General features: G+C 33.0%; 45 protein-coding genes. 40 read left to right on the forward strand and 5 right to left on the reverse strand.

What is annotated here, in order from left to right; translation table 11 throughout:
* Nucleotides 1-1,017 precede the first annotated feature (1,017 nt).
* A complete protein-coding gene (locus tag ACM55I_RS12620; RefSeq protein WP_416847163.1) occupies nt 1,018-1,296 on the reverse strand; it encodes a helix-turn-helix domain-containing protein in 279 nt (92 codons plus the stop codon).
* 335 nt (nt 1,297-1,631) lie between these two features.
* Entirely contained in the window at nt 1,632-1,757 is a 126-nt protein-coding gene (locus tag ACM55I_RS12625; protein ID WP_416847165.1) for a hypothetical protein, read from the reverse strand.
* A gap of 580 nt (nt 1,758-2,337) precedes the next feature.
* Between ACM55I_RS12625 and ACM55I_RS12630 the strand changes: the two genes are divergently transcribed.
* The 4 genes from ACM55I_RS12630 to ACM55I_RS12645 all read left to right on the forward strand — a co-directional run bounded on the left by ACM55I_RS12630 (nt 2,338) and on the right by ACM55I_RS12645 (nt 9,334).
* Nucleotides 2,338-5,277 carry a SusC/RagA family TonB-linked outer membrane protein gene (locus ACM55I_RS12630; RefSeq protein ID WP_416847166.1) on the forward strand — a complete coding sequence of 980 codons (2,940 nt, stop codon included), beginning with the start codon at nt 2,338-2,340 and terminating at the stop codon, nt 5,275-5,277.
* 209 nt (nt 5,278-5,486) lie between these two features.
* On the forward strand, nt 5,487-6,722 hold the full coding sequence (locus ACM55I_RS12635) for a RagB/SusD family nutrient uptake outer membrane protein (protein ID WP_416847168.1): 1,236 nt from the start codon (nt 5,487-5,489) through the stop codon (nt 6,720-6,722).
* On the forward strand, nt 6,722-7,693 hold the full coding sequence (locus ACM55I_RS12640; protein WP_416847169.1) for a TolB family protein: 972 nt from the start codon (nt 6,722-6,724) through the stop codon (nt 7,691-7,693). The genes ACM55I_RS12635 and ACM55I_RS12640 overlap by 1 nt, the downstream gene beginning before the upstream one ends.
* Before the next feature lie 3 nt (nt 7,694-7,696).
* The gene (locus ACM55I_RS12645; RefSeq protein ID WP_416847170.1) at nt 7,697-9,334 is read left to right on the forward strand and encodes a S9 family peptidase; all 1,638 of its coding nucleotides are present in this window, start codon (nt 7,697-7,699) and stop codon (nt 9,332-9,334) included.
* Between the two features lie 42 nt (nt 9,335-9,376).
* On the opposite strand, the gene ACM55I_RS12650 is transcribed toward ACM55I_RS12645, so the two are convergent.
* From ACM55I_RS12650 to ACM55I_RS12660, 3 genes are all read right to left on the reverse strand, one after another.
* On the reverse strand, nt 9,377-9,640 hold the full coding sequence (locus ACM55I_RS12650) for a DUF6520 family protein (protein ID WP_416836365.1): 264 nt from the start codon (nt 9,638-9,640) through the stop codon (nt 9,377-9,379).
* An 87-nt stretch (nt 9,641-9,727) separates the two neighbouring features.
* Nucleotides 9,728-11,257, reverse strand: a complete 1,530-nt coding sequence (locus tag ACM55I_RS12655) for a MauE/DoxX family redox-associated membrane protein (RefSeq protein WP_416847171.1) — start codon at nt 11,255-11,257, stop codon at nt 9,728-9,730.
* Nucleotides 11,258-11,363: 106 nt separating this feature from the next.
* A complete protein-coding gene (locus ACM55I_RS12660) occupies nt 11,364-12,269 on the reverse strand; it encodes a helix-turn-helix transcriptional regulator (RefSeq protein ID WP_416847172.1) in 906 nt (301 codons plus the stop codon).
* A gap of 1,579 nt (nt 12,270-13,848) precedes the next feature.
* Between ACM55I_RS12660 and ACM55I_RS12665 the strand changes: the two genes are divergently transcribed.
* The 36 genes from ACM55I_RS12665 (at nt 13,849) to ACM55I_RS12840 (ending at nt 52,381) form a co-directional block, all read left to right on the forward strand.
* On the forward strand, nt 13,849-14,718 hold the full coding sequence (locus tag ACM55I_RS12665) for an ABC transporter permease (protein ID WP_416847173.1): 870 nt from the start codon (nt 13,849-13,851) through the stop codon (nt 14,716-14,718).
* A 127-nt stretch (nt 14,719-14,845) separates the two neighbouring features.
* Nucleotides 14,846-16,063, forward strand: a complete 1,218-nt coding sequence (locus tag ACM55I_RS12670) for an ATP-binding protein (RefSeq protein ID WP_416847174.1) — start codon at nt 14,846-14,848, stop codon at nt 16,061-16,063.
* Between the two features lie 85 nt (nt 16,064-16,148).
* Nucleotides 16,149-16,505, forward strand: coding sequence for a four helix bundle protein (locus ACM55I_RS12675; protein ID WP_379856529.1), 357 nt, complete (start codon nt 16,149-16,151; stop codon nt 16,503-16,505).
* Nucleotides 16,506-16,565: 60 nt separating this feature from the next.
* Nucleotides 16,566-17,828 (forward strand): ABC transporter ATP-binding protein, encoded by a 1,263-nt coding sequence (locus ACM55I_RS12680; protein WP_416847175.1) that lies wholly within the window; start codon nt 16,566-16,568, stop codon nt 17,826-17,828.
* 5 nt (nt 17,829-17,833) lie between these two features.
* Complete coding sequence (locus ACM55I_RS12685) at nt 17,834-18,757, forward strand: FkbM family methyltransferase (protein WP_416847176.1); 924 nt, start codon at nt 17,834-17,836, stop codon at nt 18,755-18,757.
* The gene (locus ACM55I_RS12690; protein ID WP_416847177.1) at nt 18,754-19,884 is read left to right on the forward strand and encodes a glycosyltransferase family 4 protein; all 1,131 of its coding nucleotides are present in this window, start codon (nt 18,754-18,756) and stop codon (nt 19,882-19,884) included. Before ACM55I_RS12685 ends, ACM55I_RS12690 begins: the two co-directional genes overlap by 4 nt.
* Nucleotides 19,885-19,904: 20 nt before the next feature.
* A complete protein-coding gene (locus tag ACM55I_RS12695) occupies nt 19,905-20,681 on the forward strand; it encodes a glycosyltransferase family 2 protein (RefSeq protein ID WP_416847178.1) in 777 nt (258 codons plus the stop codon).
* A gap of 5 nt (nt 20,682-20,686) precedes the next feature.
* Nucleotides 20,687-21,529, forward strand: a complete 843-nt coding sequence (locus ACM55I_RS12700) for a glycosyltransferase family 2 protein (RefSeq protein ID WP_416847179.1) — start codon at nt 20,687-20,689, stop codon at nt 21,527-21,529.
* Nucleotides 21,530-21,575: 46 nt separating this feature from the next.
* Nucleotides 21,576-22,427, forward strand: coding sequence for a glycosyltransferase family 2 protein (locus tag ACM55I_RS12705; protein ID WP_416847180.1), 852 nt, complete (start codon nt 21,576-21,578; stop codon nt 22,425-22,427).
* A 15-nt stretch (nt 22,428-22,442) separates the two neighbouring features.
* Nucleotides 22,443-23,222 (forward strand): glycosyltransferase family 2 protein, encoded by a 780-nt coding sequence (locus ACM55I_RS12710; RefSeq protein ID WP_416847181.1) that lies wholly within the window; start codon nt 22,443-22,445, stop codon nt 23,220-23,222.
* Between the two features lie 184 nt (nt 23,223-23,406).
* Complete coding sequence (locus tag ACM55I_RS12715; protein WP_416847182.1) at nt 23,407-24,123, forward strand: class I SAM-dependent methyltransferase; 717 nt, start codon at nt 23,407-23,409, stop codon at nt 24,121-24,123.
* A gap of 43 nt (nt 24,124-24,166) precedes the next feature.
* Nucleotides 24,167-24,991 carry a glycosyltransferase gene (locus ACM55I_RS12720; protein ID WP_416847183.1) on the forward strand — a complete coding sequence of 275 codons (825 nt, stop codon included), beginning with the start codon at nt 24,167-24,169 and terminating at the stop codon, nt 24,989-24,991.
* A 9-nt stretch (nt 24,992-25,000) separates the two neighbouring features.
* Nucleotides 25,001-25,948 (forward strand): glycosyltransferase, encoded by a 948-nt coding sequence (locus tag ACM55I_RS12725; protein WP_416847184.1) that lies wholly within the window; start codon nt 25,001-25,003, stop codon nt 25,946-25,948.
* Between the two features lie 17 nt (nt 25,949-25,965).
* Nucleotides 25,966-26,856 (forward strand): FkbM family methyltransferase, encoded by an 891-nt coding sequence (locus ACM55I_RS12730; protein ID WP_416847185.1) that lies wholly within the window; start codon nt 25,966-25,968, stop codon nt 26,854-26,856.
* Entirely contained in the window at nt 26,853-27,809 is a 957-nt protein-coding gene (locus tag ACM55I_RS12735; RefSeq protein ID WP_416847186.1) for a glycosyltransferase family 2 protein, read from the forward strand. The genes ACM55I_RS12730 and ACM55I_RS12735 overlap by 4 nt, the downstream gene beginning before the upstream one ends.
* A gap of 11 nt (nt 27,810-27,820) precedes the next feature.
* Complete coding sequence (locus tag ACM55I_RS12740; RefSeq protein WP_416847188.1) at nt 27,821-28,975, forward strand: glycosyltransferase family 4 protein; 1,155 nt, start codon at nt 27,821-27,823, stop codon at nt 28,973-28,975.
* Between the two features lie 39 nt (nt 28,976-29,014).
* Nucleotides 29,015-29,857, forward strand: a complete 843-nt coding sequence (locus ACM55I_RS12745; protein WP_416847190.1) for an FkbM family methyltransferase — start codon at nt 29,015-29,017, stop codon at nt 29,855-29,857.
* Nucleotides 29,858-29,907: 50 nt separating this feature from the next.
* Nucleotides 29,908-30,792 carry a glycosyltransferase family 2 protein gene (locus ACM55I_RS12750; RefSeq protein WP_416847191.1) on the forward strand — a complete coding sequence of 295 codons (885 nt, stop codon included), beginning with the start codon at nt 29,908-29,910 and terminating at the stop codon, nt 30,790-30,792.
* Nucleotides 30,793-30,857: 65 nt separating this feature from the next.
* Nucleotides 30,858-32,018 carry a cytidylyltransferase domain-containing protein gene (locus tag ACM55I_RS12755; RefSeq protein WP_416847193.1) on the forward strand — a complete coding sequence of 387 codons (1,161 nt, stop codon included), beginning with the start codon at nt 30,858-30,860 and terminating at the stop codon, nt 32,016-32,018.
* Complete coding sequence (locus tag ACM55I_RS12760; RefSeq protein WP_416847194.1) at nt 32,011-32,886, forward strand: N-acetylneuraminate synthase family protein; 876 nt, start codon at nt 32,011-32,013, stop codon at nt 32,884-32,886. The genes ACM55I_RS12755 and ACM55I_RS12760 overlap by 8 nt, the downstream gene beginning before the upstream one ends.
* A gap of 367 nt (nt 32,887-33,253) precedes the next feature.
* On the forward strand, nt 33,254-33,601 hold the full coding sequence (locus ACM55I_RS12765) for a GIY-YIG nuclease family protein (RefSeq protein WP_416847196.1): 348 nt from the start codon (nt 33,254-33,256) through the stop codon (nt 33,599-33,601).
* A 500-nt stretch (nt 33,602-34,101) separates the two neighbouring features.
* Complete coding sequence (locus ACM55I_RS12770; protein ID WP_416847197.1) at nt 34,102-35,499, forward strand: glycosyltransferase family protein; 1,398 nt, start codon at nt 34,102-34,104, stop codon at nt 35,497-35,499.
* Between the two features lie 3 nt (nt 35,500-35,502).
* Nucleotides 35,503-36,180 carry an FkbM family methyltransferase gene (locus tag ACM55I_RS12775; protein WP_416847199.1) on the forward strand — a complete coding sequence of 226 codons (678 nt, stop codon included), beginning with the start codon at nt 35,503-35,505 and terminating at the stop codon, nt 36,178-36,180.
* Nucleotides 36,181-36,224: 44 nt separating this feature from the next.
* Entirely contained in the window at nt 36,225-37,130 is a 906-nt protein-coding gene (locus ACM55I_RS12780) for a hypothetical protein (protein WP_416847201.1), read from the forward strand.
* Between the two features lies 1 nt (nt 37,131).
* Nucleotides 37,132-38,565 (forward strand): MBOAT family O-acyltransferase, encoded by a 1,434-nt coding sequence (locus ACM55I_RS12785; protein ID WP_416847202.1) that lies wholly within the window; start codon nt 37,132-37,134, stop codon nt 38,563-38,565.
* Nucleotides 38,566-38,768: 203 nt separating this feature from the next.
* The gene (locus tag ACM55I_RS12790) at nt 38,769-39,101 is read left to right on the forward strand and encodes a GIY-YIG nuclease family protein (RefSeq protein WP_416847204.1); all 333 of its coding nucleotides are present in this window, start codon (nt 38,769-38,771) and stop codon (nt 39,099-39,101) included.
* A gap of 573 nt (nt 39,102-39,674) precedes the next feature.
* Nucleotides 39,675-40,553: a hypothetical protein gene (locus ACM55I_RS12795; RefSeq protein WP_416847205.1), complete on the forward strand. Its 879-nt coding sequence runs from the start codon at nt 39,675-39,677 to the stop codon at nt 40,551-40,553.
* Nucleotides 40,554-40,556: 3 nt separating this feature from the next.
* Nucleotides 40,557-41,714: a glycosyltransferase family 4 protein gene (locus tag ACM55I_RS12800; RefSeq protein ID WP_416847207.1), complete on the forward strand. Its 1,158-nt coding sequence runs from the start codon at nt 40,557-40,559 to the stop codon at nt 41,712-41,714.
* The gene (locus ACM55I_RS12805; protein WP_416847208.1) at nt 41,707-42,669 is read left to right on the forward strand and encodes a hypothetical protein; all 963 of its coding nucleotides are present in this window, start codon (nt 41,707-41,709) and stop codon (nt 42,667-42,669) included. The genes ACM55I_RS12800 and ACM55I_RS12805 overlap by 8 nt, the downstream gene beginning before the upstream one ends.
* A gap of 10 nt (nt 42,670-42,679) precedes the next feature.
* Complete coding sequence (locus ACM55I_RS12810; protein ID WP_416847209.1) at nt 42,680-44,221, forward strand: glycosyltransferase family 2 protein; 1,542 nt, start codon at nt 42,680-42,682, stop codon at nt 44,219-44,221.
* A complete protein-coding gene (locus tag ACM55I_RS12815) occupies nt 44,214-45,233 on the forward strand; it encodes a hypothetical protein (RefSeq protein ID WP_416847211.1) in 1,020 nt (339 codons plus the stop codon). The genes ACM55I_RS12810 and ACM55I_RS12815 overlap by 8 nt, the downstream gene beginning before the upstream one ends.
* The gene (locus ACM55I_RS12820) at nt 45,233-46,234 is read left to right on the forward strand and encodes a glycosyltransferase family 2 protein (RefSeq protein ID WP_416847212.1); all 1,002 of its coding nucleotides are present in this window, start codon (nt 45,233-45,235) and stop codon (nt 46,232-46,234) included. Before ACM55I_RS12815 ends, ACM55I_RS12820 begins: the two co-directional genes overlap by 1 nt.
* Complete coding sequence (locus tag ACM55I_RS12825; protein WP_416847214.1) at nt 46,234-47,367, forward strand: glycosyltransferase; 1,134 nt, start codon at nt 46,234-46,236, stop codon at nt 47,365-47,367. The genes ACM55I_RS12820 and ACM55I_RS12825 overlap by 1 nt, the downstream gene beginning before the upstream one ends.
* Before the next feature lie 715 nt (nt 47,368-48,082).
* Entirely contained in the window at nt 48,083-49,156 is a 1,074-nt protein-coding gene (locus tag ACM55I_RS12830) for a glycosyltransferase family 4 protein (RefSeq protein WP_416847215.1), read from the forward strand.
* 13 nt (nt 49,157-49,169) lie between these two features.
* Complete coding sequence (locus ACM55I_RS12835) at nt 49,170-50,525, forward strand: O-antigen ligase family protein (protein ID WP_416847216.1); 1,356 nt, start codon at nt 49,170-49,172, stop codon at nt 50,523-50,525.
* Between the two features lie 461 nt (nt 50,526-50,986).
* Nucleotides 50,987-52,381, forward strand: coding sequence for an exopolysaccharide biosynthesis polyprenyl glycosylphosphotransferase (locus ACM55I_RS12840; protein ID WP_416847217.1), 1,395 nt, complete (start codon nt 50,987-50,989; stop codon nt 52,379-52,381).
* The last annotated feature ends 238 nt before the right edge of the window (nt 52,382-52,619 follow it).

Consider the following 52,619-nt stretch of genomic DNA (forward strand, 5'->3'; position numbering starts at 1 on the left):
TAATTAAAATGAGAACCTATAAAACAAAAAACAGTAGTAAACCGGAGCTTACTACTGTTTAAAAATTGTACTTTTATTTTTTATTAATCCTGTATCGTTTTTTCAGGACTAGACAATTCTTGCTCATTTGAAATGTATTTAAACACATCATTATTTTTACCTACAATTCAAATATAGAAAAAAAACTACAAAATAACGGCTTTGCCACTTTGTAGTTTTAATAATTCTTGAAACACATATAATTCTTAAAAACTTCATAGAGTTACGAGATTTTTATTGACTTTAGGTCTTTTAAGAAATATTTAAAATAGCAAAGTCATAAAATACGGAGTGTAATCAACAAATTTATTTTTAGTTTCTTATTTAAAATCATAGAATGAAATTCTAAATTAGATTTGGGATAAAAGCAATAGTTTGGTCAAGGAGCCGCGTTGCAAACGCTTTATTTAATTTTCATAAGTAAGTAGGTACTCGTTGCAAACGAGCACCAGAGGCTTACTTAATGGTGAGGTTTTTAGACTTAGCGGATTTGAATATACACGAATCAAATCTTCGCATATACACCCATTTTGATGCAGATGGGTGAATAATTGTTTTGCTTTGGACATTTTCAAAAATAATCAAAAAAAGATTACAAATCATCGAAAGAATTTTTATTTGCTGTATCCTTTTGTCGTTCAAAAGCTCAATGGCAAAAAGGTAGGAGGCTTTTATAAAGCTTACGTTATAAAAAAATAAAAGACGCCTCTCAGCATCTTTCATCATTTCTTGTTTCTATCTTTCCAACTATCATCGTTATTATAACCCCTCCTAAACCCATAAAACTTCCCTGTCACATAAAGACCTATAATCCACACCACAATTAGCCCTATAATTTCATACCATTTCATATTTTGAATTTTTAATTAAGTTCAAAATATGTATTTAAATTTTTATAAGATATGCAATTTGGAAAATTCAGTATGCATTTTGGGAGAATTTCTATAAATAAAAAAGATACTTCTCGGCATCTACATATTATAGTGGTTTATTTGGCCAAAATTCTTTGGGAGAGCAACCAAATATTTTGGCAATGTCATTTAAATGTTTGACATTATATTTTGCTTTTTTAGAAGGGGCTTCAATGTCGCCAATAAAACCAACACCTTTGCCAAGTCTAAGAGATAGATCCATTTGGGTTAACCCTTGTGACTCCCTAATCTCTCTAACGCGCTGTATTATATATTTATCTATTTCACTTATCATATTTACAAAGAGGCACATAATTATAATTTTTATCAATGGACTATAGTCCATATTCAATATGTTTTTACTATATTTGCTTTTGAATACATATATTTGCGACTCTTCATATAAAACATTTGAAGCATTCGCTTTGAATCTCGGCTCGAAACTTGGCAGTTTAAAACCACGAGATGATAAGTAAGATGCTCACGTCCCATGGCGTGGGCTCACTTATTCGTGGTAGGTATGCCAAGTACCAGAGACGTTTAAGCTGAGTTCCATGCCATTTTTATTCTAATAGGCACATTACTTTCCTTAGATTCTTAGCACTTCTTCATCCTTTTTCATAGTCTCGCAGTAGTTTAACTCACTAAAAAAACGTATGCCTATGATATAAAAAAGAAATACTATCTATATAATGCCTGTGCTGTTTCTTTATTTTGAGTTAGTGTTTCAGTACAGGCTCTTTTTTTATAATTGTGAATGCTTAATCGTGAGTTGTGAGAAGCAAAAGACAATAATAAAGAAGTCATTTTTATTTTAAATTTTGAATTAGGATAAGACAAAGGCTCCGATCCTGAAAATCGATCTTAATTTTTTATACCAGCCTTACGCCACATTACCTTATGAATACAATGGGGTTTATAACATATAAATTATTATAATGAAATATTACAAACAAATACAAATAGGAATCATTTTACTTTTTATAGCAACGATGTTCATTTGGCTTTATGGTTGAGATAGTTTCACCGAAACAGATCTTCTAAAGTCATATTGTGAGGATCAAAGAGGTCATTTTTTATTTTAAATTTTGAATTAGGGTAAAAGAATAAAGAGCATAGAAACAAGATTACAAATCCAATTAAAATTATGCCTATGATAAAATAATAATAGTGTGGTTGCTTTGCTTCATGCCTCGCAACTCCTCGTAATGACAAAAAAAAGGCCCTCCAACCGTCTGGACAACTGCATAGAGGACCTATAGCTAAACAAAACCTAATATTTCAATTTAACCAAACCAATATTATGAATAAATTTTCATTTTACAAGGGTTGGGCGGCTCTTTATTATCCTATTTTTTTTGGATTATACCTTTGCTGTCATCCCGTTATGGCTAGAACGCCATTGCCCAAATCCATTTCTCAGCAACAAAATATTACTGGAACTGTAAGAGACAGTCAGGGTATACTGCCGGGTGTTACAGTATCTGTAGCCGGAAAATCAACAGCCACAATTACTGATTATCAAGGTAAATATGGCATAACTGCCACTGCCACTGATATTCTTGTTTTTTCTTTTGTAGGGTATACCACCTTAAATATTCCTATAGCAGGACGTACTGTCGTTAGTGTACACCTACAAGAAGATGCAACGCAACTGCAGGAAGTACGAATTAATGCGGGTTATTATAGTGTCAAAGAAAGCGAGCGCACCGGAAGTATTGCTAAAATTACATCGAAGGACATTGAGAAGCAGCCTGTAACGAATATACTCGCAGCGATGCAGGGCAGAATGGCAGGGGTGAATATTACGCAACAGACTGGAACCGGCGGAGGTGGGTTTACTATCCAGATTCGCGGACAGAACAGCGTGAGAAGAGGGGGCAACTCGCCTTTGTACATTATTGACGGTGTGCCGTATTCAAGTGAGGAAATCGGGAACGGAATGTCGATGTCGGTCATGTCGATGAATACTGATCCGCTAAACAACATTAATCCAACCGATATTGAAAGCCTGGAAGTTCTTAAAGATGCGGATGCAACGGCCATTTATGGATTGCGTGGGGCGAACGGAGTGGTATTGATCACAACCAAAAAAGGAAAGAAAGGCAAGACCCGTTTTAGCGCATCGGTAGCACAAGGAGCCGGAAGCGTTCCACATTTTATGAAAATGATGAACACGGAACAATACCTTGCTATGCGAGCCGAAGCATTTGCGAACGACGGCATAACGACATATCCGGAAAGCGCCTATGACATTAATGGAACTTGGGATCAAAGCCGATCTACCAACTGGCAGAAAGAATTAATGGGAGGCACTTCAAAAATTACCAACATCAACGGCTCTATTTCCGGAGGTTCTGAGCAAACCCAATTTATGGTATCCGTAACTTATGGTAAGGAAACAACCGTGCTACCTGGTGATTTTGGTTACAACCGGGTTAATGTGAGGACAAGCATTAATCACGCATCGACTGACCAACGGTTTAAAATGAGTTTTACCGGGGGCTACGGCATACAAGATAACAACCAACCCTCGACCGATCTTACCACGGAGGCTTGGCGACTTGCCCCAAATGCTCCAGCGCTTTATGATGCAGAAGGTAATCTTAATTGGGAAAACAACACTTTTGAAAATCCGCTGCGCTACTTAAAAGGGTTGTCGAAATCTAATACCCATGACCTTGTTGCCAATACAACACTCTCTTATAATTTATTTGACAACATTGAAATAAAAAGCAGTTTTGGGTATACTAACCTAAACCATCACGAGAATAGTACTTATCCCTCGACGATGTATAACCCATCCTTAGGGATTGGCAGTGAAACTTCCCGTATTTTTTACACCGATACCAACAGGAACTCGTGGATTATCGAACCACAACTGAACTGGAAACCTACATTGAGGGCTGTGAAAACAGAGTTGCTGCTAGGAAGCGCTTTCCAACGTCAAAATAATAGATCTCTTTCGGTTCAAAGCAGTGGTTTTTCCAGTAACAGCATGATTTATAATCCTGCTGCGGCCACCAATACTTCGATATTAGGTTTTGATGAATCAGTGTACAAGTATCAATCGTTTTTTGGCCGTGCTAATTTTAACCTAAAAGAACGCTATATAATTAACCTAACCGGAAGGCGAGACGGTTCAAGCCGTTTTGGTTCCGGTAACCGTTTTGCATGGTTCGGAGCCGTGGGCGCAGCATGGCTTTTCTCCCGCGAGAAATTATTACAGGACAATAATGTGCTGAGTTTTGGAAAGCTTCGTGCCAGTTATGGGACAACAGGAAATGACCAGATTGGTAATTACCAATTCCTGAATACCTACACAGCATCAAATGCCAATTATGACGGAGTAATCGGTCTGCAACCATCGCGTTTGTATAATGCCAGTTTTGGGTGGGAAACTAACAAAAAACTTGAAGTAGCATTAGAGACCGGATTTTTGAAAGAGCGAATCTTTCTGACAGCGGCATGGTACCGCAACAGGTCATCTGACCAATTGGTTGGAATACCGTTGCCGGGAACTGCGGGTTTTACTGAAATACAGTCGAATCTTAATGCTTCAGTTGAGAATCGCGGGGTAGAACTAACCTTGCATACTGTAAATGTGAAAATGACTGATTTTAACTGGAGTACCACAATCAATTTTTCGGCTTCAAAAAATAAGCTGCGTTCGTTCCCTAACCTTGAAAGTTCTACCTACAGTAATTTGTATGTGATTGGACAGCCATTGAATATTGTAAAAGTTTATCATTATACCGGCATTGATCCTGCAACGGGTATTTACACTTTTGAGGATGTAAATGGAGACGGTATATTGACAGAGCCCGCAGACAAGCAGACCGTGAAAGACTTAAATCCGGCTTATTTTGGAGGAATTCAAAATATGTTGCGGTTTCAAAGATGGCAATTTGATTTCCTCTTCAATTTTGTAAAGCAACAGAATTATAATGTACCACGAACGCTGGGAGTTGCCGGTACGATGAGCAACCAAAGCGTCGCTATATTTAACCGTTGGCAAGCTCCGGGTGATATAGCCTCTTCACAAATATATACTTCGGGCGCAAACGGCACAGCTGAAAATGCCCTTTACCAATATGCAGCAAGTGACGCAGGGATTACAGATGCCTCGTTTATAAAACTAAAGAATGTTTCCATCAGTTATGAATTTCCTGAGAGGTGGCTTAAAAAAGTTAACTGCAAAGCAACTGTTGAAGCGCAAAACGTGTTCACTATTACTGGCTATAAAGGGGCTGATCCTGAATTTGCCGGTTATGGATTTTTACCACCATTGCGCATTATCACTGCGGGATTACAATTTAACTTTTAATCTTTAAAGAAAGAGATATGAATATCAATACCTTTTTTACACGGCATAGTACCGAAACTGCAAGGATTTACAGAATTCTTTCCGGCGTAACCCTTTTATTTATTATATTCTGGTTTACCAGTTGCGATGACTTTACAGCGATCGATACGCCAGTATCACAACTAAACACCGCTGCTGTTTTTGAGGAAAAGAACACCGCATATAGTGCGATGGCAAATGTTTTTGCGCAAATGCGCAACAATGGAATGCTAACCGGAAAAACTACTGGAATGCAGAAAGAAATGGGATTGTATGCCGATGAACTGACGTGGTATGGAAACAGTGCTCAGAGTTCGGCTAATTTCTTCACTAATACGCTCATTCCGACACATCCCACTTTAGCCACCTGGTGGAATAACAGCTATAGCCAGATCTATGCCGCCAATGCTGTAATTGAGGGTGTAGCAGGATCGACAACACTCTTGCAGGCTGATAAGGATCAATTGACAGGAGAGGCAAAATTTGCCAGAGCATTTGTTCATTTTTATGTTTTACAGCTTTGGGGTAATGTGCCGTACGTTATCGGAACAGATTATACGTATAACAGTACAATTAAACGTTTGCCTGCAGCAGAAGTATATGCAAAGATTATTGAAGATTTAGAATCTGCTATTATATTGCTACCAAAAGAATATACAAACCCGACACGAGTTCGACCGAATTCGTATGCAGCGCAAGCCTTATTGGCAAGAGTATATCTGTATGCCGGAATGTGGCCTGAGGCAGCCAACAGTGCTTCTACAGTACTAAATAAGACTGATACCTATATATGGGTCACTGAACTCAATACTGTATTTTTAAAAGGAAGTACAGCAACCATCTGGCAATATGCCCCAAGAACACCAACAAGAAATACCGATGAAGGAACCACTTTTATATTTAATGCGGGTCCGCCAAATTCCGTGGCATTGACTAACTCCCTGGTGAATACATTTGAGGCAGGTGATCAACGCAAGGCTAAATGGATTCGATCAATAAGTAAAGGCAGTAACAAATGGTATCATGCTTATAAGTACAAGAAAACAGGCAGTAATACTCCCCAACTTGAATTTTCAATAGTGTTGCGTCTTGCGGAAATGTATCTTATTCGTGCGGAAGCCCGAGCAAGACAAGGTGAACTTACCAATGCTAAAGATGACCTTAATGTAATCAGGAATACTGCTGGTCTTGGAAATACGACCGCTGTTACCCAAAATGAAATACTGGATGCCATACTGCATGAGCGACAAGTGGAATTGTTTAGTGAGTTTGGCCACCGCTTCTTTGACTTGAGACGTTTTGATGCATTAGATCAGACACTATCGGATGTTAAAGGGGATTGGAACAACACAGATAACTTATTACCATTACCACAGACTGAGTTGAACCTGAACCCAAACCTTGGGCCTCAAAATTCTGGTTATTGATGAAGGCTTCATTTTATAGTATTGGACGTACCTTTTTAGATAGAGGTTGTCCTTCGTGTTTTTTGTTCCTTTTTTTTGCATTACTTTCCAGCACCTTAATGGGGCAGGGGTTACAAAAGAAAGCTGTAACAAGAGAAGATTATCCTCTGTGGCATTATATGGATGCCGAAGCGATTTCTGATGATGGAAATTGGATTAGCTACCGTAACTATTATGATGCCACTGATTCGTTATTTGTTAAACACCGAAAGTCTGCCAAACTTTATAGTTTTGCAAAGGGAAAAGACGGGGCTTTTATAGCAAATCATTTTGTTTGCCAAACCCCTGATAGCATCGTTCATATTGTTTCACTGAAGAATGGAGTTGAAAGGAAATTGAGAAACGTTAAAGCCTTTATGGTTTCTAAGGCTTTTATCGTTGCAACGGAATACGGTGAAATTGGGGATTTGTTATCCGTTTATACTTTAGATGGTGCTTTGCTGCGCACTGATACAGATGCTTCATCTTTTTCACTTAGCCCTGATACTAAATTTATTGTAGTGGCGGTGAAAAGAGAAAATTCCTGTCAAGTACTGCTAGTAAGTATGGAAGATATTAAAAAGCAAAAAATCATAGCGGAAAGTGAAAAAAGAGGACCTTTCCTAAATCCTAGCTGGTCAGAAGACAGCAAAGCAATTGTTTTTATGAATTACAATGAAAAGGAATCAAATCTTTTTTATTACAATTTAGGAGAAAAAAAACTCCTAACTTTTTGTACCAATGCTATTGAATTCCCCAAAACCATGAATTTAATACCGTCAAGGAAATTAACAATATCGAAGAACAACAAGCGTGTTTTCTTTAAAATAAAGCAACGCAAGGAACTTGACATTGTGCGTAAAGAAAATGACGTACAGATATGGAATGCAGCGGACAAAAATATTTATCCCAGTCATATTGTTACAGAGGGGTATTCTAAGAACCCGAAGTAGGTCATGTGGGAACCCGATACTGGTCGTTTCTTGCAGTTTACGGATTCAATACAGCCTTATGGCGCATCTGCTGGGGACGAAAGCTTTGCTTTGACATTTAATCCAAAAGACTATGAACCACAGAGCAAGTCGGTACCTGACAAGGATGTGTATATTAAAAATCTTACCACTGGGCAAAGTACTTTAATGCTTCGCAGGCATGTTGGTGGCGAGTTCAATCTTCTCGTTTCGCGGAATGGAAAATACGTCAGTTATTTTAAGGAAGGGCAGTGGTATGTTTATGATGTTGCACAGGGAACTCATACATTAATCAGCAGTAATTTACCTTATACCTTAAGCGTTCAAAGTCTTACTGAGAAAGAGGAGAATGGCTACGGTAATCCCGGATGGACTGCCGAAGGCGAATGTTTGTTGTATGATCAATTCGATATATGGAAAGTTCAATCAGACGGATCCAATCCCGTACGTTTAACACAGGGTCGTGAGCAGGGCATCGTTTTTAGGATTGTAGCACAAAGCAAAGCGCAAACACCAACTATAGCCGACAAGATATTTACTAATGGAGAATTTGACCTTGATAACTCCCTACTATTGAGTGCGAGAGCTGTTGATTATTCCTTTGATGGGTTTTACTTATTGAAGCCAGGAAAGGGAATGACAAAAATATGCTATGTTAATAAAAGTGTGACCGGAATAATGAAATCTGAAAGAGGCGATTATGCATGGGTGGAAGAAGATGTAGACCAGCCCCGACGAATCATGGTTGGGAAAGTTGGCGGTAAATTTACCGCTGTAGTTGAGAGCAATATGCATCATGAAAAATTTAATTGGACAAAATTACAGATGATAACTTATAAAAATTTAAAGGGTGAATCACTACAAGGACTTTTGTTTTATCCATCAGGTTACGATAAAAATAAGCGCTATCCAATGATTGTACACCTTTATGAAAAGCAATCTTACCAGCGGCATTCCTATGTTAATCCTACAATGATTAACGAAGATGGTTTCAACATCAGCAATCTGACTGCTAAAGGTTATTTCGTTTTGCTTCCGGATATTACCTATGAAGTTGGCAATGTTGGATTTTCAGCATTAGATTGTGTAGAAGCCGCAGTAAAAGAGGTAAAAAATTTATCTCTAATTGACGATGCAAAAATCGGTTTAATTGGACACTCTTTTGGAGGCTCTGAAACAGATTTCATTATCACCCAAAGCAATTTGTTTGCCTGTGCAGTAGCAGGATCCGCTACCACGAATTATTTAAGCTCTTATTTATCCGTTTCCCAAATTTTGAAGATTCCCAACTTTTTCAAGATGGAATATGGACAGGCTAGGATGAAGGTGTCTCCGTACGAGAATATGGAATATTATCTGAAAAATTCGCCAGTGATATATGCTGCGAATGTTAACACTCCGCTGTTATCCTGGACAGGATTGAAAGATCCGCAGGTAGAACCGAGGCAAAGCTTTGAATTTTATATGGCGTTGCGACGATTGGGTAAAACTCATATCATGCTTGCTTACCCTAATGAGGGACATGGGATGGAAAAGAAAGAAAATGCAATAGACCTAACAACAAAAATTGAGCAATGGTTCGATTATTACCTTAAGGGTATGAAGGCTCCGATATGGGAATAGTAACAATGCAGTCCGAAGGGACTGCATTGTTTTTTTAACTACTTATGGTTTGTAACCGGTAAGTACACACTCGCCATTATCGTCCATAATCTTTAATTGCGCTCCGGTACTTACTTGCCCCACTCGACAAACAATACCGTTATTTACGTCACTGCAATTATTTTTTTGTTCGCAGTCCGTACCCTGTGCATTGTGAGGAATAAATCCCGGTACGAGAGCTGAACTTCTTTTTGCTGATGCATCCGTATTGAATGCACTGGTTGCTGCCGCAACAATTACCAGCATTGGTACAATTAATTTTTTCATGATATAAAAATTTGTGGTTATGGCTTACTCTGTTTACAGGTTTTCAGCCTTTTCCCTGATACCGGCCGGGTATATTTTTAGTTATGTTTATTTTGATTTTTTATTCGGTACATCATAAGTATCAGTTATCTTTTTGCTAATTCTATTTACAGAAAGGTACTTTCCGGAAAGCGCATATAATTTATTGCCTTTTACCCGAAAGCTTGTCATTTCCTGGTTGTCGATATTATAAATATATATACTACCAACGTAGCTTCCATTTGCAAGGTTGTAAACATCTACAATCGATGCTTCTTTTAAAATCCTGTTGTCCTCATATCTGCCAATACGCTGAGATTTGATGAATAGTAAATTACTATATACCGCTGCCGTTTTATTGATAATCAAAGGTGGTTTTGACATTTGCCTTTCACCGTTTGCCATTTGAGAAACCTGAATTTGTGCGACCTGTACTGTGTCAATAGTTTTTCCCTGGGCAGTCAATTTCATTGTCGGACTGATGGATAAGTACTGATTTCTATAATAAAAGATATAGTTTAATTTGCCAAATTGGTTGTTGTAATACAGCATACCGTCAGTATCAAAAATACCATCCACTTGTTTTTTCAATACGTTTGTATTTTCCGCAATTATTCTTTTTTCATTCAAGCCGTACGTCACCAACCTGTTGTTCTTTTTAATATAACTAGTAAGTCTTAATGCTACAGTTATAGAATCCATTGGCTCGGCTACTGTAAAATAGGGTATTTTTCCTGATTGGCTTGTCGCTTTCCAGTCCTTCATTTTTCCTTTAAATATTGAACGGACTGTTCCATCTGTCACGAAAAAGTATGGAGAAACTATCTTTAACTTTATATCCCTAAAAGGAAGTTTGGGTTGATCAAGCTGCACTTTTATGCGATTTTTAGATTTTAATGCGGTATCAATTTTTGTAATATACAGCGGTGTACTATAATTCCCCAAGTAGATTGTGTCCTTATCAAAACCTGCAAAATAATACGAATTTATTTCGAGATCATATTTGTTATATGCAGGCTCAGCGTGGGACGGAAAGCGGCGAATAAAATTATTTCGTTTGTGGATAATATCTTCAGAAATTAAAAATAGCACTACTACTGAGGTTATACTTAAAACAGCCACAACAGTTACTGTTATTGAAAATTGTAGGATTTTCATTTTTGTAAGCCAATATCTTTGGTCCGGATAGGTGAGTATAAGCCCTAAAAGAGCTAATAAAATAAATACTATATTGAATATGAGGTGCTCATTCCAACCAAGATCCTGTAAAATTCCACCACAGGAACACGGGATATTCGAACTAAAATTTAAGATGATGAAAATATAAGCTGTAAAGGCAATCATTAGACAGAAAGAAGCAAATAACCCAGTAATCCTCCATCGTGTAAAAATTAACATTAGAACTATTATCAGCTCTAAAACGGGCACACCAATAGCAACATAACCTGCAAATGCGCTCAGTAATGGAGATTGACCAAGTTTAATACTAAAATCATGGTAATCCAGAATTTTACTAATTGCAGCATAGGTAAAAAGGAATGCGTAGCTATAGCTTACAAAAATTACAATGCCATTTTTTATGTTCTCAACGTATTTCATATCAGTTTTCTTTTATTTGGTCTTGTAAAATTCTCTTATTTAAATTTGTATTGTTATGCAAATCAGAACTTTCGTTATCCAAAACAGATGTGAAGCTGTTTAAAAATTAAACAGCTTCATCCGGACCGCGATCTACTTCACTTGGTGTATATTTAAATCTTTTTTTGAAAGCTTTATAAAAGTTGAGGTAGGTATTAAAACCATTTATTATCGCAATTTCCTTGAGAGGAATCTTTGTTTGACGGATCATCAAATGTGCTCTTTTTAATCTTTCTTCATGATAAAAATTATAAATACTGGTTTTGAAAAATTCTCGGAATCCACTTTTCAATTTGTATTCATTCGTGTCAAATAGCACAGCTAATTCTTTAAGGGTTGGGAGTGGTTCTTCCAAGTGATTTAAAATGTAATCATAAAGATTTTGCATCATGACGGCTTCGGAGTACTTTTCTGGTGCTATTTTTATTAAATGCGTTGCGTCTGACAGCAATTCTTGCAAGATGGTAGTAATTGAGTTTACTATTATTTTGTCACTATAGCGCAGCCGTGAAATGGTGCAAAAAGTAGGCAGTAATTTATTATTACCCGTGATAAAAATTAGCTGAACGGTGCTATGGTAATTATCATCAAGTGAAGCTTCCATCTTTTTTTGATTCCAAATACTGAAGGACTGTGGCGCAATAAATTTGCCAAAGTCTACCTTAAATAATTCTTCGGATTTATAATAAAGTGTCTCTGGAACATGCGCGTTAAAACCGCTGATTATACATTTATTGTCTAAGATAAATGTTGTTTGTATCAAGTTTTGATAATTGTAATGTGGGGTAACATAACCTGATCTTAGTATTATATCATGCATTTCTCCAGCAAGCTTATTGAGCATTTCAGACAGTTTATCGACTTCGTCGTTTTGATTCGTTTTGAAAATTCTAAACGAGAGATTACCGGTCGCCATTTCAAAAAGCATTTGGTAAATCGCCTTTATGCGCTGTGGTGTTTTTTGATTTTCCATTAGGTTATATAGTGAGGAGTTGAATGCGGAATATCAAGACGAATGCTTGGAAAGACAGACAAAACTATATAATGTAATTTTTATTTGCTAAAAGTGTAGTGTTCAATTCGGGAATTGAATAGGTGTTTTTGAGAAGGTAATTGTGTTTTAATTTTCGTTTTACCCAGACCCTAAAGGGAGCCGAAAATTTAGGGCTTGTGTTTTGATTTTCGTTTTGCCTCGACCCTAAAGGGAGCCGAAAATTTAGGGCTTTCCTTTTATAAAACTACTCGAATTAATGCATATTGTGTATCTCGGTACCGTCTCTTCGAGTGTTTTGACTTGAATGGAAGCGTTTTAAAGTAGTAATTTGTTAAGTCAAAATGTATCGAGAAGTATTGTGAGTAAAATGGTTCTCGATACAATTTTATAAAAACGCTATCGCTAATTTATAAAATCACTCGAACTGACGTGATAGTTATCTCAAGGAGGTTTTGTTTTTACAACGGTTCTCGATAGAATTTTTAAAGCTATTTGTGTCGTTTATTTAAGAACATTATCTTAGCTTTAAAAACCACTCGAACTGACGAATGTGAGGACGATACTCGTGAAGTGTTGGAATTATAAAATACTATCGCTGATTTATAAAAATATTCGAACTGGCTATTTGATAAAAGCTCGGGGCAGGCTATTGATGTTTGGCGTTATCGTCACTTTTAGTGTTTTTGTTTTAAAAACGGTTCTTGATACGATTTTGTGAAAATATAGTTGATGTTTCTTCTTAGCGTCTCTTCGAGTGTTTTGACTTGAATGGAAGCGTTTTAAAGTAGTAATTTGTTAAGTCAAAATGTATCGAGAAGTATTGTGAGCAAAATGGTTCTCGATACAATTTTATAAAAACGCTATCGCTACTTTATAAAATCACTCGAACTGACGTGATACTTATAAAAACGCTATCGCTAATTTATAAAATCACTCGAACTGACGTGATAGTTATCTCAAGGAGGTTTTGTTTTTACAACGGTTCTCGATACAATTTTTAAAGCTATTTGTGTCGTTTATTTAAGAACATTATCTTAGCTTTAAAAACCACTCGAACTGACGGGGATTGCAGGCTATTGATGGATTACGACAAAAAAACCATGAGAGGAGCTTCTTGTGTTTCAAAGTTGTCGATAGATTGTTAATTATTGCTGTTATTTATAAAGGAATAGTATATTCGCTGAATAACAACTCTTATTATCAAATGGGCTTTGTCTCCATACTGTTAGTTAGAGCCGCGAAGCGTGTCCAGAAGTTTCATTTTTTGTATTATTTCTGATTCTACACATTGATTAAGCAGCAGATATTAGTAGAAAATAAATACGATACGATGCCATTTTAAGGAAATACCAAGTGCAAATTATTTATATTTGCTTCGAAATGATACTGTTTAGTTAATATAAGGAAAAGAATCTTGGCTCTCGTCTCTCGTCTCTCGACTGCGCTCGAGATGACACGCTCGAGATGACATGCTTGAGATGACACGCTCGAGATGACACGCTCTAAATTAGAGAAGCTTGAGAAGACAAAATTAATGTTAGGATTTTAGCATAAACCCATGAACCAACCCGAACATACCAATACCACGTGGCTGTTTGAAATAACACCTAAAAATAAATTCTTTTCACTGAACCTTAAGGAAGTTTGGCAATACCGTGATTTGCTGCTGCTTTTTGTAAAAAGAGATGTAGTGACGGTTTATAAACAAACTGTTTTAGGACCACTATGGTATCTGATACAGCCTTTGTTTACTTCCGTAACTTTTACCATTATTTTTAATAATGTAGCGGGGATTGATACGGGGACAGTACCTCCGTTTTTGTTTAATTTAGCTGGGATTACGGTGTGGAATTACTTTACGGCGTGTCTTACGGGAACCTCAAATACCTTTGGTGCCAATGCAGGAATTTTTGGTAAAGTCTATTTTCCCAGACTGATTGTGCCTATCTCCATCGTGATTTCTAATTTGATTAAATTTGGAATTCAATTTCTGATATTTATAGTGTTTTATGTTTTTTATTATCTAAAAGGCGCTACTGTTGGACTGAATGGTTCCGTGGTATTCTTTCCTGTTTTAATTGTACTGATGGGTATTTTAGGATTGGGATTGGGGATGTTTATCTCTTCCTTGGTAACCAAATACCGGGATTTTAGTAATTTGATTGGTTTTGGTGTACAATTGCTGATGTATTTGTCAGCTGTGATGTATCCAATGGTTTTGATTAAAGAAAAATTGCCTACTTACGGTTGGTTAGTGCAATATAATCCATTGGCATATGTTATAGAAACGACACGTTATATGTTGCTGAATGTAGGACAAATTTCCATTTGGGGACTGGGTTACACGTTTGTGGTAACTGTAGTGGTGTTTTTTGTAGGGGTATTGATATTTAATAAGACGGAGAAGAGTTTTATAGATACTGTATAGTGTACAGTGTTCAGCTTTTAAATGGTGCTAATTCAGCTTCTTTTTTGCTAAAAAATATAAAAAGTTATAGGTGTGTCTATAGAAAATTATATATTTGATAAAAGTTATAAACGTATCTATAATAAAAATGACAATTAAGTTACCTAAAAATATAAATAATCGAACCCATTACTTGGATAGAGTGCGTCCTTTTATAGGGGAAAATATTCTAAAGGTATTTACAGGGCAACGAAGAGTAGGTAAAAGTTATTTGCTTTTTCAATTGATCGCTTTTTTACAAGAAGAAAATCCTGATAATGCTATTTTATACATCAATAAAGAAGATTTAGCCTTTTCATTTATACAAACTGCGGAAGAGTTGCATGCCTATGTTTTGGCAAATAAGTCAACCACTTCCAAAACCCATGTTTTTATTGATGAAATTCAGGATATTCTTAATTTTGAAGCCGCCCTACGGTCGTTAGTATTGTATGAAGATTTAGATGTGTATTGTACGGGTAGTAATGCCAACCTCTTATCAGGGGATATTGCAGGTCATTTGAGTGGTCGGTATATTGAAATAGCGGTGTATAGTCTTTCTTATACCGAGTTTTTAGATTTTCACAAGCTTTCCGATAGTGCAAATACGTTAGATAAATACCTCAAGTTTGGTGGGCTTCCCTATTTAAAACATCTACCACTGGAAGATGCCATCGTGTTTGAATATTTAAAAAACATCTATAATACCATTGTATATCGGGATATAATCAATCGGTATTCCATTCGTAATATACCTTTTTTAGAACAATTAGTGTTGTTTTTGGCGGGGCATACGGGAAGTTTGTTTTCTGCTAAAAAAATAAGTGATTTTCTGAAATCCCAGCGTGTAAACATAGCGCCGAATCAAGTTCAAGTCTACATCCATCATTTGGTGAATGCTTTTTTAGTACATAAAGTAACACGTTATGATTTGGTAGGTAAACGCATTTTTGAAATAGGTGAAAAATATTACTTTGAAAATCTAGGTATTCGCAACGGTATTTGGGGTTATCGGTTAGAAGATAGGGGTAAGATACTGGAAAATGTAGTGTACAATCACTTATTGTATAAAGGCTATGCCGTACAGGTAGGTATTTTAGGCGAAGCCGAAATTGATTTTATAGCAGAAAAATCAGGCGAGAAACAGTATCTACAAGTAGCGTTATCTTTGAATGAGCCTCAAACCATAGTAAGAGAGTTTGGGAATTTGAAAAAAATAAATGACAACTATCCCAAAACAGTAATTACTTTGGATTCTTTTCATGGGAACACCTATGAAGGAATAGTGGCGATGGATTTACGAACCTTCCTGTTATTCTGGGAGTAGTATAGTAGTGAATGGTGAAAAGTGAGTGGTGAGAAGTGAGAATTGAGTGGTGAAAAGGGAACGGTAAATAGTAAAAAGTTGAGGTATGGATCATAAAGATTTGGATGTTTGGAAGAAGGGTATGGATTTGGTAGTTAAAGTCTATCAGATTACACAGTCGTTTCCAGATACCGAGAAGTATGGTTTAACGAGTCAAATGAGAAGAGCAGCTATTTCTATTCCATCAAACATTGCCGAAGGAGCTGCACGGAAAGGAGATAAAGAATTAGTACAGTTTCTGTATATTTCCATAGGGTCACTCTCAGAGTTGGAAACTCAATATTTAATTGCGATACGATTAGAATTTGTTATAAAAGAGGATGCTTTTGAACAGCAACTTACTGAAGTTAAAAAGCTTTTGATTGGATTTAAGAATTATATAAAAAATAAATATGGTGAATAGTTAGAAGTGAATGGTAGTTTAAACTCATCACTCACTTCTCACCAGTCACTTCTCACTCAGATGAAAGACATTATATTAAAAGCCGAAAACATATCCAAGCAATACCGCTTGGGGCAGGTAGGCACTGGTACGCTAAGTCATGACCTGAACCGTTGGTGGCATCAGGTGCGGGGCAAGGAAAATCCTTATTTAAAAATTGGCGATACCAATGACCGCAGTACAAAAGGCACCAGCGATTATGTTTGGGCTTTGCAAGATATTAATTTTGAAGTGGAACGGGGTGAAATTTTAGGCATTATTGGTAAAAATGGAGCGGGAAAGTCCACGTTGTTAAAGATATTATCCCGTGTTACTGCACCTACCACAGGAAGTATTAAGTTTGGGGGACGTGTGGCTTCTTTACTGGAAGTGGGTACGGGTTTTAATGGAGAAATGACTGGTCGTGAAAACATATTTCTAAATGGCGCTATTTTAGGCATGACCAAGAAAGAAATAGCCTCGAAGATTGACGAAATTATTGATTTCTCCGGTTGTGAACGTTACATTGATACCCCAGTAAAGCGTTACAGCAGTGGGATGTATGTGCGGTTGGCTTTTGCCGTAGCCGCATTTCTCGAACCCGATATTTTGATAATAGATGAGGTTTTGGCGGTGGGCGATGCCGAGTTCCAGAAGAAAGCGATTGGGAAAATGCAGGATATTTCGAGAACGGGTGGTAGGACTGTCTTATTTGTGAGTCATAATATGGCGGCTATTAAGCAGTTGTGCACCAAAACGATAATGATGGAAAACGGAATGATCGTTTTTGAAGGAAAAAGCAATGATGGAATTGATTATTATTTGCAATCCAATCAATATGATGGTTATAAAGGGAGTTATATTAATGAAGCTGTTGAAGAATCGGGGATTGTTAGTCTAGCTCTTATGGATGATAATAACAACATTAGAACTGAGTTTGGATATGATGACCCCATTGAAATTAAAGGGACAGTGAAAATTGAAGATAAATACTTGAATTCATATTTAGGATTTAAGCTGATTGATAAAGATGAAAAGGTTATTTTTATTTCAGAAATTCAAATCAAAAAAATTATTGAAAAGGAGGGTGAGTACAATTTTAATATTAAGTTGCCTATAAAGGTTTTGCTTCCAAATGTTTTTAAAATAACTTTTGCTCTTCATATTCCAAATATAGCTCTAATCGATTGTCTAAATGATTGTTTGTCATTTGAAATTATTGAAACCGGGTCTGATTTGCATAAATATTCAGGAACTGATTATGGTTGTGTATCTGTTAATTGTGATTGGGAAATAATAAATTAAGTTTTATGAAAATAATTAAAAAAATATTTTCTTTTAAGAAGTCAAAAGATATAATCTTGAATAAGATTGTAGATCGAGAATATTTTTTTGAGAATTATAAAATCATGCTAGATGAAAATCATGTTCTTGATGAGTATCAAAATTCGTTTCCGCTTTACGATCGATTTTTACCAATTTTATGTTCAGATTTTGAAGGACTTATAATTGATGTAGGAGCTAATATTGGAGATACAGCAATAGCTATTTTTTCAAAAAATTTTAAATCATTCATTGTTGGCGTGGAAGCTGACGAAGACTTCTATGAAAAATGTATAAAAAATGTATTCTGTAATAGATTGACGGATAGGTTCTTAGGTGTTAATAAATTTCTTTCTACAAAAAGTGGTAAATATAGTTTAGAAAAGAGCGATACTTTGTCTACTGGTTCTATTGCAGTTGACTCTAATTTATCGGGCGAGATGAATACAATTTCATTCTCTGAATTAATGAATTTCATTCCTATTACTAAAAGAAATAAATTTGATATTTTAAAAATTGATACTGATGGTTATGATTGGGATATTATCAATTCCTTCACGGATTATGCTAAAAAAAATATGATAATTCCGCGATTTGTTTTTTTTGAAATGCAAACGTATCTTAACAATCAAGGTTTTAATGATCGAAATAGAAACGAAATAACTCAAAATTATAAATCAGCTTTAGAAGAATTAAACATGGTTGGATATGATAATTTTTGTTTAATTGATAATTTTGGCACGCCTATTAAGATTACAAAATCTATAGGCGAAATCTTTGAACTTAATGATTATATAAAAAGATCCCAAGTTTATAATTTACATTCAACAATTTATTATATGGATATTTTAGCTTTTTCTGACAATGAAATAGAATTTGTAAATAAAAAAATATCAAACTTATATAAATGAAGATATTATTAGACCCTCAAATATTTTTCTTGCAAAAATATGGTGGAATATCAAGATACTACACAGAATTGTTTTCAATTCTTTCAAAGAAAAATAATTTTAAATTAATAGTTCCACTTTATAGTACAACTAATATTTATTACAAGCAAAGTATTTTAGTCACTTTTAAACAAAAAACATATTCTTTCTATATTAGGACATTGTCAAAATTAAGAATTCGTCATAAAGAAAATACAATTGTTAGAAATGAGATTTATTTAAAGAATTTAATTTGTAAAAAAGAATACGATTTATTTATTCCAACTTATTATAATCCATATTTTTTAGAGTATATTGATTCAAAGCCATTTGTGTTAACTATCTATGATATGATTCATGAGTTGTTTCCTGAATATTTTATTAACGATAGGTTGAACGTCGTTATGAATAAAAAGTATTTGATGGAAAAAGCTACAAGAATAATTGCTGTTTCAAATAATACCAAAAACGACATTATAAAAATATATCCACATATTGATAGCTCTAAAATTGATGTTGTTTATCATGGTTGCTCTATTAAATTTAGTAATAAAATAATTGATTCATTACCATTAAATTATATATTATTTGTTGGAAAAAGAGAAAATTATAAAAACTTTATTTTTTTAGTAAATTCAATTGCTGACCTTTTAATACATAATTCTAATTTATATTTAATTTGTGCTGGGGGAGGTGAGTTTAATACTAAAGAGAACCAACTTGTTTGTAAATTTGGACTGGAAAATCAAATAATACAAAAGAATTTTGAAGAAGATGAATTGTCGATTTATTATAAAAATGCTAAATGTTTCGTATTTCCATCTTTATATGAAGGATTCGGAATTCCTGTTTTGGAATCAATGACTTGTGGTTGTCCAGTTGTATTGGCAAATCATAGTTCATTTCCTGAAGTAGCTGGAGATGCTGGTGTTTACTATGAGTTGAATAATTCCAAAGATTTGAAAGATAAAATTGAGATGGTAGTTAAGGACGAATCCTTGCGCAATGATTATTTAGTAAAAGGATTAGAACAAGTTAAAAAATTTTGTTGGGGAAAGGCTGCTAAAGAATGTTTAATTGTTTATGAGAAGGCTTGTTATAAGAATTAGGATTATAATAGATGAAAATCATGAAACTTACCATAATAACCATTAATTACAATAATCTCGAGGGATTGAAGAGAACCGTTGAGAGTGTTGTTAATCAAAGTTGGCAGGAGTTCGAGTATATCATTATCGATGGAGGTTCCACAGATGGCAGTGCCGCTTATATCGAAAACCAAAACGATAAAATAGATTATTGGGTAAGTGAACCGGATTCGGGGATTTATAATGCCATGAACAAAGGCATTTTAAAAGCTACTGGAGAATATTTGTTGTTTTTAAATTCAGGGGATTTATTATTCTCTAATACAGTTTTAGAAGAAAATGAAGCTGAATTCCACACTGAAGATTTAATTTGTTTTGATATTTTGATGCGCGGCACCGGAACTGAATTTATAAAAAGTAGCCGGTCTTCATCAATTTTGCCTTATTTATATCTGGATACATTTCCACATCAGTCAATTTTAATCAGAAAAAAAATATTTTATGTAATAGGCTTTTACGACGAGAAGTTGAAAATAGTTGCTGATTGGAAATTCGTACTTCAGGCTATTGTTTTTTATAACGCCTCTTATAAAAATATTGGTCGACTTTTATCTATTTATTATTTAGACGGAATTAGTTCCATTCAATCTAATCATTTATTAATGATTAATGAAAGGCATGCCGTGTTGAATACTGATTTTCCTTACTTGAAAGAGTTTTTTGTAGAAAATCTCAAAAAAGAAAAAATAATTAAAGATTTAAGAAATTCCAACAAAATAAAAGTATTAATTAAATTAGGGTTGTTAAATAGGTTTTAAATCGAATGGAAATAAAAAGTAATGTTACGGTAATTATTCCCTGTTATAATGATGGGAAATATATTGTGGAAGCAGTAAATTCCATTCTAAATCAAACGTTGAAGCCTGAAAAAATAATCATTATTGATGATGGTTCTAATCTAGAAACAAAAATGATTTTAAAAACGATTAGTCACGAAATGATTTCAATCGTTTTTCAAGAAAATCAAGGTGTATGCAAAGCTAGAAATGTAGGGATTGATAGGGCAACAACGGATTACATATTAACATTAGATGCTGATGATTATTTCGAACCTACTTTTATAGAAAAAGCGGTGCTAGTGTTGAATACTAATGAAAGTATAGGTGTTGTAGGCTGCCTTTATAAAGTGATTAAAGGAAATATCACCCAAAAAGAAAGTGTCAAACCTCTAGGAGGAACCGTTAAAAATTTCTTGGTAAAAAATAATGGCATGGCCTGTTCCTTGTTTCGTAAAAATTGCTGGCAAGAAGTTTCTGGTTATGATGAAAAAATGTGCAAGGGTTATGAAGATTGGGAGTTTTGGATTGCTGTTTTACGTAATAAATGGGAGATGCATATTATACAAGAAGACTTGTTTAATTATAGAATGAAACCAATTTCAAGAGATACAAAGGCATTAAAAGATTTTGATTTTGAGTTGCGACAGTATATTTTCTTAAAGCACAAACCTGTTTTTTTAGAACATTATGAGTTTTATGCCTTGGAGTTGCTTAGAATAAATTGCAATTTTAGAAGAAAAAATAATACTTTAGAAAATTCTTTAAATTATGAAATTGGAGAAATTTTGTTATTTCCGTTGCGTTTGGTAAAGCGATTATTACAATGACTAAAGACTTAATAAAGCAGTTAATGATCACTTTTTAATTGAAAGAATGAAAAAACCAGTTGTCTCTATAATTGTCCCCTGTTATAATCATGCACAGTACTTGAGCGAATCACTTCAATCAGTTTTGGAACAAACCTATGTCAATTGGGAATGTATTATTGTTAATGATGGAAGTCCAGATAATACCAAAGAAATTGCAGCTTTATGGGTGTCAAAAGATAAAAGATTTAGATATCTTGAGAAAGAAAACGGAGGCTTATCTAGTGCTAGAAATGCTGGCATTGCTAATAGTATTGGAGAGTATATCTTACCATTAGATGCTGATGATTGTATTGATAATGAGTTTTTGACTAAACTTGTACCTGAATTACAGCTAGATAATTCGCTGGCAATTGTTTCGTGTTATAGTAAGTTTTTTGAAAATAATTTAGAAACTATAACTTATGAGTTGAAACCAAAAGGGACAACTTATCATTATTTACTTTTTGTAAATCAATTAATAGCTACCTCTTTATATAGAAAAAAGTGCTGGGAGGTAGTGGAAGGCTATGATGAGACCATGAAAAATGGGTTTGAAGATTGGGATTTATGGTTAAGCATTACCAAAAGAGGGTGGAATTATAAAATTGTAACAGAATTTTTATTTTATTATCGAAAATCCAAGCAATCGATGCTGGTAGATACCATCAACAATCATGCTGAATCCGTTAAGGAATATTTGTTTAAAAAGCATAAAGAATTATACATCGCCGATTTTGATAGCTGTATGACAGTGCTTTTTTATTGGCTAAAAACACATCGTTCGAGTGAAGTAAAAATTAAAAATTCAATTGAATATAAAATAGCTAAAATAATTTGTAAACCCTTTAGGTTCTTACAAAGGATAATTTCAAAATAAGTAAATTTAATTTCAATGATTTCAGTTGTAATTAGAAATAAAAATGAATCCGAAGCACTCTCTTTCTTGTTAAAAAATTTGACAGAAAGATATAGTGACGACATTGAGGAGATACTAGTTATAGATAATCTATCAATTGATAACAGTAAGGAAGTTACCGAAAAATATGGAGGGCGATTTGTAACGATTACAAATTTTAGTTTTGGTGGCAGTGCCAATGTATGCGCTAGAGAAGCCAAAGGGCCTATAGTAGTTATTTTTAGTGCGCATTCCTATCCGGTTAGCCATGATTTTTTTAAATTAATACAAAAAAAGTTTGATGGTAATACTAATTTAGCAGGTTTGCGATGCCTTCATAGTCCTAATGATTATAAAAATTTCATTAATAAAATACCCGCAACAATCGATCCTAACAAATCAGGATTAATTTTTTCAGGTTCCGCCTTTAATAAAAAAGTATGGGAAAAGTATGCTTTTAGAGAGGAAGTGGCTACTTTTGAAGACAAAGAATGGACTACAAGAGTTTTGAAAGCAGGATATGATATTGATTTTGTACCCTCCATATTCAGTTATGATGTGAAGAGAAGTCGAAAACAACTTTTTTTTAGATTCAAAAATGATGTGGTAGGAAATTATCAGCTTTGGCATGAGGACATAAATTTAGTCACCGTCATCAAGGGTTTGGTGTTTGGTTTTTTTTATTTGGTAAAAAACACCTTAATTGATTTTTGGTATTTAGTTCTACGGTTTTTGTATCAAGTTCAATTTTTATTTATTAAGCCAAGAAAATTTTAAATGTATTATTGAAAATAGATAAAACTAATAATTGCGAATTGCTGTTAATTTGAGATTGATATGGTTGAACAAAAATAAATAGAATAGGGATTGCGAAAAATGTTTGTCAATATTTTGGAAAAATTTCGATATGTTTATTAGGTAAAAGAATTTAATTTGATAGTAATGATGAAAAAAGTGGTTAATGAAAAAAGATATTGAAAAAATTATAAAAGATTGGTTTATAGATTTGAACCCTAAAATTTTGCCGGTTTCTGTTTATGTTATAAGAAGGTCATTATTAGCTGCCGTTGCTGAGTTGAAACCAAAATTGAATGGGAAAGTGCTTGATTTAGCATGTGGGATTATGCCTTATAAAGAATATTTGATGTCTGATAGAATTGAAGATTATATTGGTATTGATTTAGAACCTAGTGAGTATCATCACGATGTAAAGCCTGATTTTTATTGGAACGGGGTAGATATTCCATTGGAGGATTCATCCATTGATTTTGTTTTGGCTACTGAATTTTTAGAGCATTATTTTGATACCGCCAGTATTTTAAAAGAAATTAAAAGGATTTTAAAGCCTGGAGGGGTTTTCTTTTATACAGTACCGGGAATTTGGCCACTACATGAAGCTTCGTATGATTATCATAGATTTACTCCTTTTGCATTAGAGGAACATTTTAAACAAGCTGAATATGCTTCATCAATCATTAAACCCTTAGGTGGATTTCATTATCATTTTGCCTTATCACTAACCTTATGGATTGAATTTAGATTTTCTAAAAAGTATAGAAATATTGTGAAGCCATTTTTAAAAGCATTTATAAATTCTTTGATTAAGAAAGACAATAAATCATTACCTTTTAAAAACGGACAAATGTATTCTGGATTATATGGATTTGCTACTAAATAATTTATTTTGTTCTCTTTTTTTAATTAAAATAATAAGACTATGTATGAGCGTTAAATTAAGTATAATAATTCCGTGTTATAATTCTGAATCAACTTTAGAAACAACCTTAGAGTCAGTCTTTAATCAATATTTTCAAAATTGGGAAGCCATAATTGTTAATGATGGTTCTACTGATACTACTGAACAAATTGCATTAAGATGGGTTCAAAAAGACAAACGATTTATATATTATGCTAAACAAAATGAAGGTTTAACTAAAACTAGAAATTTAGGGATATCCAAATCAAAAGGAACTTATATTTTACCATTAGATTCAGATAATCAATTAATGCATGATTTTACCCAAGATGCAATTACTGTTTTTGATAAAAATCCAGAAATAGGAGTGGTTTATGGTGATGCAGAATTTTTTGGTTTGAAAAAAGGACTTTGGAAAATAGAAGCATATAATTTTGAGAAAATGTTGGTAGATAATTATATTGATGCTTGTGCAGTTTATAAAAAAACTTTATGGGAAAGAGTAGGAGGTTATGATGAGAATTTACCTCATGAAGGTCTTGAAGATTGGGAGCTATGGTTGGCTTTTGGATCACTAAATGTTAATTTTTATCATCTGCAAAAAATTACTTTTAAATATTTTGTTGCTGAAAATTCTATGATTAGGTCATTTAATGCAGAAATGGCGATGGATACAAGAGATTATATGATGAAAAAATATAGTAAGCAATACCGTTATCATTTCTGTAAATCTGTTTCAGAATACCGAGGACTAACTGAAAAAATTAAAGGTAAAAAGTTTGCTATTGATATTTTTTGTAAAACCTTTTTTGGGTTTTCTGTTTTTGGGAAAGTAAAATTACTAAGTTAATGTTTAATAATGATTTCTATTACTGTTAGTGTTTTTATACTTACTTACAATCAAGAACAATTCATAGCACAAACTATTGAAAGTATATTGATGCAAAAAACAAATTTCTCTTTTCAATTAGTAATAGGTGAAGATTGTAGCACTGATGCTACCAGAGTTATTTGTGAAAAATATGCCATTGATTACGGTGATAAAATAAAGTTATTACCCAGTCAAGGCAAGAATATTGGACTTATAGCGAATTATATACGAACCATCAAAGCATGCGATGGAAATTACATTGCTATTTGTGATGGAGATGATTATTGGATTGATGAACATAAATTGCAGAAACAAGTAGATTTTTTAGAGAGTAATCCTGAATATTCAATTGTTCATACAGCTGTAAAAATGGAGTATCCAAATGGCGATTGTGAATTTTTTTATAACGATAACTGTTTAAAACTTAATGATTTTAATTCTCTAATCCATTTTAATTTTATTGTTTCTGTAACCGTTCTGTTTAGAAATATTCAATCTATTGAGCCATTACCTTTATGGGTAATTAAATATCCTTATGGAGATTGGTCTACCTATCTATGGACAATAAGAAAGGGAGGAAAGATACACTACATTCCAGATGTAACAGCCGTTTACAGAAAAAACATTGGTGTGTCTTCAGGGCTAATTGGGTCGTATTTACTCGATTTAGGGATTTTAGAAGACATGTGTAATGATATTAATTTTAATAAATACAAACCGTATTTATCCAGTTGCCTTTTTGAAAAGCAATGTGATTATTTATTTAAATTAAATAATAGAAAGGAATATAAAGAATCTTTTTTTTTATTTGTTCATTTAATCAGAACAAAAAGCAGAAAATTTTATGTAGCCAAACGCTACCTTCATTCATTAATAAATAACATTTTGAGTTTTTTCAAAAAAAATATTATTAAAAAGGATATGTCAAAGACATAAATCAAATTTTAAAAAAAATGAAAAAAATAATACACAGTATCTTAAAAAAATACGGTTTCAGAATTGAAAATACAAATACATTATTTCAAAAAAGAAGAGATTATTTAACTAAATATAATGTAATTATAAATAAAGATTTAGTGTTAGAATCGTATTCAGACATCATTAAATTAGAAAAATATTTAAGTATTGAATCAATAGAGGATTATAAAGAAGGTGTAATTATCAGTTTCAATAATTTAAAATTATATGTAGAATCTAGAGAAGAATTTTTTATTGTATCAGAAGTTTTTGTTGAAAATGATTATAATTTTCTAATTAATGAAAAAACTATTTTGGTTGATATAGGCTGTAATATTGGAATGGCTTCATTGTTTTTTTCAACTAATAGTAATGTAAGAAAAATTATTGCATTCGAACCTGTCAAAGATACATTTGAAAATGCAAAAATAAATTTTGAATTAAATAAAAGTATATCTTCAAAAATTGAATTATATAATTTTGGTTTAGGTAGTTCTAATCGAAAAGAAACTTTTTTATTTGACAAAAATATAAAAGGCAATACAGGTATTAGAGGAAAAAAAAGTGTAAGTTATCAGATTTCTAATTCTATTGAAAAAAGAGAGGTTGATATTAAAAAAACATCAGAAGTTTTTTCAAATTTGTTATTGACGAACGAAAACCAAAATTTTGTATTTAAAATTGATTGCGAAGGTGCAGAATATGAAATTTTAGAAGATTTAGCGGAAAATAACTTATTATCTAAAATAAAAATATTGATGATTGAGTGGCACGATGAAGGTGCTGAGATATTAGAAAAAATTCTGTTGAAAAATGATTTTATAATCTTTTCCAGAAATTTAGAAATAAATTCGGGTATGTTATACGCATATAATAAAGTACTTTGAAAGAGATAATTTCGATAATAATTCCAACTTTTAATCGAGCTCATTTGATTTTGGATACTTTAGTTTCAATTCAGAGGCAAACCTACCCATATTGGGAATGCATAATTATTGATGACGGGAGTGTTGATGATTCTAAATCCTTAATCTTAGGGTTTTTAAAAGATGACAGGCGATTTACATATTTGCAAAGGCCAGAAAACAGACCTAAAGGAGCAAGTTCCTGTAGAAATTATGGTTTTGAGTTATCGAAAGGGAGCTTTGTTCAATTTTTCGATAGCGATGATATTATGCATCCTAATCATCTTGAGGAGAAAATTATTGCTATAAAAGCAGCTGATTTTGTGGTCTGTAAATTACAGGAATTTCAAGGTAATTTTGATTATGACTTATTCAAAACTGATAATGTTCCAGATATCTTAAAATTTGATGATTTGTTTGAAGCCTTTGTCTGTGGCAATTTTCCTATGATGATGGTTGCTCCAATGTGGCAATCTGTAGTTTTAAAAAGGCACTTGCCATTTAATGAAAATTTACATGTTTTAGAAGATCACGAATTGTATTCTCGGATACTTTTTGAATTTAAAACCTATGCAATTGTAAATAAAACATTAATCTATTATCGGCAAAGTCAGACTTCCTCCATGAACCAGTTTTATAGCAATTTACAAACGGGTATTGATTCTTATTTACTTGCAAAAAAAACGGTTTTAAAATTATCACAATCCAAGAATATAAAGTTAGCAATTTTAAAAATGGTTTTAGGAATTATGCGAATGGGTTTGGCACAAAAAAACTATCATAATGCTGAAAAATGTTTTGCATTTATTAAAACTGAAAAGTTAGCCTATAATTATAGTTTGCAAAGAAAAACTTTCAGAGTTCAGGCTTTTTACCTATTATTTAAAATTATTGGTAGAGGTAATACTAAGTTTAAATTTTTATTAAAAGTATAATTTTTTAATATATGAAAATCCTTATGGTTTCCATGCCTAACCTACATTTTTTTAGATGGACAGAACAACTTCAGGGTGCTGGTCATGAAATATTCTGGTTTGATATAAATGATAGTAGGAAAAAAGTTGAACGCCTTGATGGAGTTAAACAAATTGTTGGTTGGAAATTGCGATGGGATTTTCCAGGAAGAACATTTGTTAAACAAAAAAGTCCTACGTTCTATCGATTAATTCAAAAAATAAATGAGCGGAATACTGTTAAAGTGTTTGAGAAAAAGTTGTTGGAAATTAAGCCGGATGTGGTACATAGTTTTGCTTTGTATATTTCTTGTACTCCTATATTGAGAGTTATGAATAAATACCCCAAAATGAAGTGGATTTTTTCTTCATGGGGAAGTGATTTGTATGATTTACAAAACTATCCTAATCACTTAAACGATATAAAAAAGGTATTAAAAAAAGTTGATTATTTAATAGCTGATTGTAACAGAGATTATCAAATAGCTAAGAAACATGGCTATGAAAATCATTTTCTTGGAGTTTTTCCAGGTGGTGGAGGTTATGATTTAGATAAAATGAAATTTAAAATAGCTCCTTTTGAAAATAAAAAAACGATACTCATAAAAGGGTTTCAAGGAAGATGGGGCAGAGCCATTAGTATATTGAAAGCCTTAGAAAACCTTCAAATAATTTTAAGTCCATATACCATTGTTGTTTTTGGTGCAGATGAGGAAGTGATTCAATTTGCTAAGAGGTCAAAAATGGAAACATGGCAGAATTTTAGTGTTATTGGTAAAATAAAACAAGAAGAGGTTTTTAGTCTAATGGAGAATTCTTTTCTTTATATTGGCAATAGTATATCAGATGGAATGCCAAATGCCTTGCTTGAAGCTATTTGTATGGGAGTGTTCCCAATTCAGTCTAATCCGGGTAAAGTAACAGAAGAATTAATTATAGATGGATTAAATGGTTTGTTACTTAATGATCCAGAAAATATTGAAAATATTACGAGTACTATTTTATATGCCATAAATAATATTGAAATGATAAAAAAAGGAATCGAATATAATACCTTAAATTTGACTCCAAACTTTGACTATTTTAAAATAAAAGAGAAGGTAATTAATTCTTATTTGAAAGTATTGAACTACAACGAATTTGAATGAAATAATAAAGCTAAAGGCGCATAATTAATAAAAGAACACATGATTGTAAAAATATATAATTTAATTAAAAATTCTAGAAGGAATATCAGCATTGCACAGCATTCACAATATGATTTTAAAATTAAATTTACCATCTTTTTGACATTGACAAAAATGTATTTTAAATCTAATTTTTACAAAAATAAAACAGAAATAACCCAAAATATTTTTGGTTTTAAAGTGAGCTCTTACAGTTATGATTCGTTAATTTTTTTGTTTAAGGAAGTTTTTATTTCTAAAGATTATTTTTTTCAATCGGATACAAATGAGCCCAAGATAATTGATTGTGGAGCTAATATTGGGATGTCAGTTTTATATTTTAAATTTATTTTTCCCAATTGCTCCATTGTAGCATTTGAACCCAATCCTAGAGCTTTTTATTTGTTGAAAAAAAATATTGAACAGAATAATTTAAAAAATATTGAAGTGTATAATCTGGCGTTATCAGATGCAAAAGGAGAAATTGATTTCTATACAGGCAATGATGAGCAAATTTTGCTAGCATCAATCATAAAAGAAAGGGGAGGGATTCATAAAATTAAAATGGAAACAGACCTATTATCCAGTTTTTTTACTGATGCTGTTGACTTAATTAAAATGGATATTGAAGGTTCTGAAAAGCAAGTAGTAAAAGACTTAGTTTTATCTCATAAAATAGCTATTTCTCGGCTGTATATAATAGAATATCATCATAAAATTAATAATGAAAAATCATCACTTTCTAGTTTTTTAACTCCATTTGAAATGGCAGGATTCGATTATAATATTAAAACTTCTTTTAGGAAAAATGGTTGTTTTCAAGATATACTTTTATATGTGTATCGAGATGAAACTATTCAATAATAAAGAATAGTAATGGATTATATATTAAATTGGTCAATAACACTATTTTCATGAAGGCATCCATTTTAATTGTTACTCAAAATAGAAAAGAGGAACTTGAGCGTACTTTACATGTGTTGGAGGCTTATATTGATAAATCTATTCATGAAGTACTTGTTTTTGACGATGGAAGTTCAGATAACACATCTGAATTAATTAATACTTTTAATTGGGTAAAATGGGAATATTCAAAAAAAAATTTAGGTGCCTCTGTTGCAAGAAATAAACTTTACAAAAAGGCAAAAGGTGATATTTTAATAGGGTTTGATGATGATGCACATCCTTTGAGCAACCATTTTATTACTAAAACACAATCCATTTTTTTAGAAAATGCAAAAATTGGAATCATTACTTTTCAAGAAATTAGAGGTGTTTTCGTATCGGATCAAGAAGCATTGCAACAGGCAGAACCTGATATTGTCAAGTACCAAACAAATGATTTTGTTGGCTGCGGTTTCGCTATTCGTAAAGAAATTTATGAAAAGACCAACGGTTTTCCAACGTGGATAGATATTTATGGAGAAGAATCTTGTTTGGCTATTGAAGTGTTAGATTTAGGTTATGAAATACTTTATGATAATGCCATCATTGTGAATCATAGAGTGGACAGAAAGAAACGTTTACGGCAGGGTAGAAACTATTTTCGATTCGAAAAGCAACTCAAAAATACCATCTTTTATTATGTGGTGTATTATCCAAATCCAATGCTAAAAATAGCGAGATTGTTATTTCATAATTTTAAAAAATATGGATTGAAGGATGTAACTTATTTTAAGTTGTTTTGGATTTCAATTTTTGTATCCTTCAAAGAAATATATGATATACTGAAATATAGAAAACCAGTTCAAAAAAGTACTTTGCAAAAATTAAAAACACTAAAAGGGATAAAGTATTAATTTGTAACTAATCCTAAATCAAACTATTAAAACTATTTTTGAAACTTCTGCTAAAATATATAAAAATGAAAAAAATAGGCATCATTCCGCTTCGCAAAGATTCTAAAGGAATTTCGGGGAAAAATAAAAAGAAAATGGTAGGGCGTCCCTTGTTTTCTTGGGTGCTCACTGAAGCTATTTTTTCTGATTTGGATGCCGTTTATGTGTTTACCAATGATACGGAAATCATTCGTTATGTAGAACGGGAATATTCCTGGACCAATAAGGTATTTGCCTTGTTGCGTAACGAAGAAAATGCCAATGATACTGCTTCTACTGAGAGTACTATGATGGAGTTTTCAGCCAAAATTAATCATGAGTATGCTGTTTTATGTTTGCTTCAAGCGACTTCCCCGTTAACATTGGCAGTTGATATCAATAAAGTATTGGATAAAATCACCACAGAAAAATTTGACACTGCACTTAGTGTTGTAAAAACGCATCGTTTTACCTGGAATAGTGATGGAACCCCACAAAATTATGATGTATTCAACAGGCCCAGAAGACAAGATTTTGAAGGATTGTTAATAGAAAATGGAGCGGTATATGCCACTAAAAAAGAACTTTTTTTAAACTCTAAAAACAGAGTCAGCGGTACTATTGGATTGGTAGAAATGCCAGAGGAAACTTTGATGGAGATTGACAGTCTTTCTGACTGGAATATTGTTGAAAATCTATTGATGGAGCGACAAAAAGCAATGAAAACCAATCAAAAGATTCAATATTTAGTGTTGGATGTAGATGGTGTTTTTACAGATGGAGGAGTCTATTATAATGAAGCGGGGGAAATGGCTAAAAAGTTTGATATGCGTGATGGCATGGGATTAGAAATTTTAAGAGAAAATAATGTTGAAGTAATCACATTGACTTCTGAAAATTCTAAACTGGTTGCACAGCGTATGGTAAAACTTCAAATTAAAGAGGCATTTTTTGGTGTTAAGGATAAACATTCTTTTTTAAAGCATTTTCTTGCCACTAAAAATAGTAGTTTTGGTGCTGTTGCCTATGTAGGGGATGATGTGAATGATCTGACTAATATGTGTAGTTCCGGTTGGTCTTTTGCTCCAGCAAATGCAACCTCCATTGTGAAATTAAATGCTGATTTTGTGCTTGGTACTGCTTCCGGAGCCGGAGCTATCAGAGAAGTTTGTGAAACCGTATTAAAGTATAATAAAAGATATGACTGAGTTTAAAAAACCTTATGTAATTGCTGAAATTGGCTGTAATCATAAAGGAGATATAGCAATTGCAAAAGAATTGATAAAGATTGCCAAGATATTTTGTAATGTTGATGCCGTAAAATTTCAAAAAAGAAACAATACTGAATTATTGACTGAGGCGCAATACAATGCACCCCACCCTAATGCCAGTAACTCATATGGGGATACTTATGGTGCGCACAGGGAATTTTTAGAATTTGACGTGAACCAACATGCCGTACTTAAACAGTATTGTGAATCGATAGGGATTACGTATTCCACCTCAGTTTGGGATACCACCTCGGCCAAAGAAATAGCTTCGCTTCATCCTGAATTTATTAAAATACCTTCTGCCTGTAATAATAATTTTGAAATGTTGGGTTGGTTGTGTGATCATTACCAGGGGGAAATTCATATTTCGACCGGGATGACCACTAAAGATGAAGCAGATACTTTAGTTCATTATTTTGTTGAAAAAGGCAGGAATAAAGACCTTGTGTTGTATAATTGTACTTCAGGTTATCCAGTACCCTTTGAGGATGTGTGTTTGTTAGATATTACTTTGCTAATGCAAAAATATGGTGAGACCGTAAAACATATTGGTTTTTCCGGACATCATTTAGGCATAGCGGTAGATATAGCAGCCTACACGCTAGGTGCCAACATTATTGAAAGACATTACACGATTGATCGTACTTGGAAAGGGACCGATCATGCAGCCTCATTAGAACCTATGGGTTTGCGAAAATTAGCACGTGACTTATATGCAGTTCATAGCGCTTTATCTTTTAAATCAATGGATATTTTGCCTATCGAACAAGTGCAAAGAGAAAAATTAAAGAATCAAAAAGTGTAGGTATTTAGTTAGTAGAATGTAGATTTTTGTGTCATTTCGACGAAGGAGAAATCACATTTTTTGCTCTTTTTTTTCTCTCGTTATGTGATTCTTCCTGCGTCAGAATGACAAAGGAGAGCGAGGTTTTTGTGTTATTTCGACGAAGTAGAAATCATATTTTTTGCTCTTTTTTTGCTACTCTCGTTATGTGATTCTTCCTGCATCAGAATGACAAAGGCGAATGTAAGGTTTGTGTCATTTCGACGAAGGAGAAATCACATTAGTTACTCATTAGTATTGCTCTCGTTATGTAATTCTTCCTGCGTCAGAATGACAAAATAAAGGAATTGTAAATTATATCTTTTAAAATAATAAATCAGTACAATTTATGTATGAATTAAATGAGGGGTATCATACTTATTATGTTTATATTATCACGAACAAATACAGATCTACCTACTATATAGGTATGACAAATAACTTGAAAATAAGATTAGAACAGCATCATCAAAATATAGTTATAGGAAATAAAACATTTGCTTCAAAATACAGTTTGGAATTTTTAGTTTATTATGAAAAATTTACTTGGGTCCAACAAGCTATTGCTAGAGAAAAGGAGTTAAAAGGATGGAGAAGAGATAAAAAAACAAATTTAATTCGCTCGTTTAATTCTAATTTTGAGTTTTTGAATCATCGTTTTGTCAAGTTGGATGTGATTTCTCCTTTGTCGAAATGACACAAAAACCTACACTACATTTTGTCATTCCGACGAAGGAGGAATCACATTTGTTGCTTTTTTTTACTCTTGTTGTATAATTTTATTTTGTCTGAATGACAAAAAATAACTATGATTGTTACTCTCGTTATGTGATTTACTTCGTCTGTTCGCTAACGCTCGAGTCTCCTTTATGAGAATGACAAAAGGGATGAGTCGTTTTTTTGGAAAGAAAGAAGAATTGTTGTTGCTTTCGTTATGTGATTCTTCCTGCGTCAGAATGACAAAGAGAACGGAGTTACTTTTACTTTTTGAAACATTATTATTATCTTTAGGTCATTTTAAAGAAGAAATAAACAGGTTATTAAATTTCCCAAAAACAATCGCTATAATTTAGTTTAAACCTCTTTTTTTTCTCAATTTTGCTTTTGGAATAGAATAGAAATTCATTAAAAAAATAGTATCAAGCAGTCTCCTTTTAAAAATCTTGAAGAATGCGAAAATAGTTTGACCATAAATTTATGAGTAAAAAAATATTTGTTTTTTTTCCCGATGGAGTGGGGTTGCGTAATTTTGCGTTTACTCAATTTAAAGCATTAGGAGAGCAAAAAGGACACCAAATTGTCTATTGGAATAATACCGTTTTTTCTTTAAAAGAGGAGTTGGGTTATGATGAGGTTAAAATTAACAACCATAGCATCCATCGGTTGACTTCAATCTATTCCCGCATTCGAAAACACATCGAATTGAATGTTTCTCAAAAGAAGTTTAAGGATGATGTGTATCCTACCTATAAATTTCCTTTTAGTTACACTGGTTTGAAAAATACATTGATAACGTTTTATACGAAGTTGTTAATAGGATTGAATTCTTCGGAAAAAGGGATTGTCCGCATCCGAAAACGAATTAATAGTTTAGAACGTTCGACCGAAAAATACCAGTATTGTAAGGCGCAGTTACAAGAACATCAACCGGATTTGGTGTTTTGTACCACACAACGGGCCACGCAATCCATAAGTGCTTTACTGGCAGCCCAAGATTTAGGAATTCCTACCGTAGCTTTTGTCTATTCCTGGGACAATGTGCCTAAGGCAATGCAAGTGGTGGAAACAGATTATTATTTTGTTTGGAGTGCTTTAATGAAATCTGAAGTTTTAAAATATTATCCCTTTATCAAGGAATCTCAAGTTATTGTAACGGGTACCCCTCAATTTGAACCGCATTACGATAGCCGATTGTTGCAAGAAAGAGACGTGTTTTTTGCCCAAAATAATTTAGATACCGCCAAGAAATACATTTGTTATTCCGGCGACGATGAGACCACTTCCCCTTTGGATCACTATTATTTAGAAGATTTGGCTCATGCGATACGCAGTTTAAATACTAAAGGTAAAAATTTAGGAATTATCTACAGAAAATGCCCTGTAGACACGACCAATCGATATGGTGCCGTTTTGGAGGCTAATACAGATATTATAACCGTTTTAAATCCTATATGGAAACCGATAGGAAAACAATGGAATGAAATTTTGCCCACTAAAGAAGATTTGGGTCTATTGTATAATGTTTGTGCCCATTCTGAGTTTGTGACGAATGTGTGTTCCTCTACTGTTTTTGATTTTGTGGCACATGAAAAACCTTGTATCTATTTCAATTACGAGCAACCCCAATTAAAAAAAGGCATTCGAGACATCGGACAAAATTATAACTATGTTCATTTTAGAAGTATGCCCAGTCAGGAAGCAGCTGTATTTTGTACCGATAAAAAAGAGTTGGAATATTTGGTAAGCCAAATAATAGAAGGGAAATTATCAAATGTTTTAGAAGGGAAAAAATGGTATGAAATTGTAGCTGGTACCACTCCAACACAAGCTTCAGATAACATATGGAAAAGTATTGATGCGATTTTAAGAAAATAAATTTTGGAAAATAATTATTTAGACAGAATACGAAGGGAATTTTTAGTACAAAAAAAAACTGCTTTTAGATTTGGAAGTATTGAAGACGGAGGCTACTATATATCACCAAATAATTGTCTAGAAGCCGACATTTTGTTTAGTGGTGGCATTTCATCGAATATGGAATTCGAATACGATATGTTCCGTTTTAACAAGAAGCTACAAATCATTATGGTTGATCCTACGGTTTCAAGAAGCAAGCTATTGGTAAAGGCTATTTTGAGATTTTTTTTATTTAAGAGAGAAAAGCTGCGTTATTTTATCAATACACTTATTTTTATTTTGATGCTTCGTTCGGGTAGGGCTTGGCATGTCAAGAAATGGTTGTCTTGTAAAACCGGGATTTTAGATTCAATTAAAGAAAAAATAGTAGATTTTGAATCCCAAAAAATATTATTGAAATTAGATATTGAAGGTAGTGAATATGATTTATTGGATGAGATTTTGACTCATATTCATTTGTTTAATTGTATGGTGTTTGAGTTTCATGACTTAGATAATAAGCATACAGCGTTATATGACTTTTTAAAAAAATGTTCCGTTCATTTTGATATTATTCATCTGGAAGTTAATCCTAGTGGTGGTTTTTCAAAAAATGACGAACCCAAAGTGATAGAATTATCATTAGAAAGGAGATTCTAATTTATATTAAAGCGGTTAAATTTTTTTAGACTCTTTTATCCCATATGAAAAAATTTATAATTCAGATTCTTGGAATTTTACTTTTACTTTTACTCTTCTTACTGGTGTTTGATTTTACCTATACTACTATTTATAAAAATGCGAATCCAAGGACTAAATTTCAGTATTTAAGAAGCCTGAAAAACACAAAAGTTAATTATATTTTTTTGGGGTCTTCAAGAGTTGAAAATGGAATTGATCCATTCATTATAGAAAATAAAACTCAAAAAAAATGTATTAATTTAGGATATCAAGCATCAAAAATGGGAGATATTTATACCATTTTGCAATTATTGAAAACTTATAATATTGCCTCTGACACCATATTTATTCAAGTAGATTATATCTTTGACATTAAGGGGCACTCTATTAATTTACCCTATGAAATGACCCCTTTTATTAAAGACAGTCAAATAACAAAAGATTATTTAATCGATTATATTGGGGAAGACCCCAGTACGTATTCTGTTCCTTTTATCAGGTATTGCAGGAGTGATCAAAAGATTGGATTTAGGGATGTTTTTGCTAATCTGATTGGAAAGAAAACCACGGTAGTCGAGAGTAAGGGATATAGTCCTTTACCAGTACAGGGTCATGGTGGTAAGCACAACAACCATTTCTCCTTGCCGGCTTCTATTGCATCGTATAGTCCCTATTATGAAAAAATAAAAAAATACGGAACAACGAATCATATAAAAATAGTCTTCTTTTGTGCTCCCTTTTGTAAGCACACCAAAAATTTAGATTATATAAAAAAATTAAAAACTAAAATTCCAGATTTATATGATTTTTCTAATGCCATAAAAGAAGATTCGATGTTTGTTAATTGTTTTCATTTGAATGAAATGGGAGCGAGTAAATTCACTGAAATTTTAGTGGAAAAAATAGTAAATAATAAAAATAAAATTTAGCATGTTTTTCAATTCTCTATCCTTCGCTATTTTTCTGCCCATCGTATTCGTGTTGTATTGGTTTGTTTTTCATAAAACCAAAAGCACTCAAAATGCAGTACTCATTATAGCCAGTTATTATTTTTATTCCTGCTGGGATTGGCGTTTTTTGTTTTTGTTGGTTTTCTCTACGTTTTTGGATTATTATACCGGTATTCAAATTGAAAAAGCAAAAACAGATGGTTTTCGAAAATTTTGGTTTTGGTTGAGCATCAGCGTCAACCTTGGATTTTTGGGTATTTTTAAATACTATAATTTTTTTGCCAGTTCCTTCTCTGAGTTATTAAATGGGTTTGGGTTGCATTCCAGTCCTTTATTGCTGAATGTGGTTTTGCCTGTGGGAATATCCTTTTATACTTTTCATGGCTTATCCTACGTCATTGATATCTATTTAAAAAGGATAAAAGCCGAATATAATTTTGTTGATTATTCGTTGTTTGTCAGTTATTTTCCGCTATTAGTGGCTGGTCCTATTGAAAGAGCCACCCATTTATTGCCTCAAGTAAAAATAAAAAGAACCTTTGATTATGAAAAAGCAAAAGAAGGTGTGTATCAGATTATTTGGGGATTAGTAAAGAAAGTAGTTATTGCAGATACTTGTGCTACGTATGCCAATGCGATTTTTGATCATTATACTTCCATGAATTCCTTATCCTTACTTCTTGGCGCCTTTTATTTTGCGTTCCAAATTTATGGCGATTTTTCCGGTTATTCGGATATGGCATTGGGGATGTCTAAGTTGTTTGGAATTGATTTATTGCGCAACTTTAACTATCCGTATTTCTCCAGAGATATAGCTGAATTTTGGCGTCGTTGGCACATATCCCTGTCGTCATGGTTTCGGGATTATGTCTATATTCCGTTGGGAGGAAGCAAAGGAAGTAAATTCAAACAAGTGCGAAATGTATTTGTTATTTTCTTATTAAGTGGTTTTTGGCATGGAGCCAATTGGACTTTTATAGCCTGGGGCTTTATTAATGCGTTGTACTTTTTACCTTTATTATTACTCCATAAAAACCGTTCTAATATCGAAACCGTTCAGCTGCAATGGGATTTAAGCTCCTTAAAAGTACTGTGGAATATAGTAGCTACTTTTGGATTAAGTTGTTTGGCCTGGATCTTTTTTAGAGCAAAGTCTATTGAAATCGCTTTCGATTATATTGCCCGTATTTTTTCTAATCGAAGTTTTATACCGCAATATTTAGAAAATGAAAGATACAGTTATGAAATGGTATTGTTGGTTTTGATTTTTATTCTTGTGGAATGGAATGCCAAAACTAAAATTGAACCTATTTCCGGAAAATACAGTATCCTAAAATTAGTGCTTTGTCTAGCGGCTCTTTTGGCGTTAGGAACGTATTCTGATTATAAAGAATTTATTTATTTTCAGTTTTAATATAAGTAGGGGGAATTGACTGTACTGAGCGTCTCGTCTGTACTTCGACTAAGCTCAGTATAAACTTTCGACGTGACAGCTAAGTGGTGTTATGATGTTTTTGTCAAATCTAGCCCTTCGGCTTCGCTCAGGACGGGCTAAAGTCGAGATTGAGGTGAAGTACAGTCCACATTTATACTACATTAAAAATTTAAATTAGTACTATGAAATTCTATTATGTATATATTCTTCTTTGTAATGATGATTCGATCTATGTTGGAGTAACTTCTGATATTGATAGGAGAGTTATGGAACATAATGCAGGTAAATATCCAGAAGCCTATACGCATAGTAGAAGACCGGTTACGTTAGTTTTTTATCAGGATTTTATAGATCCTAACCAAGCTATTGAGTTTGAAAAGAAATTAAAAAAATGGAGTAGGGTTAAAAAGCAAGCGTTAATTGATGGAAATTTCGACAAATTACAAGATTTATCGGAATGCAGAAATGCAACGCATCATAAATACAGACCAAATAGTGAAGATACAGAAGGGTAGTGCGTCTCGATGCGCTCGACTTGACAAAACAGAGAGCCTGATGTAATACTTTTGTCAAATCGAGCGCAGTCGAGATTCATTCGAGAGCCATAAAAAGAAGCGTCTCGACTTTAGCCTGTCCTGAGTAAGACGGAGGACTCGACGTGACGAAGGGTTGTTGAGTTGTCAAATCGATAAGTTTTAACGAGCGAAGCCTAAACACAGTCCAGATTAGTATTTAAAAGTGAGAGCGTCTCGACTGCGCTCGACGTGACAAATAACTGATGTTAAATCGAGCGCAGCCGAGATTCATTCGAGAGCCATAAAAAGAAGCGTCTCGACTTTAGCCTGTCCTGAGCAAGACGGAGGACTCGACGTGACGAAGGGTTGTTGAGTTGTCAAATCGATAAGTTTTACCGAGCGAAGCCTAAACACAGTCCAGATTAGTATTTAAAAGTGAGAGCGTCTCGACTGCGCTCGACGTGACAAATAACTCATGTCAAATCGGACGCAGTCAGATTGCTAAATGAACAACAACAACAACAACAACAACAACAACAACAACAACAACAACAATAATAATAAAAATTAAGTATGAAACGGTTTTTAATTTTTACAATCAAAATACTTTTGCTGACCTTTTTTGTGTTGGTTGTATTAGATTTGGTATACACAAAAGTGTATTTAGAATCTTCCAATAGGGGGAAAATAGGCTATGTTTATAACTCAAAAGCCAGAGTTTACGATGTGGTGATTTTAGGATCCTCCAGAGCCAATAACCATTTTGTGGCTTCCATGTTTGAAAACAAAGGATTAAAGGCTTTTAATTATGGTATGAGTGGTGGGCATTTATTTGAGGCTTCTTTGCTGTTGAAACTAATGATAGAACGAAAGTATGAAATAAAAAATGTCATACTGGAAGCTGATTTGAACTTGTCCAATGAGCTGGAGTCCGAGAGTGTAGCGTCTAGATTTTTGCCTTATATTCACAATTCTAAAGTGATTGCATCACATTTTGCCCAGCAACCTGATTTTTGGGCATTATATTACATCCCATTTTATAGGTACATCGCTTTTGAACCCGGAATTGGTTTTAGAGAAATGTATGATGCAGCCAGAGAAAAACCTACTAATTTGTTGGATCATTTAGGCTATTATCCATTGGGTAAAAATCCAAATGCCAACATGAAAAATGACCTGACACATCTAAAGCCCCTACATAATAAATATTATGAAGAAATAAAGCATCTTTGTAGAGCAAATCACATTAACCTGATTGCCGTTATGACACCTATGTGTTCTAACACCAAAGGATTGGATTATTTTGAGAAAGTGCATGAAATGTATCCCGAAATTCACAATTATGAAAAAGCAGTAGAAGGCGATCAGTATTTTTCTTCCTGTGGGCATATGAATGATGCAGGAGCAAAACTGTTTACCAAAAAAATTATAAAAGATTTTTTTAATAAATAAACTATGCATATAGCCTTTCTTACTCCTGAATATCCTCATGAAAGAGTAGCTCATGCTGCAGGTATTGGGACCAGTATCAAAAATTTAGTAGTTGCTTTGGCCAAAAAAAAAGTCACAGTTTCTGTATTTGTTTATGGACAGCAAGAAGATGCTGTATTTGCTGAGGATGGAATTACAATTCATTTGATCAAAAATAGAAAATACAAATTCATGGGTTGGTATTGGCATCGAAAATACATTCAAAACTATCTCAATACACAAATAGTTGCTAAAAAAATTGATGCAGTTGAAGCGCCTGACTGGACTGGAATTACTGCTTTTATGCACCTGAAAGCTCCATTGGTCATTCGGTTTCATGGAAGTGATACGTATTTTTGTCATCTAGAAAAAAGAAAACAAAAACTTAAAAATTTTTGGTTTGAAAAACTAGCTCTTCAAAAAGCTAGTGCCCTTATTGCACCAACTACATTTGCGGGTACGCTATCGAAAGAGTTGTTTGGTATTACGAATAAAAAAATACAAACCATTCATTACGGATTAGAATTAGACAAATTTGAAAATCCTACTCCAGAAAACTATGAAAAAGGACTCTTATTGTATATTGGAACTATAATTCGGAAGAAAGGTGTATTAGAATTACCGGCTATTTTTAAATTAGTGCTGCAGCAACATCCCTACGCCAAACTGATTTTGATAGGAAGTGATTCTTACGATATTAGCACACAATCACTTTCTACCTGGGCATTGGTACAAAATGAATTAGATAAAGAAACACGGGATAAAGTAACCTATTTAGGAAAAATACCCTATCAAGAAATACAATCGTATATCAAAAGAGCGCAAGTATGTGTGTTTCCTACTTTTGCTGAAACATTAGGAATGGTTACCATTGAATCAATGGCGCTACAAAAACCAGTAGTCAATAGTAATATTGGTTGGGCTCAAGAGTTACTTGTTGATGGAGAAAGTGGGAGCTTGGTATATCCTAAAGATCATCAAGGATATGCTGAAAAAATAAATGCTTTTTTAGAGAATGAAACTTTATGTCAACAAACTGGTAAAAAAGCTCGAGAAAGGGTAGAACAAGTTTTTGATGTTGAAAAAATAGTGATGGAAAACATATGCTTTTATGAAGAGATAATTAAGCTTAAAAATGATTAAAAAGTGGAAAAAAAAGGTAAGTCTACTGCACAAGAAATTGTTGCTTGTTAAGTATTATAGTACCAGAATAAATTGGACTACCTCCACAACAGATAAAAAGAGAATTATTATTTGTTTCAATGGGCTTTTTTCTCATGGAGGGTTAGTAGACCGATTAAAAGGGATTGTTTCTTTTTATGAAATAGCTAAAAGTCTAGACTATGATTTTTATATTTCGTTTACTCACCCATTTCAGTTAAGTCATTTTTTAAAGCCCAATAAAGTGAATTGGGAAATAAAAGAAAGAGAATTAAAATACAATCCTTTTTCCACAAAAATAATTTATTTAATGGATAATTTTGAAGTGAATCCATTAGCTTTAATTAAGAATTCGGAAGCCAAAACGTTCCTGGTGTATAGTAATGTTGATTATTTAGGAGTAATTCATAAAGAGAATATTGAAAGTGAAAACGAACAAATTTGGCAGGTTAATTACAATGAATTGTTTACTGTTTCCCCTGAATTAAACAAAGAAATTCAAAAATTTCCTTATGATAACAGGATTGTTTTTCATACCCGATTTACTTCTTTAATGGGAGATTTTAAAGATACAAATCATACCGTTTTAGATGAAAATAAGAGGCAGGAATTAATCAAAAAACTAATTCTAAAAATGGAGGCGGTTGCTGTCTTACACACTAATAAGAAAGTATATGTGTTGTCCGACAGTATAATTTTTTTGAGTCATATAAAACAAAATACTTCTTTTACTATTTTAGAAGGAAGTCCAAAACATATTGGAATAAAAAACAATGATGCTGATTTAGAATCTCATTATAAAACATTTACTGATTTTTATTTTATGACAAAAAGTGATGTGTTATATTTGCTTAGATTAGATCAAATGTACACTAGTAGTTTTTCTAAGTACGCTGCAATTTTAGGAAAAAAACCGTTTAGAATTATACAAGAATAAATTAATAAGCATGATAACGGTTTTTCATAATGCTCAAAAAGTACTTCGAATTGAAGGGAGAGGGAATGTGACTTTAAGGAATAATACTGCTATTGGAGTAACTTTATTTGATTTAGCGCAACAATTTCCTGATGAAATTTTGGTTTGGTGCAATATAAACTGGGAAGCTTTTTTAAATAGGGATGCCATAAAAAAAATCTTCCATCACCCAAAAATGATGGTTTCGTATAATCCGTATTTTTCAAATGTAATTAATGATGGATTAGGGTATGTTGACAATGCTTCTATATTAAGAATAAATAAAGAAGTTTCTTTTTTTACTTGGCAAATGTCAAGTGTAGTGGGGGCTGTATCAGCAGGTGTTTTGAATGCTGTAACTAATCAGTTGTCTGATAAATCTAAAAATTTTGATTACTTACTCAATTCAATTGCTAAAAGAGCAATGCCAATAGGGCTTTTTTGTTATTCAGAACCCTTATTGTTTGCTCACAAAGTAAGCTTAGAAAAAGGAAATTTTTCCAATAATTATATTCTTTTTAAGTTTGTAAAACAACATTATTCAATAAAATGGATTATAATTTTGTTTTTGTCTTTTTTGCTTCACGAAAGAAAATTTTTAGTATTGCCATTGGCTTACAGTTTGTTTTTTAAAAAGCGCAATTGGAACTCTAATTGTTTAGATGCTATTGAAGTGAAATCGAATAAAAAAGTATCTTTCACGAATGAAATTGATGTGATTATACCTACTATTGGAAGAGCAAAATATTTAAAAGCTGTTTTGTATGATTTGCGTAACCAGACTCATTTACCCAAAAAAGTAATTATTGTAGAACAGAATCCATTAGCAGAAAGTAAAACAGAATTGTATTTTATTGCTGGAGAAAAATGGCCATTTCAAATAGAACATATTTTTACTCATAAAGCAGGTGCTTGTAATGCTAGAAATATTGCTTTATCTAAAGTTCAAAGTGAATGGGTGTTTTTGAATGATGATGATAATGAGATAGCAAATGATGTTATTGAAAAAACGCTAAGAAATTGTATTCAATATGGTATCGAAGCTGTTGTAAATTATTATCCTCAAAAGCATGAAAAAAATGATTTTAATAAAGTGCATCAAACGACGATTTTCGGTTCCGGCTGTTGCATTGTAAAGAAAGATAGTTTGAGTAGCGTGCAATTTAATAGTAAGTACGAATTTGCCTATGGAGAAGATTTTGATTTTGGAATGCAATTGCGAAATAGTGGAACAGATGTAGTCTATTTCCCTGAACCTATGATTTTACATCTCAAAGCACCTATAGGAGGATTTAGAATTAAGCCAATTTTTGAATGGGATAATGGGGCTATTTTACCTAAGCCCTCGCCTACGATTATGTTAAATAGTCTGGTCTATAAAACAGAACAACAATTGTTTGGCTATAAAATGGTTTATTTTTATAGTTTATTTTGGGCCAATTGGAAACAAAATCCAATTCGTTTTTATAAACGAACTAATGCACATTGGGATGCCAGTTTGTATTGGGCAAAAAAACTTCAAGCAAATGATTAAAGTTTTTACTGATACTTCATTTATAACGCCTGAATACAGAAGTATAATTTTTCCGTTGTTATTTGATTTGTGTTATATTCCTAATTTAGGTCTATTGGAAAAGTATATCTTAGTTGATTCTATTGAAGCTTCAGATATAGTTATTGTTCCTGTTGATATTGGTTTTTTTTTAAAAAATAATAAAACACATTGGCTTAAAGAATTTATTACTAATGGAAACCAAGCTAATAAAAAAGTTTGGATCTATACTGCTGGGGATTTTGGAATTACACTCAATGAAGATGTGTTTACATTTCGGTTTGGAGGGTTTGGGAGTAAAGTAGATGGTAAAACTTTTATTTTACCCTGTTTTATTTCTAATCCTTATGCTCAACTTGATATTGAATTTAAGCCTATTACCAAAATAAAGCTGCCTAAAATAGGATTTGTTGGGCATGCGAGTGGCTCTTTTATCAAATGGGGGAAAGAATATTTAGCTTACCTGAAACAAAATTTAAAACGAATCATAAAGTTTATTTATACAGATTACCAAGCCTTTTATCCGTCAAGCTATAAACGGTATCAATTTCTTAGTGCTTTAGAAAAAAGCGAACTAATAGAAACTAATTTTATTTTTAGAGATAAATATAGAGCAGGAGTAAAATCTGAGTTAGAAAAAAAACAAACCAGTGCTGTTTTCTTCGAGAACATAGCCACAAATCCTTATGTTTTTTGCCTCCGCGGTGTTGGTAATTTTTCGGTTCGTTTCTACGAAACACTTGCTATGGGTAGAATACCTTTAGTGATTGATACTGATTTTAAACTACCACTCGATTCTTTAATTAATTGGAAAAATCATTGCGTAATGGCAAATAAAGATAATTTTATGGAAACGTTGATTGATTTTCATACAACTATAAGCGATGCTGATTTTGAGCAAATGCAGTATAATAATCGTAAATTGTGGAGTACTTATTTAAATAGGGATACTTATTTTAGTATAATCCATGATCATTTTAAAAAAACAGAATAATGAATTTCACTTTGATTATTTGTACCTATATGCGGTCAGAAGCATTACTCCGGTTATTACAATCGGTTCAAAAGCAAACTGTTTACCCTGACGAAATTCTTATTATTGATGGTTCAATTAATCAAAAAACAAAGCAGGTTTTAAAAGTAAATATATTTTCTAATTTGAAATATTTCTCTGTTCCAGAAAATTTTAGAGGGTTAACGAAGCAAAGAAATTTTGGTATAGGCAAAGTAGCTCCCACCAGTGATGTAATTGCTTTTTTGGATGATGACACCGAATTGTCTTCCACTTATTTTGAGGAATTAATTAAAACCTTTGCCGATGATCAAGCCATTTCTGGTGTTGGAGGTGTTGCGATTAATGAGAATTGTTGGAACTTGATAGCACCTGAAAAAAAATATGATCCTAATCGTTATTTTCTGTTTGAGGGATTCGTTTATAAAGAAGGGCAACGCAATTTAGTTCGCAATTATTTAGGATTGCACTCTAATGTCGGTCCAGGAAAAATGCCTGATTATTCGCATGGTAAAACTTGTGGATTTCCATTAAATGACAAAGTCTATGAAGTGGATTTATTGATTGGTATGTCATTCGCCTTTCGAAAAAAAGTGTTTGAGGCTATTCGATTCTCTACTTATTTTGAGGGTTATGGTTTGTATGAAGATGCAGATTTTAGTATTCGGGCTTTGCAATTTGGAAAAAATGTAATCAATACCAAAGTGCAGTTAAATCATTATCATCATCCATCAGGAAGGCCAAATCGATATCAATACGGTAAAATGGTCGTGCGAAATGGTTGGTATGTGTGGAGGGTGAAAAATCCGAAGCCAGATATAAATACTCAATTTAAATGGCATTCTATAACAATACTTTTGACTATAATCCGCTTTACCAATGCATTGACCACTAAAAATAAAAAAGAAGCTTTTACGGAAGCTTTAGGCAGAACTGTGGGGTGGTGGAGTTTACTTATTCATAAGCCAAAATTAGAAAATTAATGACCTTTGTAATTATAACCCATGTCCCCCATATTCTATTGCAAAACAAGTATTTTGCCTATAGTCCCTATGTATTGGAAATGAATATTTGGACTCAATATGCTAATGAGGTCGTTATTGTTGCACCAATAACAGATTTAGGGAAAACTCCTGTAGATATTGCTTATGAGCATCAAAATATTAAGTTTGTGCCTATTGATAGTTTTGATGTGTTGCATCTAAAATCTATTTTTAGAACAATTTTAAAAGTACCTAAAATAACTTGGCAAATTTTCAAAGCCATGCAATCTGCTGGGCATATTCATTTACGTTGCCCCGGAAATATAGGGTTATTAGGTTGTCTTATACAAATTGTATTTCCGAATAAGCCTAAAACAGCAAAATACGCAGGGAATTGGGATCCTAAATCGAATCAACCGTGGACGTATCAATTGCAACAATGGATCTTGAGTAACCCTTTTTTGACCCGTAATATGCACGTTTTAGTCTATGGTGAATGGGAAGGAATGACTACTAATATCAAACCTTTTTTTACGGCTTCTTATACTGAAAAAGAGGTGATTCCGGTAGCTCAAAAAGAGTTAAAAGGTCTTGTTAATTTCATTTTTGTTGGGACTTTAGTAAAAGGAAAGCATCCACTGTATGCTGTTCAATTAGTAGAAAATTTGCACCTTAAAGGATATTCAGTACGTTTGAGTATCTATGGTGAAGGTGTTGAACGAGAAATGCTGGCGGATTATATTGCAGCCCATGCATTAGAAAAAATTGTTTCATTACAAGGGAATCAAGCGCGGGATATTGTTAAGAAAGCCTATCAAGACAGCCATTTTGTGGTTTTGCCTTCTGAGAGTGAAGGTTGGCCAAAAGCGATTGCAGAAGGTATGTTTTGGGGCTGCGTCCCAGTTGCTACCTCTGTCTCTTGTGTTCCTTTTATGTTGGATTATGGAAAAAGAGGTGTTTTGTTAGAGATGAATTTAGAAAAAGATAGTGCCCAAATAGCGGTTGTTTTACATGATCAAACCGATTTTGATGCTAAACGAAATAAAGCTGCGGAATGGTCTAGAGGTTATACTTTAGATGTTTTTGAGGAGGAAATTGCGGAATTGTTAAACGGTTCTCGATACGATTTTTAAAGCTTGGATTCTTTATTTTAAGAAGTGTGATAGTTGAAGCTTTAAAAATCACTCGAACTGACGCGAATTGGGTATTTAGAGGATTATTTATTATTATTAAAATGGTTCTCGATACAATTTTAAAGCTTGGATTCTTTATTTTAAAGAGTGTGATAGTTGAAGCTTTAAAAATCACTCGAACTGACGCGAATTGGATATTTAGAGGATTATTTATTATTATTATTAAAATGGTTTTCGATACGATTTTTAAAGCTTAGATTTTTTATTTTTAAGGAGCGTAATAGTCGTAGCTTTAAAAATAACTCGAACTGACGCGAATTGGATATTTAGAGGATTATTTATTATTATTAAAATGGTTCTCGATACGATTTTTAAAGCTTGGATTCTTTATTTTAAGGCGTGTGATAGTTGAAGCTTTAAAAATCACTCGAACTGACGCGAATTGGGGCTTTAAAGCATTATTTATTATTATTAAAACGGTTCTCGATACAATTTTTAAAGCTTAGATTTTTTATTTTAATGAGCGTAATAGTCGTAGCTTTAAAAATCACTCGAACTGACGCGAATTGGGTATTTAGAGGATTATTTATTATTAGGAATGGTATTTTAAGGATGACACGTTTGTAATAATAGCAAATTATGATGCGATTCCTTCTTCGTCGAAATGACAGTTTTGTGGAGCTAACAAACTAAAAGAAGATAAAAAAAACAAAAAATGCGGATTATTCAAATTATAGATTCACTTGAGGCAGGAGGGGCAGAGCGCATGGCGGTCAATTATGCTAATGCCTTGGTTAAACAAATTGATTTTTCCGGATTAGTAGTTAGTCGTAAAGAGGGACCACTTGTATGTCAGGTTGATACTGCTGTTTCCTATTTGTTTTTGAATAGAAAAGGGGTTCTTGACTATAAAGCACTTTTTAAGTTGAGAAATTATGTGATAGCCAATAAAGTGACACTTGTCCACGCCCATGGGACTTCGTTTTTTATTGCTGTTTTGCTCAAATTGATTTATCCTAAGGTTAAAATTATATGGCATGAGCATTATGGTGCACGAGCGAATGAATCAATTTTAAATAATTTTATATTATTTTTTTCTTCTGTGTGTTTTTCTTCGGTTTTTGTTGTGAATCACCAATTACAAGTTTGGGTAAAAAAGAAATTATTGGTAAAAAACGTATTCTACATCCCCAATTTTGCTTTACTTGATGAAAATTATCCTAAGACCACTTTTTTAAAAGGAAATCAAGAAAAACGAATGGTTTGTTTGGCTAATTTAAAAGATCCTAAAAATCATATAGCGGTACTTGTTGCATTTAAAGAAATGAAATTAAATGAATTAGGTTGGAGTTTACATTTAATTGGAAAAGATTATAATGACAATTATTCTCTTGAACTTAAGGAATTTATAATGAAAAATAATTTGGATTTTTTTATTTTTTTATATGATTCTAAAAATGATATACAGCATATTTTATCACAAGCAACAATAGGAATATTAGCCTCAACTACTGAGGGGTTTCCTGTTACTTTATTGGAATATGGATTAGCGCGATTGCCTGTTGTCTCGACTAACGTTGGGTATTGCCCATTAATCATTAAAGATAATTTTAGTGGTTTGTTATTTGACCCTTTAAATAATATGCAATTGCAAGAACAACTTAACAAAATAATTTCCAGCCAGAGACTAAGAGATAGTTTTGGATTACATTTGCACCGATTGGTTTTAGAAAATTATTCTCAAGATAAAGTAATTCAGTATTTATTCTCAAGATATAATAGTGTTTAAAAAATAATTACGAATGAAAAAAGAAGATCAGACTTATCTTTATTTAATCCTAATTCATGTTTTTATTGGTTTTTTGGCTTATGTAATACCTTTTACTTCTAAAATATATGGCTATTCTATTTATATATTTTTGTTTTTTTATATTATTAAAAAACAAAATCGAAATCATGAAGCCCTAATAGCAGCAGCCTATGTTGTAGGGAGTGAGGTTTTTTTGAGGATGACCCATGGGAATCCTTTATATGAAATTTCTAAATATGGGGTGATACTATTTCTTTTAACCGGGATGTACTATAGTGGTTTCTCCAAAGGTGCCGTACCTTATTGGGTATTTTTGTTGTTGTTGGTTCCCAGTGTGATTATTTCCACCTTTGTGTTGGATTTTGACACGGATATCCGGAAAACCATTGCATTCAATATTTCTGGCCCCGTCTGCTTAGGAATAGCTTCCCTATATACTTTTAGGCGCAAAATTTCATTTGAGCAAATGAATAATATACTACTCAGTATGGGACTTCCTATTATTACCTGTACTATTTATTTAATTTTTTATACTGAAGATATTAGAGAGGTTATTACCGGGACCGGATCCAATAGTGAAACTTCTGGGGGATATGGACCTAATCAAGTGGCCACCGCTTTAGGCTTGGGGATGTTTATCTTTTTTTCCAGGGTTATTTTGGAATCCAGAAATAAATTTTTAGTGGTGATTAACTTAATTATAGCCCTTAATATTACCTATCGCGGGATGCTTACCTTTTCCAGAGGCGGCATGATCACTGGTTTTTTGATGATAGTATTGTTGTTATTCTTTTTGTATTTTAAATCCAATTACAGAGGAAAAGTAAAACTCAATTATATTATTGTATTGGTTGTTCTTGCCATGATGGCAACCTGGGGATATACTTCTTTCCAAACGGGAGGATTGATTGATAAACGTTATGCCAATCAAGATGCGGCTGGAAGAGTAAAAAAAAGTAAATTTACAGGAAGGGAAGAAATTGCGCAAAGCGAAATCGATATGTTTTTGAAGAATCCTATATTTGGTGTAGGAGTTGGTAAAGGGACTGAAGTGCGATTGGTTGAAACGGGAATTAGTGCACTATCTCATGATGAAATTACCCGTATGCTGGCAGAGCATGGTACCTTGGGCATCATAGCATTACTAATCTTATTCTTCACCCCACTTGTTTTGTATTTAGAAAATAAGTTCAATATGTTCTTATTGTGTTTTGTTGTATTCTGGTTGTTGACGATTAATCATGCTGCCATGCGAACCGCGGCACCTGCTTTTGTGTATTCGTTGTCCTTGCTAAATGTGCAGTTGGGTTCGGGAAGTAAAAAAGTTAAAAAGGAAGAAGGGTTTTAAGTAGCAAGTATCAGGTATTAAATTAGCATCTCAAAAAAATGAAGTTTTAGATAAATTAAACGTGTTACGCGTAAAAATAAGTGTAGGCAATTTTCGTTTTACCCCAACCCTAAAGGGAGCCGAAAATTTAGAACTTGAGTTTTAAGTGAGAAACTTTTCGTTTTACCCCAGCCCTAAAGGGAGTCTGAAAATTTAGAAAGAATGTTTGTTTGTAACGGGGATTTTGTATTTCTTTTTTGCTCCCTTTAGGGTTAGGGGTAAACAAAAAAGAAATATGCAACCTGACGGAAGTAGTTTTAAGAAGCGGTTTTCAATATGATTTTGCGTCCTTTTTTAATTGTCTTGGAGCGTGTTATTAAATAAATCTGTTAAAAAGAAAATTTTGTTAAAAAAATCAACATATCTTAAATTTAGTTTGCTGCAAAAGCCCTAAATTGCGGCAATAATCCTAAATACCACCCATGTTTTCAGTAGACAAAATGCATTTTGAAATCTCAGAGCGAAAGATGATTCTTCGTTTTTTTGATGTGTTTTTTGTTTTGAGTGCCTTGTTTATGGTAGGTAAGATTTTCGATTTTGATTATTTCACTTTTTCCACCACTAATTTTTATTGGACTATCGTTTTGGCCATTTATCTTAATCTTTTTGGAACTATTTTTGAAATGTATAACCTTCAAGTAGCCAGCAATCAATTTCTGGTGTTGCGAAGTGCTGTTCTTACGGTCTCAACCACCGTTTTATTGTATTTATTGACTCCCGTTTTTTCTCCCGAACTACCTTCCAAAAGAATTGAAATCCTATTGTTCTATTTTGTCGTTTTTCTTTCTTTGGTTTTATGGCGTTTGTTTTATGTTACTTTTTTAGCTTCCAATCGGTTTTTTCAAAATGCCATTTTGATCTGTGATAAAGAACAGGTGGAGGAATTGATTTTAGGATTAGAAAATATAGATCCCCATTATAAAATAATAGGCTTTGTCCATGCTGATGCTGTTGAAGACGAAATATCGGAATATCACTATGTACCCAACATAAAAAGAGCCGAATTGTTTTCTTTCGTCAAAGAAAATTCCATATCTGAAATTGTGATCGCTTCCCAAAAGACAGAAGGAATTACTGCGGAATTGTATCAGCAATTGCTTCATTTATTAGAGTCTGGAAGTATTATTAGGGAGTATACCCAAGTGTACGAAAGTAAAACGCAACGCATCCCGGTTCATTATATCGCCAGAGATTTTTATCGGTTCTTCCCTTTTAGTCGCAGTAATCATAATAAGTTGTATTTATTAGGTGTTCGATTTTTAGAAATAGCTACTTCGGTTCTTGGATTGTTCATCGGTCTGATTTTATTTCCATTGATACTCATTGGAAATGCTATAGGAAACAGAGGGAAACTGTTTTATACCCAAGAACGTGTAGGTAAAGATGGAGTCATTTTTGAAATCTTAAAATTCAGGACTATGATTACCAATGCCGAATCCAATGGAGCTGTTTTTGCCGCTACACAAGATTCAAGAGTAACTGCATTTGGAAAATTTTTGAGAAAAACCAGAATTGATGAATTTCCTCAATTTATAAATATTCTAAAAGGCGACATGGCTGTTATAGGTCCACGACCAGAACGCCCCTTTTTTGTTAAAGAAATAGCTGAAATAATGCCTTTTTACGAAACACGGCATATCATTAAACCTGGCTTGACGGGTTGGGCACAAGTCAATTATTCCTATGGTGCCACAATTGAAGACAGTTTGATAAAACTACAATATGACCTGTATTATATCAAACACCGAAGTATCTTCCTAGATCTAAATATTGCTTTTAAAACGATTACCACTGTGTTGTTTTATAGAGGGCAGTAGGGGGGAATAAATTATTAAGGACACACCCTCGCCCTTCTCAAGAGAGGAATTGAGAAGTGGAATTACGAATATAAATAATATTTCAGATTCTTTACTACTGCGTTTTGAAAAAAAGATATTATGGACATGCTAACTTAGCCATCACAGAAAGTTAAGAAATAAATCTTAATTTTAACCTATGAAACAAGTGCGCAAAATTTATGACAAAGCTTTTAAAGAGAAAGCAGTCCAATTGAGT

This window comes from Flavobacterium algoris (assembly GCF_048158525.1).
Classification (GTDB): domain Bacteria; phylum Bacteroidota; class Bacteroidia; order Flavobacteriales; family Flavobacteriaceae; genus Flavobacterium; species Flavobacterium algoris.

Coding starts and splice junctions, on each gene's coding strand:
- ACM55I_RS12840 (WP_416847217.1), top strand. CDS start 50,987: ATGTTTTCAGTAGACAAAATGCATTTTGAAATCTCAGAGCGAAAGATG.
- ACM55I_RS12800 (WP_416847207.1), top strand. CDS start 40,557: ATGCATATAGCCTTTCTTACTCCTGAATATCCTCATGAAAGAGTAGCT.
- ACM55I_RS12745 (WP_416847190.1), top strand. CDS start 29,015: ATGATTGTAAAAATATATAATTTAATTAAAAATTCTAGAAGGAATATC.
- ACM55I_RS12815 (WP_416847211.1), top strand. CDS start 44,214: ATGATTAAAGTTTTTACTGATACTTCATTTATAACGCCTGAATACAGA.
- ACM55I_RS12685 (WP_416847176.1), top strand. CDS start 17,834: ATGAAAATAATTAAAAAAATATTTTCTTTTAAGAAGTCAAAAGATATA.
- ACM55I_RS12720 (WP_416847183.1), top strand. CDS start 24,167: ATGAGCGTTAAATTAAGTATAATAATTCCGTGTTATAATTCTGAATCA.
- ACM55I_RS12625 (WP_416847165.1), bottom strand. CDS start 1,757: ATGACTTCTTTATTATTGTCTTTTGCTTCTCACAACTCACGATTAAGC.
- ACM55I_RS12790 (WP_416847204.1), top strand. CDS start 38,769: ATGAAATTCTATTATGTATATATTCTTCTTTGTAATGATGATTCGATC.
- ACM55I_RS12665 (WP_416847173.1), top strand. CDS start 13,849: ATGAACCAACCCGAACATACCAATACCACGTGGCTGTTTGAAATAACA.
- ACM55I_RS12795 (WP_416847205.1), top strand. CDS start 39,675: ATGAAACGGTTTTTAATTTTTACAATCAAAATACTTTTGCTGACCTTT.
- ACM55I_RS12780 (WP_416847201.1), top strand. CDS start 36,225: ATGAAAAAATTTATAATTCAGATTCTTGGAATTTTACTTTTACTTTTA.
- ACM55I_RS12630 (WP_416847166.1), top strand. CDS start 2,338: ATGGCTAGAACGCCATTGCCCAAATCCATTTCTCAGCAACAAAATATT.
- ACM55I_RS12675 (WP_379856529.1), top strand. CDS start 16,149: ATGGATCATAAAGATTTGGATGTTTGGAAGAAGGGTATGGATTTGGTA.
- ACM55I_RS12650 (WP_416836365.1), bottom strand. CDS start 9,640: ATGAAAAAATTAATTGTACCAATGCTGGTAATTGTTGCGGCAGCAACC.
- ACM55I_RS12660 (WP_416847172.1), bottom strand. CDS start 12,269: ATGGAAAATCAAAAAACACCACAGCGCATAAAGGCGATTTACCAAATG.
- ACM55I_RS12715 (WP_416847182.1), top strand. CDS start 23,407: ATGAAAAAAGATATTGAAAAAATTATAAAAGATTGGTTTATAGATTTG.
- ACM55I_RS12785 (WP_416847202.1), top strand. CDS start 37,132: ATGTTTTTCAATTCTCTATCCTTCGCTATTTTTCTGCCCATCGTATTC.
- ACM55I_RS12760 (WP_416847194.1), top strand. CDS start 32,011: ATGACTGAGTTTAAAAAACCTTATGTAATTGCTGAAATTGGCTGTAAT.
- ACM55I_RS12710 (WP_416847181.1), top strand. CDS start 22,443: ATGATTTCAGTTGTAATTAGAAATAAAAATGAATCCGAAGCACTCTCT.
- ACM55I_RS12640 (WP_416847169.1), top strand. CDS start 6,722: ATGAAGGCTTCATTTTATAGTATTGGACGTACCTTTTTAGATAGAGGT.
- ACM55I_RS12805 (WP_416847208.1), top strand. CDS start 41,707: ATGATTAAAAAGTGGAAAAAAAAGGTAAGTCTACTGCACAAGAAATTG.
- ACM55I_RS12835 (WP_416847216.1), top strand. CDS start 49,170: ATGAAAAAAGAAGATCAGACTTATCTTTATTTAATCCTAATTCATGTT.
- ACM55I_RS12680 (WP_416847175.1), top strand. CDS start 16,566: ATGAAAGACATTATATTAAAAGCCGAAAACATATCCAAGCAATACCGC.
- ACM55I_RS12705 (WP_416847180.1), top strand. CDS start 21,576: ATGAAAAAACCAGTTGTCTCTATAATTGTCCCCTGTTATAATCATGCA.
- ACM55I_RS12670 (WP_416847174.1), top strand. CDS start 14,846: ATGACAATTAAGTTACCTAAAAATATAAATAATCGAACCCATTACTTG.
- ACM55I_RS12725 (WP_416847184.1), top strand. CDS start 25,001: ATGATTTCTATTACTGTTAGTGTTTTTATACTTACTTACAATCAAGAA.
- ACM55I_RS12730 (WP_416847185.1), top strand. CDS start 25,966: ATGAAAAAAATAATACACAGTATCTTAAAAAAATACGGTTTCAGAATT.
- ACM55I_RS12830 (WP_416847215.1), top strand. CDS start 48,083: ATGCGGATTATTCAAATTATAGATTCACTTGAGGCAGGAGGGGCAGAG.
- ACM55I_RS12645 (WP_416847170.1), top strand. CDS start 7,697: ATGTGGGAACCCGATACTGGTCGTTTCTTGCAGTTTACGGATTCAATA.
- ACM55I_RS12635 (WP_416847168.1), top strand. CDS start 5,487: ATGGCAAATGTTTTTGCGCAAATGCGCAACAATGGAATGCTAACCGGA.
- ACM55I_RS12700 (WP_416847179.1), top strand. CDS start 20,687: ATGGAAATAAAAAGTAATGTTACGGTAATTATTCCCTGTTATAATGAT.
- ACM55I_RS12765 (WP_416847196.1), top strand. CDS start 33,254: ATGTATGAATTAAATGAGGGGTATCATACTTATTATGTTTATATTATC.
- ACM55I_RS12770 (WP_416847197.1), top strand. CDS start 34,102: ATGAGTAAAAAAATATTTGTTTTTTTTCCCGATGGAGTGGGGTTGCGT.
- ACM55I_RS12755 (WP_416847193.1), top strand. CDS start 30,858: ATGAAAAAAATAGGCATCATTCCGCTTCGCAAAGATTCTAAAGGAATT.
- ACM55I_RS12750 (WP_416847191.1), top strand. CDS start 29,908: ATGAAGGCATCCATTTTAATTGTTACTCAAAATAGAAAAGAGGAACTT.
- ACM55I_RS12825 (WP_416847214.1), top strand. CDS start 46,234: ATGACCTTTGTAATTATAACCCATGTCCCCCATATTCTATTGCAAAAC.
- ACM55I_RS12810 (WP_416847209.1), top strand. CDS start 42,680: ATGATAACGGTTTTTCATAATGCTCAAAAAGTACTTCGAATTGAAGGG.
- ACM55I_RS12620 (WP_416847163.1), bottom strand. CDS start 1,296: ATGGACTATAGTCCATTGATAAAAATTATAATTATGTGCCTCTTTGTA.
- ACM55I_RS12820 (WP_416847212.1), top strand. CDS start 45,233: ATGAATTTCACTTTGATTATTTGTACCTATATGCGGTCAGAAGCATTA.
- ACM55I_RS12740 (WP_416847188.1), top strand. CDS start 27,821: ATGAAAATCCTTATGGTTTCCATGCCTAACCTACATTTTTTTAGATGG.
- ACM55I_RS12695 (WP_416847178.1), top strand. CDS start 19,905: ATGAAACTTACCATAATAACCATTAATTACAATAATCTCGAGGGATTG.
- ACM55I_RS12690 (WP_416847177.1), top strand. CDS start 18,754: ATGAAGATATTATTAGACCCTCAAATATTTTTCTTGCAAAAATATGGT.
- ACM55I_RS12655 (WP_416847171.1), bottom strand. CDS start 11,257: ATGAAATACGTTGAGAACATAAAAAATGGCATTGTAATTTTTGTAAGC.